Genomic DNA, 56,866 nt, shown 5'->3' on the forward strand with positions numbered 1-56,866 from the left:
AGCAGGTACAGGAAGGCGACCGCCATGGGCTTGTCCTTCGTCTCCGCGCGCACGCGCTCCCAGTCCACGCGTTCACGCAGGCCGCGTGCCACGGGGAGCAGCGCGCCGAAATCGCAGTGGTGCTCGGAAAAGGCCGAGAGCCGCCCGGCCATGAGGTCGGTGGGGTCGATCACGGGCATGTGCACCGAGTCCACCGGCAGGGTCCAGGCGCGGGCGAGGAGCTCGCTGGTGACGGGCCGCCCGGCCAGGGAGAAGATGAGGTCGATCTGCTCGCCCCCGGTGCGGGCCTTCACGAGCCAGTCCTCCGGCGGCTCGACGATGCGCACGCCCCGCCGCTGCAGCAGCCGCGTGACGGTCTCGGCATCCTCCCTGCGCACCGCGAAGTCCGTGTCGTGCTGCAGGCTCACCGGTACGCCGTGCGCGTACACCGCGACGCTGCCCACGAGGGCGAAGGGGCACTCCGAGGTCTTCAGGACGGCGGCGATCTCCTTGGTGGCCTCCAGAATGGCCTGCGTGTGGTCGGCCGGAAGGGAGCCCGACCGGTCGGCACGCGGTGCGGTAGCGACCATGGGATCCGTGCCGTCCTCGTGGCTCTCGGGGGGTGCCCCGGGCATGTCGGGCCCTCCGTGGGGGTGGGTGGCTCCGGGGGGCGGGCCGTCTCCCCGGCCTTGCGTGAGGTTCATGCGTCCTCCGTCCGTCGAGCCCGTCCTGTACCGCCCGGCGTCACTCCGGGCCTGCGGGGGCCTCCCGGGCCCGGCTCGCCGTCACCCACGAGCGGTCCCGGCCGGCAGCTCCGGCGGCACGGCGGGGCGGAGGCCGAAGAGCCCGATCGCCTGAGTGATCTCCAGCAGGCGCACCATCTGGTGGCTGGGTGCCGCGAGCGACACCGGGTGCCCCGACTCCAGGGCCCGCTGCCTGCCATTGAGCAGTTCATTGAGACCCGTGGAATCGCAGAAGGAAGAATTCTGCAGGTCAAGGATGATCTCGGCGCCCCGTGGAGCCCTCGCCACGGCGGTGCGCAGCAGCGCTCGCAACCCCGCCGAGTGGTCCATGTCCATGTCGCCCCTCACCCACACCACGAACGGGTCAGGGGCGGGGCGATCGGCCTTGGAGTGTGGTGTCTCCGTTCCGGACGTCATCACACACCTCCTCGTCAGGATGGCGTCTGCCCTGCACGCGAGATCGCATGCTCACCCGCCCTCCCCGGTGATTGGTCCCGTCGACGGCGGGTAGCCGCCCCTGCGGAGCCCGGACACACGTCGGAGCGGGCTCGGCAGGACTACGCGGCCGAGGAGCTGATTCGCATGGCCGAGGGCAAGAGGATCCGCGGCAAGGCTCAAGAGGGGATGGGCAAGGTCAAGGAGAAGGCCGGAGAGGTCACGGGCAGGGAGGATCTGCGCGCCAAGGGCGCGGGCGACCAGATGGCGGGCAAGGCCAAGCAGGCGGCCGGCAAGGGGGAGCGGAAGATCAAGGGTGCGGCGGAGGAGACAAAGGGCCGGGCCGAGGCGACGAAGGGCCGGATGAAGCGCCACACCTGACGGCGGGAGCGGGACACGGGTCCCGCCTCGCACCATGCCGAGGGTCCGGAGGGCTGCGCCGCCTTCCGGACCCTCGGTCGTGCGGCACCGCCCTGATACGCGGTCCGGCCGGGCTTTCGCGGCGATGTTTCGGGTGGGGGTCTTGTGGAATGCGCACTGGTTATGCGGGGCTCGTTTCTACTTTGGCGGTGAACCGTCACGAACACCAACGGCAGACGCAAGAGGAAAGACCGGGACGAGACCGAGCGCGACGTCGACCTCGATGACGCGCCCGAGGAGGAGATCGAGGAGGAGGACGAACCGGAGGAGGAGATCGAGGACGAAGACGAACCGGAGGAGGAGATCGAGGAGGAAGACGAACCGGAGGAGGAATTCGACGAGGAGGGCGAACCCGAGGAGGGGATCGAGGAAGAGGAAGACGAAGAGGGAGAAGAGCCGGAGGCGAAAATGGATCCCGACGACGAAAATGGTTCCGGGGGTACCGGCGGGGCGGCGAAGGAGTCGTACGACCGCGTGCCGCCCACGGAAGCCCTGCGTGTCGGCGTGGAGCAGCTCACGGCCCTGCTGGGGAGAACCCCCGAGTCCGTGTCCTCCCTGAAGCCGACCGACGAGGGCTGGACCGCACAGATCGAGGTGGTCGAGATCGAAAGAATTCCGGAGACCACCAGCGTTATGGCAAGTTACGAGGTTGCACTGCGCTCGGACGGGCAGTTGCTGGGGTACGAACGCGGCAAGCGGTACACGCGCGCTCAGGTTGATCAGAAGCGCTGAGCATGCCGTTTCCCTCATGACCGAGGGAGGAGAACGTGTCTGTTGTACAGCAGGGTGGCGGAATGCCCGGACAGGGCGGCGGCACCGGAAATCTTTACGACGTGCTGGACCTGATACTCGACCGGGGCCTCGTCATCGACGCCTTCGTCCGGGTGTCCCTCGTCGGGATCGAGATCGCCAAGATCGACGCCCGCGTGGTCGTGGCGAGCGTCGACACCTACCTCCGTTTCGCCGAGGCCTGTAACCGCCTCGACCTGGAAAGCGGCAGGAAGGCCCCGGCGCAGTTGACCGACGTCATGGAGAAGACGGTGGAGGGCGGAGCCAGGGGCAAGTCGAAGGGCGCACTGAGCGGGGCCGTCGAGGCCTTCACGGAGTCCCTCTCCGGTCGGGGCGGCGACGAGAGGGAGGAACAGCCTCGCGAGAGGCGCGATGACGACCGCCGGCGTGAGCGCCGCTCGCGGCGGTCGGAGGACGGCGATTGACGATGGCCCTCTACGTCTATGCCATGACGAAGTCGTCGCACCCGCTCGACCTCGACGGTCTGAAGGGCGTCGGCGATGACGAACCGCCCGTGCGGGCAGTGCGCGGAGACTCACTCTGCGCCGTCGTGAGCGAAGCGCCGGACAACGTGAGCGTGAAGCGCGCCGACATCGAGGCGCACAGGGCGGTGCAGGAGCGCCTGTGGCGTGACGGCCCCACCCTTCCGTTGGGCTTCGGCTTCGTGGCCGAGGACGAGGACGCCGTGCGTGCGGTTCTCGAAGGTGGAGCCGAGCAGTACGCCCAGCGCCTCGACGAACTCACCGACCGGGTGGAGTTCAACGTGAAGGGCATTCAGGAGGAGGAGGCCGTCCTCCGGCAGATCGTCGCCGAGTCGGAGCCGATCCGACAGCTCAACGAGGCCACGCGTGACGGCGGCGGCACCTACGAGCAACGCCTCGAACTCGGGCAGTTGCTCCATGACGAGGTCCAGGCCAGGGAGGCGGCACTCGCCGAATCCGTCCTCGCCGCGCTGCGGCCGCACGCCCGGGCGGAACGCCTGTCGGAGCCCTCCCAGCAGTACCTCCTGAACGCCTCGTTCCTGGTCGACCGGGACCGGACCGACGAATTCACCCAGGCCGTCCAGAAGACGACCGGCGAGCTGCCCGACGGGGTCGAGATCCGGGTCCGTGGACCGCTGCCCCCGTACAGCTTCGCCTGACCCGGGCGTCCGCGCAGGGCACGGAACCGAGGGAGGAGCCGTGGGATTGCTGACGGAGATCCTGATATTGCCCGCAGCCCCGTTCAGAGGGGTCTCGTGGGTGCTGGACAAGGTGTTGCAGGCCGCGGAGCAGGAGTACTACGACCCGGGGCCGGTCCAGGAAGCGCTCGCCGCGCTCGAACGGGAGCGGGAGGCGGGCCGCATCGACGACGAGGAGTTCCAGAAGCGCGAGGAGCCGCTCCTGCAGCGTTTCGAAGAGATCCGGCTGTACCAACTCGGCCGGTCGGGGCCGCAGGGCACGTAGTGGGAGCCCCGGCTGGTACAGGACAGAACACGCCCGGGGCGAGGAGAGAAGCATCATGAACAACGCCAAGATGGGCACCGCACTCATCGGCGGTTACCTGCTGGGACGAACGAAGAAGGGGAAGCTCGCGATCGGGTTGGCGATGGCGCTGGCCGGCTCGCGGATCAAGCCCGCACAACTGGGGAAGTCCCTGGCGCAGTCGCCGATTCTCGGCAATGTGAACCAGCAGGTGCGCGGAGAACTCATGTCGGCGGGAAAGGCCGCCGCCACGACCGTGCTCAACGCCAAGGCCGAGCACCTCGCCGACGCCCTGCACGACCGGACCACGGGCCTGCGCGACGGGCACCGGAAGGGCGAAGGGGACACCCAGGACGACGCGAGGCCGGAGCGGGAGAAGAGCGGGAAGCAGCAGCGCTCGGGCGACGACGACGAGAAGCGGGACCGCGCCGGGAAGGACGCGCCGGGTGACGGCGGGGCCAAGGCCCGGCCGCGGCGCACGGCCTCCGCCGGCCGCAGCGGCTCGGCGGCGAAGAAGTCCGAGGGGACGACGAAGCGGACGACGCAGCGGACGTCCGCGTCCGGGTCGTCGAGGAGCCGTTCAGGAGGCGGCAGGAGGCAGGACGATGACTGACACCAAGGGATCGGAACGGCGGGTCAGGGACGGCGCGGACACCACCGACGCCTCCGACGGATCCGGCACGCAGAAACTGCTGGACCGCAACCCCGGCGCCAACCACCTGGCGGAGGAAGTCGGGTCCTACTTCCAGGCCCGCCTCGACAAGGCGCTCAGCGGTTTCGGCGACCGCATCGGCGACGTGGCGGAGAAGGTGGGCGAGGCGCACATAGGCCCTGGCACCCTGCTCCGCGGCGTCGGCAAGGGCGTCGGGCACATGGCCTCGGAGGCGAAGGACTCGATCATGGACAAGGTGACCTCCGGCAAGTCCGACGAGCCCCGGTCCTCGGCCTCCAACGCGGGCGGCAAGAATCTGACGATCATCGAGGACATCGACGTGGGAGTCCCCGTCGAAGAGGCGTACAACCAATGGACGCAGTTCCAGGAGTTCAGCCGCTTCGCCAAGGGCGTCATCTCCGTCGACCAGGAGGACGAGACGACCACGCACTGGCAGGTGAAGGTCGCCAAGTCGAACCGGGCCTGGACGGGAACCATCACGGAACAGGTCCCCGACGAGCGCATCGCCTGGACCTCGGAGGGCGCCAAGGGCACGACCAGGGGCGTGGTCACCTTCCACTCGCTGGGCGAGAACCTGACCAAGGTCCTGCTGGTCATGGAGTACTACCCCAAGGGCTTCTTCGAGAAGACGGGCAGCCTCGTACGGGCTCAGGGGCGACGTGTCCGGCTCGATCTCAAGGCCTTCCGCACGTTCGTGATGATGAAGGGCGAGGCGACCGGCAGCTGGCGGGGCGAGATCCGGGACGGCGAAGTCGTCGCGGGTCCGGACGAGGAGCAGGGGGAGGACGACGAGGGCCAGGGCCAGGACGAGTACGGGACCGACGACGAAGCGGACGCGTACGAGGACGAGGACGAGGAACTCGGGCCGGAGGACGACGAGGAGAGCGAGGAAGGGCAGCCCGAGGACCGGGAGGACGAGGAGGAGCTGGAGCCCGAGGACCGGGACGACGAGGAGGAGCTGGAGCCCGAGGACCGGGACGAGGAGGACGACGAGTACGCGGAGGACGAGGACGACGAGGACCGGGACGAGGAGGACGCGCCGGAGGATCGGTACGACGACGAGCCCGACGAGGCCGACGAGGCCGACGAGGAAGCGGACGAGGAACCCCGCACCCGTCGGAGCCGCAAGCGCTGACGCCCGGAAAGCGAGGTCGAATCCGTCGTGACCGCATCGGAACCCGCAGGCCCGTCGGTTGCACGCAGCCTGACCCCCTACGGGCAGACACAGAGCGCGAACCTCGCCGACATCCTGGAACGCGTGCTCGACAAGGGCATCGTCATCGTCGGGGACATCCGGATCAACCTGCTCGACATCGAGCTTCTGACCATCAGGCTCCGGCTTCTGGTCGCCTCGGTCGACAAGGCCAAGGAGATCGGCATCGACTGGTGGGAGAACGACCCCGACCTGTCCTCGCGGGCTGAGCCCCGGCGGAAGCTGGAGCAGGAGAACGAGCGTCTGCGCGCCGAGGTCGAGGCGCTCCGCGCGCGGCCCGCGGCCCGCTCCGAACTGCCTGAGGGGTCGGCGCACCGTCGACGCCGGGCGCCGGAGCCGGAGACCGAGCGACGTCGGCCCGCACCCGAACGCAGAAGCGGACGAAGGGAGTCCGAGACCCGGAAGTCCCGTACCCGCCACGCGAAGGCGGACGCGGACGCGGACGCGGACGCGGACGCGGAATTCGAGCACGACTACGCGGGTGAGGACGAGGACGAGCAGGAGACCGAGGCAGAACGACACGGGGATTGACGCCATGGCCGCAGAGTTGAGTTACGCCTACGCCATCCTGCGCCCCGCCGCGGGGCTCACGGGTGATGCCCTGCGCGAGGTCAGCGGCGTCGCTTCGGGAGCGGTACGGCTGGTCGGCGAGGGAGCCGTGGCCGCGGCGGTCGGCTCCGTGCCGGAGGGCGAGTTCTCGGAAGCCGCGCTGAAGCTCCATCTGGAGGACCTGGACTGGCTCGAACAGGTGGCGCGCGCACACCACGGCGTCGTGGAGTTCCTCGCGTCCCGCACCACGGTGCTCCCGCTCCGGCTGGCCACGGTCTACGTGGACGACGACCGGGTGCGCGAGGTGCTGCGCCGGGGGGCGGAGACGTTCACCCGCATGCTGGACCGTTTCGCCCACCACGTGGAGTGGGGGGTCAAGGTCTACGTCGAGACCGCGCGCGATTCCACCGCCCCGGAGGCCACGGAGGCGGACGCCCCCGATCCCGGCCGCGCCTACCTGCGCCGTCGCCGCAGACAGCACGAGGACCGGGGCGCCGCCTGGTCCGCCGCCGAGGAGGCGGTGCGCAGGATCGAGGCCGGGGCCGAGGGGGTCGCCGTGGAACTGGCGCGCCATCGCCCCCAGCAGGGCCAACTGGCCGCCGGCGCCGGGGAGAACGTCGCCAACGACTCCTATCTCGTACCGGCCGAGCGCTCCGACGAGTTCCGTGAGCAGGTACGGCGTGCGACCCGGGATCTGCCCGGTGTACGTGTCGAGATCACCGGACCATGGGCGCCCTACTCGTTCGCGGTGCTGCCGGAGCCCGAGGCGCCGGAGGAGGTGGAGCGGCTGTGAGCGGACACGACGAGAAGGCGCTCGCCCAGCGTCACGTGGCCCTCATCGACCTGCTCGACCGGCTGTTGAGCGGGGGTGTCGTCGTGACCGGCGACCTGGTGCTGTCGATCGCGGAGATCGATCTGGTCCGGATCTCCCTGCGGGCCGTCGTCCTCGCCGTCCGGGAGGACGACCGGTGGGCCCTCCCGGCCCTCGCACCCGGCGCCGTGCGAGGAGAGGAAGGATCCGACGGTGACCGGGCCCACTGACCGCACCGGCCACGCGACCGCCGACCGGCGGCGCGAGGTCGTCGACGCCGCGCGTCGAGCCTTCGCCCTGCTGCCCGCCCGCGCGGACGAGGTGCCGGGCGCCGGGAACCGGGCACGACAGCCCGTGCGCCGGTTCCACGCGGATCCCGAGACGGTCGAGCGGGACCTGGTCACCCTTGTGCTGACGGTCGTCGAGCTTCTGCGACAGCTGATGGAACGCCAGGCCCTGCACCGCGTGGACCAGGGCGACCTCACCGAGGACCAGGAGGAGAGGCTCGGTCTGACCCTGATGCTCCTGCACGACCGGATGACGGAGCTCTGCGACCAGTACGGGCTCACCCTGGAAGACCTCAATCTCGACCTCGGCCCCCTGGGCACCCTGCTGCCTCCCTGACCGGGCCGCGCGGGGGCGGCGGGCGCAGGGCGTTGTCGGTGTGCGCCAGTAGAGTGACGCCCGTGGCAGCACGACCGTTGAACGAAATCGTCGAGGCCGGGTGGGCGCACGCGCTCGCGCCGGTGGCCGAACGCATCGCCGGGATGGGCGACTTCCTGCGCCAGGAGATCGCCGCCGGGCGGACCTATCTCCCGTCGGGGGCGAACGTCCTGAGGGCGTTCCAGCAGCCCTTCGACGAGGTGCGGGTCCTCATCGTCGGCCAGGACCCCTATCCGACCCCCGGTCACGCCGTGGGGCTCAGCTTCTCCGTGGCCCCGGACGTGCACCCGCTGCCGCCGAGCCTGGAGAACATCTTCCGGGAGCTGAACACCGACCTGGGTCTCCCCCGGCCGTCGAACGGCGACCTGACGCCCTGGACCCGGCAGGGCGTGCTGTTGCTCAACAGGGCGCTCACCACCGCCCCGCGGAAACCGGGCGCGCACCGGGACAAGGGGTGGGAGGCGGTCACCGAGCAGGCCATCCGGGCGCTCGCCGCGCGGGGCAAGCCACTCGTGTCCGTGCTGTGGGGCCGTGACGCCCGCAATCTGCGTCCGCTGCTCGGCGACCTGCCGGCCATCGAGTCCTCGCACCCCTCGCCGATGTCGGCGGACCGCGGCTTCTTCGGCTCGCGGCCGTTCAGCCGCACCAACGAACTGCTGCTCCGCCAGGGCGCCCAGCCCGTGGACTGGCAACTGCCGTGACGGGCGCGGAGCCGGGCCTCGTCGTCGGGGTGGACTCCGGCGGCTCGGGGCTGCGGATCGCGCTCGCGCGGGCCGGGGACCTGCGGGTCCTGGAGACCGTCTCCTCCCGTGAACCGGTCCGGACCGGGGCGGGCGGAATCGACGCCGGGCAGCTGGTCGGGCAGGTGCTGCCCGCGGTCGACGCCATGGCCGGACGCGCCGGTGGCGGCCGGATCGCGGCGGTGTGCGTCGGGGCGGCCGGGATGGCGACGCTCGGCGACCGGTTGCGGGCCGAACTGCCCGGGGTGCTCGAACGGACCTGGGGCGTGCGGCGGCTCGCGCTGGCGGCGGACGCCGTCACCGCGTACGCCGGGGCGCTCGGGCAGCGGCCGGGCGCGGTGGTCGCGGGCGGCACCGGGCTGATCGCGATCGGCACCGACCTGTCCGGCTGGCGCCGGGCGGACGGCTGGGGCCATCTGCTGGGCGACTGCGGCAGCGGGGCCTGGATCGGCCGCGCCGGACTGGAGGCGGCGATGCGGGCGTACGACGGACGGCGCGGCGGCTCCCCGGCGTTGCTGGCCCGCACCGAGGAACTGTTCGGCCCTGCGGCCGGGTTGCCCGGGGCGCTCTATCCGCGCACCGACCGGCCGGCCGTCCTGGCCTCGTTCGCCCCGGAGGTGGCGGCCTGCGCGGCCGTCGGCGACCCGGTGGCGCGGGAGATCCTCCGGCGCGCGGGCGGCCATGCGGCGGAAGCGGCGGAGGCCGTCTGCCCGTCCGGGACGGAGGTCGAAGTGGCCCTGACGGGCGGGCTGTTCAAAATGGGCGAGCCGTTGCTCGGTCCGCTGCGCGAGGAGCTCGCCAGGCTTCTTCCGGCGGCGCGCGAGGTCGCCCCGGCGGGAGACCCGCTGGCCGGAGCGGTGACGATCGCCGGAGCGCTGGCGGAGGGCGCGCTCCGCCTGCCGCCGGATCCGCTGCTGCTCCGAGTCACCAGGTAACCGGTGGTTCCGTGCCAGTTCGGACAAACTCGGGCAGAAGTCGCCCGACCGCACCTCAACGAACGCCGCACCGGACAAAACCAGTAGCATGCGGCGCCATGAGCTCCCCCACTGGGCCCAACCCCGGCCTGCCTGTACGAATGCCACGACCCCGCCAGTCCGGGCGCCACCGTCGCCCCGAACCCGTGGCGGCGCCCGAGGGCGCTCCCGCGCTGGTTCTCGCTGTTCCCGGCGTCCCGTCCGCCGCCATACGCTCGCTGGCCGAAGAGGTCGTGAGCATCGCCCGCTCGGAGCTGCCCGGCCTGGAGGCCGTGATCGGCTACCTGGACGGCGACGACGCCGAGTTCCCGACCCTGTCCGCCGTGCTGACGCGGGCCGCGGCCCTGCGCACCGAGCGGTACGAGATCGCCGTGGCCGCCGGCCGCGAGGTCGCCGCCCCCGAGGGCCCGGCGGCGGTCGTGGTCCCGCTGCTCGCGGGCCCTGACAGCGCCCTGACCCGGCGGATCCGCCAGGCGGTCATGGACGCGGGCAACAACGCCGAGCTGACCGATGTGCTCGGCCCGCACCCGCTGCTCGCCGAGGCGCTGCACGTGCGCCTCTCCGAGGCCGGTCTGGCCCGCGCCGACCGTGCCCGGCTCTTCACGGTCGCCACGGCGGCCGACGGCATCATCCTGGCCACGGTCGGCGGCGAGGAGGCCGTGCAGGCCGCCGGGATCACCGGCATGCTGCTGGCCGCGCGCCTCGCGGTGCCGGTGATGGCGGCGGCGCTCGACCAGGAGGGTTCGATCACCGCGATCGCCGAGCAGCTGCGCAACGCCGGTTCGGAGCAGCTCGCGCTCGCCCCGTACCTGATCGGCCCCGAGCTGGCCGAGGGGCTGCTCGACGCGGCGGCGAAGGAGGCGGGCTGCCCGGCCGCCGAGGCGCTGGGCGCGTACCCGGCGATCGGCCGTCTGGCGCTCTCGCAGTACATGGCGTCGCTCGGCATCGCCCCGCAGCAGGGCTCGCCGGTCCACTGACCGTCACGGCAAGGGCCCGCACCGGATTCCTCCGGTGCGGGCCCTTCTCGCGTTCCCCGGGCGCACCCGACGACGGGCCGCACCGCACCGGGCGCACCCTGTGGCGGGGGCGCCGGTTGTCAGCTTCTCCGGCCCCGGGTCATCCGAAGACCACGCAGGAGGCGGCCGGGGCGGGGACGGAGCCGGCCCGCTCGGGGACGCCCTTCTCGGGGTCGACCGTGAACCAGGTGACGTCGCCGGAGCGCTCGTTCGCCGCGTAGAGGTGCCGGCCCGAGGGGGCGAGGGTGAGGTCGCGGGGCCACAGGCCGCCGCAGGGCACCGTGGCGACGAGCCGGGCGGTGTCACCGCTCGGGTCCAGGGCGAGGACGGCGAGCGTGTCGGTGCCGCGTACCGCGGCCCAGAGGAAGCGCCCGTCGGGGGCGGCGACGACCTCGGAGGGGTACGCCGGCCCTGTGGTGCCGTCGGGCACGACGGGGGTCTCGCCGAGCGGCGTGAGGACCCCGTCCGCCGGGCCCCAGCGGCACACCGTGAGGGTGGGCTCCAGCTCGTTGAGGACGTAGGCGTGGGTCCCGGCCGGGTGGAAGACGAGATGGCGCGGACCCGTGCCGGGGCGCAGGGCGGTCACTCCGTGCGGGCGCAGGGCGCCGGTGGCGGGGTCGAGGGCGGATATCGTCACGGAGTCGGTGCCGAGGTCCACGGCGAGCACCCAGCGCCCGCCCGGGTCGGGCAGCACCTGGTGGGCGTGCGGGCCGGCCTGCCGCTCGGTGACGGGGCCGGAGCCCTCGTGGCGCAGCCGGCCGGTCGGGGCGCCGAGGGTGCCGTCGGCGCCGCGGGGCAGGGCGGAGAGGCTGCCCGAGGTGTAGTTCGCGGTGAGGACGTGCCCGCCGACGACGGCGAGGTGGGTGGGGCCGGACGCCTCCACGGGCGCGGGCGCGCCGAGCGGGCGGGGTGCGGGGCCGGTGACGTCGAAGGCCGCCACGGCGCCCTGGTCGGTCTCGGAGACGGCGTACAGCACGTCCCCGTCGAGCGCGAGGAACGACGGGTCGGCGACGGCGTCGCTCCCACCGGTGACGTGCAGGGCGCCGCTGTCGGCGTCCCACGCGGCGGTGAGCACCCCGGGCCCGCCCGCCGAGGTGAACGAGCCGATGAACGCCCGGGCACGGCGCTGTGCGCCGGCCTGCCCCGTCTGTGTGTCGCCCACGGTGCCTCCCCTGTGCTGCGGCCGGTCACGGCAGACCGGCCCTCGTCCGGCCGACGGTAGCAGGGGGTCTAGACCACGTCGGAGCGTTGAGACGGAGGCGCGGGGTCAGGCCGCGGGGACCAGCGGGGCGCGCGGGGAGGTGCCCAGCGGGGTGGCGAGGTCCACCAGGGCGCGTTCGAGACCGTCGAGGTGCGCCAGGGCGGCCTCCGCGCCCGGGTGGTGGGGCCGCAGACCGGGCGTGGCCGGCTCGGGCCGGGCCGGGGCCCCCGGCGGGACCAGGGCGTGGACGGCCGCCTCGACACGCCATGCGGCGGCCGCGAGGCGGGCGTCGTGGGAGGCGTCGGGGTCGGCCGCGACCGCCGCGAGGCCGCGGATCTCGCGGGCGCAGTCGTCGAGCAGGGCAAGGACCCGGCGGGCCCGGGCCTTGCGGGCCCGGAGCGGGCTCAGCGGATGGACGAGCGGCGCGAGGGTGAGCCGGGCGCGCGCCAGGAGGAGGTCGAGCTCGGCCGCGAGCGGCGCCGGATCGGCGTGCGGGTCGCCCGCGAGGCGGCGGGCCGCGGCGGTGGTGCAGGCGTGCACGCAGGTCACGGCGCGCTGGATCCAGGCGTTGGTGGCCGCGTGGGTGGTCACCGGCAGGAGCGCGACGCCGACGGCCGCGCCGAGGGCGCCGACCGCGGTCTCCTCGAAGCGGAGCAACAGGAGCCCCGGGTGCAGGACGCCGAGCAACCCGTACAGGAGTCCCGCCATGACGGTCACGAAGAACATCATCCAGCTGTACGAGAGCGGGGCGGTGTAGAAGATCCCGAAGACGCAGGCGGCCACGAGCACGGCCGTGGGCGCGGCGGCGCCCTCCAGCGGCAGGGCGACGAGCAGTCCGGCGGCGATGCCGGTCACGGTGCCGACGACCCGGCGGAAGCCGCGCACCAGGGTCTCGCCGCGCGAGGCGGTGTTGACGAAGATCCACCAGGCGGTGCCGACGGCCCAGTACCAGCGGTCCTGCGACAGGATCTGGCCGGCCGCGAGAGCCACGGCGCAGGCGGCGGTGGCCTGGAAGGCCTGGCGGGTGGTGGGCCGGGCGAGCCCAATGCCGGGCAGCGGCGCGGGCGCGGCGGGCGGCGGGACGCGCCGCTCGATGCACCAGGCGACGAAGCGCACCGCACTAGCCGCGCCGAGCGCGAGCAGCACGGCGGTGAACAGCTCCGGCAGCTGCGCGGGCAGCGCGTGCAGGAACTGCGTCACGAAGAACTGCATGAAGGCGAAGATGCCGAGCGCGTGCCCGCGCGGCCCCCAGCGGCGGGCGTACACCCCGGCGAAGACGACGAGCAGCCACGCGAGGTCGCGCAGCATCGGCAGCCCGTGCAGGGCGGTCGCGAGGGCGAGGACGGGAAAGCCGGCGAGCGGCAGCAGCGTGGTGGTGACGGCCTGGCGGCGCACGGTGGGGTCGCCCACGGTGAACAGGGCCAGCAGCGCGGCGAGCCCCGCGGTGATCGATGCCGTCAGGGACAGCCCGGCCAGTTCGGCCGCGGCGACGGCCAGGGCGACACCGAGCACGGCGCGCGTGGCGACCCTCAGCCGGACCTTGCCCGGGTCGGGGGCCACGCACATCCCGCGCAGGATCCTGACGCCTGCCACCAGGCCCTTCTTCACGACGGTCGTTCCGCCCCCGCTGCCGTACACACACCCTCTTCGTCGTCGTGGCCGTCCCGGCCGCATCCGTATGGCTTCGGACATGGCGATGGCGCCGCGGGTCCGGGGCCGGCCACCCTGCCGGTCCGGCGCGTGCGCGGCGCCATCTGTCCAACTCTTCCAAGAGGAAAGCATTGTTCCGCCCACTGGCTCAACCGACGGGCGAGAGGCTGGACCATTGGTACAGTCGAGACGGCGAGGCTACGACCAGAGGAGGGCCAACGGACCATGGCGGTGGACGAGCTGGACACCCGCATCCTGCGGCTCCTCATCGAGCAGCCGCGCACATCCGTGCGCGAGTACGCACGGATCCTCGGCGTGGCCCGCGGCACCGTGCAGGCGAGGATCGACCGCCTCGAACGGGACGGCGTGATCACCGCCACCGGTCCGGTGCTCTCCCCCGCCGCGCTCGGGCACCCGGTGCTCGCCTTCGTGCACATCGAGGTCACCCAGGGCCACCTGGACGACGTGGGGGACGCGCTGGCGGGCGTCCCGGAGATCGTCGAGGCCTTCTCCATCACGGGCGGCGGCGACCTCCTGACCCGCGTCGTGGCACGGGACGCCGGACACCTGGAGGACGTGATCCAGCGGTTGATCCAGCTGCCCGGCGTGGTCCGCACCCGTACGGAGATCGCGCTGCGCGAGCGGGTGCCGCACCGCCTGCTGCCGCTCGTCGAAGCCGTGGGGCGAAGGGCCCGCTGAACCGGGCCGACGCCTCGGGGAAACCGGCGAGCGGCGCCGGAGCGGCCGCGCGGCGCCCGGCGTTCATAGGTTCCTCCAGGCCGCTCGGCAGGTGCCAGGACGATGCGCCACAGTTGATTGCAGATGAGATGCCACCGGGCCTAATGTGGCGCACATGCAGTCCTACACCATCGGACAGGCCGCGCGCCTGCTGGGCGTCAGCCCGGACACCGCGCGCCGCTGGGCCGACGCCGGCCGGGTCGCGACCCATCGCGACGAGGGCGGCCGCCGGCTCATCGACGGCCGTGCCCTGGCCGCGTTCTCCATCGAGATCGCCCAGGGCGGCACCGGGGACGACGAGGAGCCGTACACCTCGGCCCGCAACGCCTTCCCCGGCATCGTGACCGCCGTCAAGCTCGGCGACATCGCCGCCCAGGTCGAGATCCAGGCGGGCCCGCACCGGCTCGTCTCGCTGCTCACCCGTGAGGCGGTGGAAGAGCTGGGCCTCGAGGTCGGCATGCAGGCCACGGCCCGCGTGAAATCGACCAGCGTCCACATCGACCGCGTCTGAGCGACCCGCGCCCCGCTCCGCTCGCGGGGTGCGCCCGCCCGCTCCGGACACCCGCGGCGCACCGCCCGGTCCGCCGGGCCCCGGCCGCTCGGCCCGCAGGGACGCCTCGGGCCTCCCGAACGCGATCCCGCGTGCCCCGTCCCCGTAACCGGCGCCGCCGTTCCGTCACCGGCCGCGCCGGGCCCCTTCGTCCAAGGAGTTCCCCCGATGTCCCTCCTGCCCACCCGCACCGGACGCCGCGCCCTCGTCGCGGCCGTGACGGCCGGTCTGCTGCTGCCGCTCGCGGCCTGCTCGAACGACGACGGCACCGCGAAGGACGGCGGCTCGCCGGCCGCCGGCGCCTCCGCGAAGAAGACCGAGCTGACGGTCCTCGCGGCGGCTTCCCTCACCGACGTCTTCAAGACGGCCGGCGCCGCCTACGAGACGTCCCACCCGGGGACGAAGATCACGTTCTCCTTCGCCGGCTCGCAGGAGCTCGTCGCCCAGGTCGCGCAGGGTGCCCCCGCCGACGCCCTGGTCACCGCCGACACCAAGAGCATGGACAAGGTGAGGGCCGACACCGGCGCCCCGACGGTCATCGCGAAGAACCGGCTGGTCATCGCCACCGCCGAGGGCAACCCGCACAAGGTCGGCAGCCTCAGGGACCTCGCGGACCCCAAGCTGAAGGTCGTCCTGGCCGCCCCCGAGGTGCCGGCCGGCAAGTACAGCAAGAAGATCCTGGACGCCCAGAAGATCACGGTGAAGCCCGTCTCGCAGGAGCCCAACGTGCGCGCCGTGCTGAGCAAGGTCGGACTCGGCGAGGCCGACGCCGGCCTGGTCTACAAGACCGACGCCGAGAGCGCCGAGGACAAGGTCGACGCCGTGGAGATCCCCGACGACCAGAACGCCCTCGCCACGTACCCGGCGGCCGCGCTCAAGGACGCGAAGAACGCCGAGGCCGCGGCCGCGTTCGTCGCCTGGCTGTCCTCGCCGGAGGCGCAGAAGATCCTCCAGGACGCGGGCTTCCAGAAGCCGTAGGGAAGGCCGTCACGGCAGCCGGGACCGAGGCTGCGTCCGAGCCGCGGGGGGGGGCCCGACCCGGGGGGCGGGGCGCCCCCCCCCCGGGGAGACCCCGGACCAGCGCGGAACAGACCCCCCCCCCCCCACGCCCCCCCCCGCCCCGCGCGGCGCGCGCTCGCGACCCCCCTGGCGGGGGGGTCCCACCCCCTGTTGGGACGGCCGACCGGGCCCCGGGTCCCGCGGCGGGGGCCGGGGGGGGGGGGCGCCCCGTCCGGGGGGGCGGGCCCCCCCCCGCCCGTGGAACACCAGGAACGAGCGATGAACAGACCCCGCACCCCGATCGCCCTCGCCGTCCCGGCGCTGCTCGCGATCGCGTTCCTGATGCTGCCGCTGATCGGCATCCTGGTGCGCACCGAGTGGAACGAGCTCGGGACGCATCTGACCGGGCCGGGGACGGTGGAGGCGCTCAAGCTCTCGCTCCTCGTCTCCTTCTGGGCCCTCGGCCTCTCGCTGCTGCTCGGCGTGCCGCTGGCCTGGCTGCTCGCCCGGGTGCCGTTCCCCGGCAAGGCCTTCGTCCGCTCGCTCGTGCTGCTGCCGATGGTCCTCCCGCCCACGGTCGGCGGTGTCGCGCTGCTGCTCGCTTTCGGGCGGCGCGGACTGCTCGGGCCGTGGCTGGAGGACACCTTCGGTCTGACCCTGCCCTTCCACACCTCCGGCGCGGTCGTCGCGGCGACCTTCGTCGCGATGCCGTTCCTGGTGATCAGCCTGGAGGGCGCGCTCGCCGGGCTGCGGCCGCGGTACGAGGAGACGGCGGCCTCGCTCGGCGCCTCGCCCGTACGGGTCTTCCGCACGGTCACCCTGCCCATGGTCGCCCCGGGGCTGCTCGCGGGTGCGGCGCTCACCTGGGCACGGGCGCTCGGCGAGTTCGGGGCCACGATCACCTTCGCCGGGAACCTGCCGGGCACCACCCAGACCCTGCCGCTCCAGGTGTACCTGCTGCTCCAGGACGAACCCGAGGCGGCGACGTCCGTCTCCCTGCTGCTCCTCGCCATCGCCATGGGCGTCCTCGTCGCGCTGCGCGGCCGCTGGACGGGTACGCCGCGGAACGTCCGGTCGGCCGCCGCACCGGTCGCGGACGATCCGGCGGCCCCGGACGGCGCGGCCGCCCCCGCCACCGCGCGGGCCGGTTCCGCAGCCGCGGTAGGGGACGGCGCGGCCACCGGCACGGGTGCCCGGCGCGCGGACGGCGGGGCCGGTCCCACGGACGGCCGCCCCACGGAGGCCGGGACCGGCTCTACGGGCGGCGGGGACACCGAGCGCTGGGCGCTGCACGCCGAGGTGAGCGGCTTCGCCCGGCTCACCCTGGACGCCGGGCCCGGCACCACCATCGCCGTCGTCGGCCCCAACGGCGCCGGCAAGACCACCCTGCTGCGGGCCCTGCTCGGCCTCACCCCGCGTGCCCACGCCGAGCTCACGCTCGGGACCACCGACGTCACCGACCTGCCTCCGCACCGCCGGCACGTCGCCTGGGTGCCGCAGGACGGGGCCCTGTTCCCGCACATGAACGCCCTCGCCAACACGGCGTACGGGCTGCGGGCCCGTGGCGTGCCGCGCGCCGAGGCCCGGCGCGCGGCACAGACCTGGCTGGACCGGCTCGGGGTCGGGCACCTCGCCCAGCGCAGGCCCGCCCAGCTGTCCGGCGGGCAGGCGCAGCGGGTCGCCCTGGCCCGCGCGCTCGCCGCGCGGCCCCGGCTGCTGCTGCTCGACGAACCGCTGGCCGCCCTCGACCAGACCACCCGCGCCCAGGTACGGCACACCCTGCGCACCCACCTGGCCGGGTTCGGCGGGGTCTGCCTGATCGTCACGCACGACCCCGTCGAGGCGGTGTCGCTCGCCGACCGGGTGCTCGTCCTCGAGGACGGGCGCGCCCTGCAGGACGCCGCGCCCACCGAGGTCGCGCGGCATCCGCGCTCGCCCTGGGTCGCCCGGATGCTGGGCAGCAACGCGTGGCCCGGAAGGACCACCGCCGACGGCCTCGCGCTCACCGGGGGCGGCACGCTGGTGGCGGCCGATCCGTTGCCGCAGGGCGCCGAGGTGCTCGCGATCATCCCGCCCGAGGCGGTCGCCGTGCACCGCGAACGGCCCGGCGGCAGCCCCCGCAACGTCTGGCCCGGCACCGTGCGGGAGATCACCGCCAGCGGCAGCAGGCTGCGGGTGCTGATCACCTCCGATCGGGTGCCGCCGCTCGTCGCCGAGATCACGCCGCAGGCGGCCGCCGAGCTCGGCCTCGCGGACGGCACGGCGGTGTGGACGGGCGTGAAGGCCACCGAGGTGACCGTCGTGACCCTCTGAGCGGGCGTCGCCCCCTCCGCGGCCCGACTCCGGCCCGGCGTCGCGCCCCGTCTGGCCCGGCGTCGTGCCCTCCCGCCGGACTCACGCCCGGCGGCGCCCCTCCGGCTGGCCCAGCGGCGCCCCTCCGAAACATCACGACCGTGCGTCCTGGCACGGCGTCCCGGCAGGACGTCCCGGCAGGGAGGAAATCGCTGTCGCGGGGCGCTGGGCGTGTGGCAGGGTGCCGGACGCAACGGCCGTCGACCCTGGAGCGTTCCGTGACCCTCCCGCCCCGCCTCGTCCCCCTCCTGGAGCAGTACGACTTCGCGCGCGAGCGGCTCGTGAACCGGCTCAACGGTCCGCTGATGAACAGCGGCAACGGGACGGACGTCCGGGTCGGTCCGATCACCGACGCCGAGTACCTGTGGGAACCGGTGCCGGACTGCTGGTCGGTACGCCCCCGCGAATCGGGCCCCGGCGCACGCGCCACGGTCCTCACCGGCGCGGGCGACTGGGGCCGGGACGCGACGCCGCCCCCGCACCCCGAGCCGGCGCCGTTCACCACGATCGCCTGGCGGCTGAGCCACCTCGTGGAGATGTTCGTGCTGCGCACCGACCACACCGTCGGCGGCCACAGCCTGACCCGGGACGACTTCCGCAGCCGCGGCGACGCGGCCTCGGCCGTGACCGACCTCGAGGAGTCCACGGCGGCCTGGCGCAAGGCACTCGTGGCACTGACCGACGCGGACCTGGACACGGTGGGCTACAGCACCTATCCGCACGGCGGCGACCCGGACGAGGCGTTCGTGGACGTCGTGTGGTGGATGAACCAGGAACTGCTCCACCACGGCGCCGAGATCGCCCTGCTCAGGGATCTGCACCGGGCCGGCGGCGCGGGCCGCTGACCCCTGCTGCGACCCGGTCCCGCGTGGGACGATGGGAGCAGACCCATCCTCGCGCGAGCAAGGAGGCGCCATGTCCAGGATCAAGGCCTCCGTCGACATCGACCGGCGTCCCGAGGACGTCTACGCCTACGTCACCGATCCGACGCACCTGCCGGAATGGCAGGAGAGCGCGGTCAAGGTGAGCCGGATCGGCGGCACCCCGGGGGCCGCCGGACAGAAGGTCAGGGTGACGCGGCACATGGGGCGCCGCGACATCGACACGAACGTGGAACTCACCGCGATGGACCCGCCGCGGAGTTGGCACGTCCACGGCACCGACGGTCCTATCCGCCCCGACCTCCAGGGCACCATAGAGCCGCTCGACAACGGCACGCGCTCGCGGGTGACCTTCGACCTCGACTTCGAGGGCCACGGCATCGGCAAGGCGCTGGTCCCGCTTGTCGTCAAGCCGGCGATGCGCAAGGAGATGGCACGGGACGAACGACATCTGAAGGAGATTCTGGAGCGCGGCGCACCCGCCTGAGCAGGCACGCCCCCCCGCGCACCCCCGCACCCCCGCACCCCCGCACCCCCGCACCCCCGCACCCCCGCACCCGCCGACCGTCTCCCGGACGGACCGCACCACCGCGTGCCGCTCGGCCGGCCCTCGTCCGGGATCCGGCCGGCCCTCGTCCGTGATCCGACCGCCCCCGTCCGGGATCCGGCCGGGGGCGGCCGGGCCGGCCCCCGGGGCGGAGGCCCACCGGCCGGACCGTCAGGCGCGTCCCCTCGTCTCGGCGCCGTTCGTCGTACGGGCGAGCAGCATCGCCACGTCGTCCTGGGCCGGCCCCTCGGGGAGCCCGGCCAGGAGTTCGTCGCACAGTGAGTCCAGCGGCCGGTCCATGTCCCGCAGCGCCAGGGCGACCCTCGCCATGCCCTGGTCGAGGTCGCGGTCCCGGGACTCGATGAGGCCGTCGGTGTAGAGGACGAGCAGGCCGCCGGTGGGCAGGGCGACCTCCTCGGTGCCGAACTCGTGGGCGCCGGTGCCGAGCGGGGTGCCGGGCGGACCGTTCAGGAAGGTGACGGTGCCGTCGGGGGTGACGACGGCCGGCGGCGGGTGCCCCGCCCGGGCGATCGTCCACACGGCCGTGGCCGGGTCGTGGACGGCGTACACGCAGGTGGCCATCTCGTCCTCGCCCAGGTCGGCGACGACGGCGTCCAGGGAGCGCAGCATGCGGGCGGGCGCGATGTCGTGCCGGGCCAGGGTGCGCACGGCGGTGCGGAGTTGTCCCATCACGGCCGCCGCGTGGATGCCGTGGCCCATGACGTCGCCGATGACCAGGCCGGTGCGGCCGCCGGGGAGGGCGACGACGTCGAACCAGTCGCCGCCGACGTCGTGGTCGCTCGCGGGGAGGTAGCGGCCGGTGAGCTCCAGGCCGGTGACGTCGGGCAGCACGTTGTTGGTGAGGCTGCGCCGGAGCGTGAGGGCGGCCTGGCGCTGGGTGGTGTAGAGGCGCGCGTTGTCGATGTTGAGGGCGGCGCGGGCCACGACCTCGTCCATGAGGACCCGGTCCTGCTCGTCGAAGGGTGTCCGGGTGCGCAGCCGGGTGACCGAGACCGTGCCGAGCACCTTGCCCCGCGCGACCAGCGGGATCAGCCGGGCGGAGCCGATGCGGGTGGACAGGTACCGGCGGAGTGCCTCCAGCCGGGGGTCCCGGATGAGCGCCGGGATGTCGCCGACCCTCAGGTCCATGGCACGGGCCTCGGTGATGACCTCCTCGTACACGGAGTCGAGCGGGATCTGGAAGGTCTGGCCGACGGCGAGCAGCGCGGTCGGTGCGGTGGGGTCGGGGAAGCCGGCGGCGAGGCGGCGCAGGACACCGCGCGTGGCGGCGGTGGACTCGTCGGGGTCCAGGACGGCTTCAAGGAGCTGGACGTCCGCGGAGTCGGCCAGCTTGGGGACGAGGAAGTCGACGACCTCCTCGGCGGTCTGCCGCAGGTCGAGGGTGGTGCCGATGCGTTCGCCGGCCTCGGCGAGCAGCGCGAAGCGCTCCCGGGCCCGTTCGACCTCGATGTGGGCCTGCTGGCTCTCGGTGATGTCGATGACGGAGGCGATGATGCCGAGGAGCCGCCCGCCGTGATCGAAGAGCGGGGCGTAGGAGTTGGACCAGATGTGGTCGTGGCCGGGGTCGGCCGGGGTCCGGCCGGCCCGGCGGGCGTCTATGACGGGGTGGCCGCTTTCCAGGACCTGCCGCATGAGCGCTTCGAGCGCGCCGGCGTTGACGCCGGGCACGACCTCGGTGAGCCGGAGGCCCACGTGTCCGGCGGGCGGGACGCCGTTCATCTGCGCGAGGGCGTCGTTGACGCGGAGGAAGCGCAGGTCGGGGCCGAGGGTGGCGAGGCCGATGGGCGACTGGGTGAAGAGCGATTCGAGGGCGGCGAGGGAGTCGCGCATCTTCACCACCTGCGAGGTCTCGAAGGCGATCAGCATGGCGCCGGGGCGCCCGGCCGGGTCGGCGGCGGGCACGATCCACATCTCCATGACGACCGAGTGGCCGTCGCGGTGCCGTACGGGGAGGGTACCGACGACGGTCTCGCCGGACTGGACCTTGCGGGTCAGCCGGTCGGCCAGCTCACGGTTGGCACTGGGCACGAGGATGGGGGCGGCGGGCCGGCCGATGACGTCCTCGGGGCGGTAGCCGAGCAGGTCCTGCGCGGCCAGCGACCACTCGACGATGAGGCCCCGCGCGTCCTCCCGCCAGAGGGCGATCGGCAGCAGGTCGTTGAGCACGCCCGCATATCCGACGGCCGCCCTGGGCGGCTGCGGAACCCTGCTCGGCGACTGGTGAGTGTCCAACGCATCGACCTACGCATCGGCCGGGCCCTGTGGGGCGCATCCCGCGATACTTACCGATTCACCCTATCCGAGACATACCGGACGGGCGCTGCGCAGTCCGCCGACCGCGTTCGCCGGGCGCGCGCCTTTTCACGTCACGGTCCGCGCCACGGGGTGCACGGGGGTACGACGGACGGGTCGGGGCCCGGATTCCGTAGTTCTACGGATGTGCGAAGGCGGGGGATTCTGTCAGAGTCGGGGGACAAAGATCGAGATGTATGCGCATCCATGTACTTCGAGGAACCCGAGATCGCCCCCGACAAGCCCCACACGTTCCAGGTCGATCTGCGTGGCCTGGTGGACCTGCTCTCCCACCACCTCTACTCCAGCCCGCGGGTCTTCCTGCGCGAGCTGCTCCAGAACGCCGTCGACGCCCTCACCGAGCGACGCGTCCACGAGCCCGACGCTCCCGCCCACGTCCGCATTCACGCGGACGGCACGAGCCTGCGCATCACCGACACCGGCATCGGCCTGACCGAGACCGACGTCCACACCCTCCTCGCCACCATCGGCCGCAGCTCCAAACGCGACGCCGCCCACGGCCTGGAGACCGCCCGCACCGACTTCCTCGGCCAGTTCGGCATCGGCCTGCTCGCCTGCTTCGTCGTCGCCCGCGAGATCCGCGTCGTCTCCCGCTCCGCCCGCACCCCCGACACACCGCCCGTCGAATGGCGCGCCCACGACGACGGCTCCTACACCGTCCGCACCCTCCCACCCGGCGAACACCCCCACCCCGGCACCACCGTCCACCTCACCGCCCGCCCGGGCACCGAGGAGTGGCTCACCCACGACCGCGTCCTCACCCTCGCCCGCGACTTCGGCTCCCTCCTCCCCCACGACATCCGGGTCGCCGACCAGCCCGTCAACGACCTCCCCGCCCCCTGGGACCGCACCCACCCCTCCCCCGCCGCCCGCCGCGCCGCCCTCGCCGCGCACTGCGAAAGCCTCTTCGGCTTCCGGCCGCTCGACTCCATCGACCTCGACCTGCCGCTGGTGGGGCTGCGCGGGATCGCCCACGTCGTCCCCTGGCAGGTCAGCCCCGCCCACCGCGCGGACCACCGGGTGCACCTCAAGGGCATGCTGCTCACGGAGCGCGCGGACGGGCTGCTGCCCGACTGGGCCTACTTCGTGCGCTGCGTCCTCGACACCGACACCCTGCGCCCCACCGCCTCCCGCGAGGCCCTCGCCGAGGACGAGGCCCTGGCCTGCGTGCGCGAGGCCCTGGGGCGGGCCGTCCGCGACCGGCTCGCCGAGCTGGCGGCCACCGACCCGGAACGGCTCGGCCGGCTCCTCGCCGTGCACCACCTGGGGGTGAAGTCGCTGGCCCGGCACGACGACGGGATCCTGGCGGCGCTGCTGCCGTGGCTGCCGTTCGAGACCACGGACGGCCGGCTGTCGCTCGACGAGTTCGCCCGCCGCCACCGCGTCGTCCACTTCACCCGCACCGTCGACGAGTTCCGCCAGCTCGCCGCCATCGCCGCCGCGCAGGGCGTCGGCCTGGTCAACGGCGGCCATCCCTACGCCTGCGCGCTCGTCGAGCGCCTGCCGTACGTGCGCCCCGGCACGGTCGTCACCGAACTCGACACGGGCACGGTCACCGACCGCCTCGGCCCGCTCCCGCCCGGCGCCGAGCCGGCCCTCGCGGACCTTCTGGCCGTCGCCCGCACGGTCCTGGACGCCCACCGCTGCGACGTCGACGTCCGCGCCTACCGGCCGGTGACGCTGCCCGCACTGCACCTCGACGCCGGATCCGCGCGCCCCGGACCACGGGCCGGGGCCGAGGAGCGGGCCGGGCACCGGTGGGGCACCGGGAACCGCGACGCGCCGCACGACGACGCCCCCCGCGCCCGGCTCGTCCTCAATCACAACCACCCCCTCGTCCGCCGGATCGCCACCCTCGACGACCCGCAGCTGACCGCCACGGCCGTCGAAGCCCTCTACGGACAGGCCCTCCTCACGGCCCGACGCCCGCTCCGCCCTGCGGACCACGCCCTGCTCGACCGCTCCTTCCTCGCGCTCCTCGACCGGGCCGTGCGTCCGCCGGCCGCCCGGCGCGGCGCCGCGGCGGACTCCGCCCCCGGGCACCCTGCCGGAGAGCACCGGTGAGCCCGCGCGTGCGGGCGGTGCTCACCGACCGGGCGGCGAAGGAGCTCGCGGCCGCGGGCCGGGGCGAGGAGGCGGCGGAGGCGTACGAGCGGGCCGCCGATCTGTGGCGGGCCCTGGGCGCCGTCCGCTGGGCGGCGCGCGCCCTGCGGGCCCGGGCGTGGGTGGCGCTCGACGTGTGGGGACCCGACACCGCCGAGGTGATCCTGGAGGAGGCGCTCCGTGTCTGCGAACGGGCGCACACGGCGGCCCGGAGCGACGCCGAACGCGCATGGTACGCCTGCGAGATCGGCGACAGCCGACGGCACCTGGCCCGCCTGACCCTGGAGTCCCTGCCCGGACCGACGGCCGGCGCGGAGGACTCCCCCGAGCGGTACGCGGCGGAGCTCGGCTGCCTCGCTCGGGCGCTCGACCACACGGAGCGGGCCGTGGCCGCCCTCCGCCAGGGCGGCGCGCCGGGCCGTGCCGGGGGGCTGCGGGCCGAGCTCCTCGCCGTACGCCTGGAGTGGGGGCTCGGCCGGGCCGAGGCGGCGGTCGAGCGGGCCCGGCGGGTGCGTGACGACGTAGCGGACCTGCCGGACCCCGACGGGTCGCTCGCCCTGGTCGCCGCCGAGTGCGAGGCGCTGCTGGTCGCCGCCGCGGGCGTCATCCCGACGTGGGGCCTGTGAGCCGGGCCCCGGTCAGCGCGTCGCGCGGGCCACGAGGGCGGCGAGGGCGGCCCGGCTCACCACCCCCGTCTTGCGGTAGACGCGGGCGACGTGGCTTTCCACCGTCCGGGGGCTGAGGGACAGCCGGTCGGCCACGGCCTGGTTGGTCAGGCCCTCGGCGACGAGCACGGATATCTCCCGCTCGCGCGGGGTGAGCACGGAGAGCGGTCCGGCCGATGCCGCGGCCGGGGGACACGGCGGCACCTCGGGGCCGAGGGCGGCCGTACGGGTCAGGTCGGCGACGTCGGTGAGCAGCCGCGCCCCGCCCGCGGCGGCCAGCCGCCGGCCGCGGTGCCACATCGCGGCCGCTCCGTCCGGGTCGCCGGACGCCCGGGCCACGGGCGCGGCGAGGAGCAGGGTGTGGGCCTCCCGGAGCGTCACCCCCGAGCGGGCGTAGTCGCGGGCGGCCTCGGCGAAGAGCCGTGCCGCGGCCGCCGGTTCGCCGATGTGGGCGTGCAGCCTGGCCCGACAGCGCAGGGCGGCGGCCCGCTGCACGGGCAGGCCGAGCCGGTCGGCCTCCGTCCCGGCCTGCCGGGCGGCGCGACGGGCCTCGGCCGGATCGCCGACGGCGAGCGCTGCGGCGACGAGGAGTTCGAGGAAGGTCGGGCGCAGGGACGGCTGGATGCGGGGCAGTTCGGGGCCGCCGCCCGCGGTGAGGAGGACGTCCCGCACGCGGTGCGGGTCCTCGGTGACGGGGACCGCCGTGGCGAGCAGGCTGCGGGCGAGCGTGCCCCACCAGCCTCCGCCGGGGCCCACGGTCGCCGCGGCCTCCTCCGCGGCGGCGAGTGCCTCCGGAGCGCCGACGGGGCGGGCGAACAGCAGGATCGTGGCCCGGATCGCGCGTGAGAAGCCGATCACCTCGTCGCCGCCGAGGGTCTCCGCGAGGGCGAGGGACTCGTCGGCGAGGCGCAGGGCGGAGTCGACTCGACCGGTCAGCGCGTGCACGTAACCGGCGCAGAGGAGGAGTTGGGACAGCGCGAAGGGGCGACCGGCCCGGCGGGCCAGCGTGATGCCGCGGGTCGTGTGCCGTTCGGCCGCGGCCCGGTCGTCCAGGAAGATCTCGCTCCAGCCGAGCCGCACCAGGGCCTCGCAGCACGCGGTGAGGTCGCCGTCGGTCATGGCGTCGACGAGCCCGGCCGCCGCCTGCGCGTACGCCTGCCCGTCGGCGGTCTTCCCCTCGTACGCCTCGCCCAGCGCGGCCAGCGTCAGCGCCTCGACCGCACCGGCCTCGTCCCCCCGGACCCGGGCGTCGGCCAGCACGGCACGGAGCTCGCCCCGCACCTCGGGGAACCGCGTCTCGAACAGCGCCCGGCAGCCCCACTCGACGACCAGCCTCAGCCGCAGACCGGACGTGGGCCCCGGCACCCGCCGCAGCTCACGCCGGATGAGGGCGTCGGCCTCGCGGTAGCGCCCGAGGTGCCGCTCCGTGAAGGCGCAGAGAAGCACGGCGGCCGTCCGGGGGTCGTCCCCGTCGCGGGGCGGCGCAGGATGGTGGTCGGCCGGGGGCCGGTACGGGCCCTGGGGGGAAGGACAGTGGCCCGACCGGGCTGGGTGGTGGCTCGGTCCGGCGGGGTCGTCGGCCGGCGGCTGCCCGGGCTCGCCCCCCGCCCCCGTCTCGGACGGGCCGCAGAGGGCGATCAGCCGGTGCAGCAGGTCGCGGCTCTCCGTGACCTGGCCGGCGGCGCCGAGGGCCCGGGCGCGGCGCAGTTTCAGCTCGAACCGCTCGGGGTCGTGTGCGGCGGTGTGCGGCAGGACCCGGAGCACGACGGCGAGGCGGCGGGCGGTGAGGGCGGGGTCGGTGGCCTCGGTGAGCTGGGCCGCGCGCACCAGGTCGGCGGCCGCGTCCGGCTCCCAGCGCGTGAGGTACCGCTCGATGTGCGCGGCGCGCTCGGTCACCGGGGCACCCGCCGCGGCCAGTCCCTCTGCCGCCCTCCGGTGGTACGCGCGGCGCCGCAGCGGGTCCATCGCCCGGCGCACCAGTTCGGCGAGCACGGGGTGACGCAGCGTCAGGAGGCCTCCGTCCGGGTGCGGGCGCACGACGTCGAGCCGGACCAGTTCCCGCACGGCCGTGCCGACCGCGTCCTGATCCGCTCCGGTCACAGCGGGCAGCAGGTCCGTACGCGCCCCGTCGCCGAGGAGAGCGACGGCGTCGACCACGGCGCGGGGAAGGGCGTCCAGGGGGGCGAGTTCGCCGAGCACGGACGCACGGGCGGCTCCGCTGCCGCGCCCTCCCGCCAGGGCGAGGAAGTGGGCCGGGTTGCCTCCGGCCGCGGCGTGGAGCTCGGCCACCCGCTCCCGGGGAAGTCCCGGCGCCAGCCGGACGGCGCACTCCTCCTCGTCGAGCGGACCCAGGACCATTCCCGCCAGCGTCCCGCGCTCGCTCCCCCGGGTGAGAACGGCGGCCAGCTCGGGCGGCGCCGGGGCCTCGCGGCGCGCGAGGACGAGGAGGACGGGCGCCTCGACCGGGTGCCGCAGCAGGTGGTCGAGGAGGTCGAGCGAGGCGCGGTCGGCCGCGTGCAGGTCGTCCAGGAGCACGACGAGCCCCGTCGCGGCCGCGCCGGCCAGCAGTTCGGCGGTGCGCCGGAAGGATCCGTACGGCTCCGGCCAGCCCTGCGGCAGCGCCCCGCGCGCGTGCTCGCCCGTCCCGGTGCCGTACGGAAAGGGCTCCACCTGCCCGGTGACGGACGGCCCCGGGTACGGACACGCGCCCGGCCCGGCCTGCGGCCCCTCCGCCGGCAGGTCGGCGAGCGCGTCGGCGAAGACCTGGAAGGGGGTGGCCGGAGAACCGTCCGTCGTGGCACGGCCGTGCAGCACCGTGAGGCCCGCGCGGCGCGCCCGGGCGGCGAACTCGGTGAGGAGGCGGCTCTTGCCGATGCCGGGCTCGCCCGTGATGTCGAGGGCCGTCGGCCCGTCCGGCGCGCGGCGGCGCGTCGATGCCGACAGCGACTCCAGGCGGGCCAGTTCGGCCCGTCGTCCGGCGAAGGGCGCGCGGTCGACGCAGCCCTCCTCCGCATGGGTGTTCGTCACCAGGTCCCCCGCGCACTTCGTTCCCCACCTCCCGTTGTACGGCACGCCACTGACAGCGGCTCCGCCGCCCCCCGGTGTCGGCGGCCGCGTGATCGCCTTCGCGGCAACGGGCGCGCTCGGTCGGGGCGGTGGTCGGGGGCGGTGGTCGAGACGGTGGTCGGGCGGCGGTCGGGGCGGTGGTCAAGGCGGTGGTCAGGACGGCGGTACGCGAAAGGGGCCCGGCCCGTAGGCCCGGGCCCCCGCCCGTGCGACCGGGAGCGCCGTGGCTCGGCCCCGTGAGCCGGGATCCTGCGCTCAGACCTCCGCGGTGGCGGCCCCGGCCGCGGCCGCGGCCCTGGCCTCGCCCTCCGCGCGCGAGCGCTTGCCGGTGCGGATGGTCCACAGGACGAGCACGCCGAGGGTGCCGTAGATCAGGAAGGGGTTGACGACCACCATCGTGCTGACGGTCAGGACGTAGGAGAGGACGATGCGGACGACGGCCTCGGCGAGGTAGCCGACGCCCCAGACGATCGTCATGAGGCGCATCGTGGACCGGAAGCCCTCGTACTGCCAGAGGCCGTTCCACCAGGCGTGGCTCGCGGCGGTCCCGTCGGTGGCGAAGCGGCGGCCGAAGTAGAACATCAGCGGCCGGGGCGCGAACAGGGTGGCGAGACAGAGGACGCCGAAGAGCCCGGTCACGACCGAGTCCTTGACGAGCAGGGCCCGGGTGGAGTCGGCGCCGACGAGTGAGACGACGGCCGTGAGGGCGATGAAGAAGATCGAGACGATGGCGAAGTCGTCTATCTTCCGGTGCCACGCGAGGTGGATCACGGTGTCGAGAACCGGCCAGACGCCGCTGACGAGCAGCGCGGAGGCGTCGCTCCAGCCATGGTCGGTGAGCGCACCGAAGGTGACGATGGGCGCCACGATGTTGAGGCCGACGGTGAGCGTCCAGCCGATGGCGGTGGCGGCCCCGGATCGGGCCGGTGCTGCGGGTCGCACGGGTGGTGCGGACATGGATCCCCCTGGGTCATTGCAGATCGGTGCGGCATCGGCACGCTAGGGCCGCCGAGGGGGCGTCACAAGGTGCGTCCGGCCAAAATGATCTTCAAGTTGTCCGGAACATGGCACTCCGGATGCATCCGGACCTTGCGCGTCCCCTGTCCCGGGAAGACCGCCCTGACGCGCGCGGAGCGCCGTCGGCCGCCGGAGGCTTCCCCGGCGCGCCTACGGGGTGGTGACCGTGGGCGGGGCGGGCGCGGAGGGCCAGGCGGGTGCGGGCCAGGTCTCCGGCGGAGGGCTCCAGGTGGGGCCGGACGGAGGCGCGAAGGGACCGGCCCGGTTCTCCATGAGGAGGAGCATCACGCCGGTGAGGACCAGCGTGCCGACGATGAGCGCGAGACCGATCGGATTGCGCGGATTGCAGGTGTAACGGTTCGTGCCCCACCGGCTCTTCCTGAACACCGGCTCGTGGTCGTCGTCCATCCAGGTTCCCCCCTGCCCGGTCCACGCCAGGCTAGCCTGCGGGTTCCGGGCAGGGACGACGCGACCGAAGGAGTAACGGCAGCGATGGCTCAGGACGCGCAGCGCGAGCACTGGCAGCGCACGTACGAGGCACACCCCGCCATGTACGGGGCGGAGCCGTCCGACCCGGCGCTCCACGCGGCGGACGTCTTCGCGAAGGCCGGCGCCCGGGACGTGCTGGAACTGGGCGCGGGGCACGGGCGGGACGCGCTGTACTTCGCCCGCCGCGGATTCACGGTGCGGGCCACCGACTTCAGCCCGGTGGGGCTGGGCCGGATCGCCGAGGGCGCCGAGGCCGCGGGGCTCGGCGCCCGGGTCGCGACGCAGGTGGTGGACGTACGTGAGCCGCTGCCGTTCGGGCCCGCGTCCACGGACGCCGTCTTCGCCCACATGCTGCTCTGCATGGACCTGTCGACACGGCGGATCGAGGAGCTCGTCACGGAGGTGCGCCGGGCACTGCGCCCGGGCGGCACCTTCGTCTACACCGTCCGGCACACCGGCGACGCCCACTTCGGGACGGGTCTGTCGCACGGCGACGACGTGTACGAACACGGCGGCTTCGCGGTCCACTTCTTCTCCCGCGAACTGGTCGACCGCCTCGCCGAGGGCTGGACGCTCCAGGGCGTGCACGCCTTCGAGGAGGGCGCTCTGCCCCGGCGCCTCTGGCGCGTGACGATGACGGCGCCCGCCAACGGCTGACCCCTGGGAGCGGCGCAGGCGGTGATCGTCGCCTGCGGGACGGGGCTGATCGCGCCGGGCACGGAAGGCGGGCAGCGGCAGCGACCGCGGCAAGGCCCGCCGCGAAGCCCCGCCACCTCGGGCCTATACTCAACAATGCGACTAATCGAGTATGCGAGTGTGAGGGTGGGCGCGTGAGCGAGGCGAGTGGGTCGACGGAGGGGGCGGGGGCTCCGGCCACCGCGTACCGGCGCTACGTCGCCCTGGGCGACAGCCAGACGGAGGGCGTCGGGGACGGCGACGACAGGCGCGGGCTGCGCGGCTGGGCCGACCGGCTCGCCGAGCTGGTCGCACGGTCGAGCCCGGAACTCCGGTACGCCAATCTGGCCGTACGGGGACGGCTCGCCGGTCAGGTGCGGGCGGAGCAGCTCGGACCCGCCCTGGCGCTGGAGCCCGATCTCGCCACGGTCGTCGCCGGCGTCAACGATCTGCTGCGCCCACGCTTCGACGCCGACGAGACCGCCGGGCACCTGGAGGCGATGTTCGTCGCGCTCACCGGGCAGGGAGCCAGGGTCGCCACCCTCACCTTCCCCGACCTCACCCGCATGATCCCCGCGGCCCGACCGGTCGCGCCCCGGATCGCGGCGATGAACGAGCGCATCCGGGAGGCCGGCCGGCGGCACGGCGTCACCGTCGTCGAGACCGGCCACCACCCGGTCGTCACCGACCCCCGGCTGTGGAGCAGGGACCGCCTGCACGCCGGCCCGCTCGGCCACGCCCGGATCGCCGCCGCCGTCGCCGAGGCCCTCAGGCTGCCGGGCAGCGACGACTCCTGGGCCCGTCCGCTGCCGCCGAGGGGAGTGCGGCCGGCCACCGGGCTGCTCGCGGTCGGGGTGGAGGTGGCCTGGGCGGGCACCTTCCTCGGCCCCTGGCTGGGCCGCCGCCTGCGTGGCCGCTCGTCCGGCGACGGCCGTACGGCCAAGCGGCCCGAGCTGTCGCCGGTGACGCCCGTTTGACCGGAGCGGCGGCCGGGGAGACTCGCTGGATTCACGGCGATCTCTGCGTGATCACGACAACCGAGCCGAGGGCAGAGCAGTGAGTCACGACCACCCGGGCCGTCAGCCGGACCCGTACGGGCCCCCGCCGCGCCGGGGCATGTCCCCGGGCGCCCTGATCGCCCTCGCCGTCGGGATCCTCGTGGCGCTGCTCGTCGCGCTCGGGGTGGCGCTCGCCGGCGCCGGCGAGGGTGACACCGACGGCAAGGCACCCGCCCCGACGCGCACGACGACGCGGCCGCCGGCCGCGACTCCGTCGACGGAGCCCACGGAGTCCACGTCGCCGCACCCCCCGAGCAGCAGGAAGCCGGGGAAGCAGGCCCGCCTCCCCGACTTCGCCGGCAAGGGCCTGCAGTTCGCCCAGGACGAGGCCCAGTCGCTCGGCTTCCGCACGCTCACCTCCCACGACGCGTTCGGCCGGGGCCGCGCCCAGGTCCTCGACCGCAACTGGAAGGTCTGCTCGCAGACCCCGGCCCCCGGCAGCCACCCCACCGACGTCAGGGTGGACTTCGGCACGGTGAAGCTCGACGAGACCTGCCCCGCCACCGACACCGGCACCCCGCCCGACACCGAACCCGGCGGCGCCCTGCAGGACTTCGCCGGCACGTCCGTGAAGGTCGCGCGCGGGGCACTGCCGTCGAACGTGAGCCTCACCGTGAAGGACGCCCTCGGTGACCGCATGGTCCTCCTGGAGTCCCACTGGAAGGTGTGCGCGCAGAGCCCCGCGGCGGGCACCACCCTCGACGGCCGCCCGATCACGCTGACCGCGGTGAAGTTCGAGGAGAAGTGCCCGTAGGGCCGGTCCGGCGGTTCCCGCCGGGTCCGGCCGGCCCGGCGCTCGTCGAGGCCGGCGTCGCCACTCGGCGTGTGACGCCCACGGCCGGCCGTCGGGTGAGGGGGGCGGCGACCGGTGCGGAGCGCCGCCAGGGCGGCGGCGACCGGTGCGGAGCGCCGCCAGGGCTCCGGATGCGGGGGGTCCTCGGGGGCCAGGGCCGCTGCCCGAAGGAGGGTCTCCCACGGCGAGCGCTTCCGTGCGGCGTTCGGCGGCACCCGCCTGGAGCCGCGCGGGGGCCGCGCCGTCTCAGACGCCGGCTGAGCGCCCGATCCGCGTCGGGTCCCAGCCGCGGCGCGGGACGGAATCCAACAGCAGCCGGGTGTAGGGGTGTTCGGGGGCGCCGAGCACCCGCGCCGTCGGGCCCGCCTCCACGACCGCGCCGTGGCGCAGCACCACGAGATCGTCGGTGATGTGGCGTACGACGCCGAGGTCGTGGGTGACGAAGAGGAAGCCGACACCGGCCTCGCGACGGATCCGGGCGAGGAGTTCGAGGATCTGGGCCTGGATGGAGACGTCCAGGGCCGCGACGGCCTCGTCGAGGACCAGGATCCGCGGCTCGGCAGCGAGCGCCCGGGCGATGGCCACGCGCTGGCGCTGGCCGCCGGACAGGCCGCGGGGCAGCGCCGCCGCCTCGCGCGGGCCGAGGCCGACCTGGTCGAGGAGTTCGGCGACCCGGGCCTCGCGCGCGGCGGGGGCGAGCCGGAAGTGCAGCCGGAGCACCTCGTCGACGCAGCCGCCGACGGTGATCCGGGGGTCGAGGGAGAGGTACGGGTCCTGGAACACCATCTGGATCTCGCGCGCCCGGGCGAGCCGCTCGGCCCGGCCACGGGGGCGGGCCGAGCGGTCGCGGCCGTCGAGGGTGACCGTGCCGGCGTCGGCGCGTTCGAGGCCGACGAGCATCCGTACGGTGGTCGTCTTCCCGCTGCCGGACTCGCCCACGATGCCCAGGGAGGAGCCGGGGGCGAGGGTGAACGACACGTCGTCGACGGCGGTGTGGTCGCCGTACTCCTTGCGGAGTCCCGCGACGACGAGCCCGGGGGTCGCGGTCACTGGAGTATCCCTTCGTCGGCGCGGTGACAGGCGGCGAGCCCGTCGCCGTACGCGGTGAGCGCGGGCACCTGCTCGGTGCAGCGCGGCTGGGCGTGTGCGCAGCGGGCGGCGAAGGCGCAGCCGGGCGGCGCCTCGCCGACGGAGACCGGGCGGCCCTCGATGGGGCGCGGCGCGGGGGCGTCGGCGTCGATGCGCGGGGTGCAGGAGAGAAGGCCCGCCGTGTAGGGGTGCCGGGGGCGGTCGAAGAGCTCGGTGGTGGAGCGGGTCTCGACGATCCGGCCCGCGTACATGACGTAGACCCGGTCGCAGATGGCGGCGGCGAGTTCCAGGTCGTGCGTGACGAAGAGGAGCCCGGTGCCGCGCTCGGCCTGGAGGCGGGTGAGGATCGCGATGATCTCGGCCTGGGTGGTGACGTCGAGCGCGGTGGTCGGCTCGTCGGCGACGATGAGCGCCGGGTCGGCGGCCAGGGCGGCGGCGATGACGACGCGCTGGAGCATGCCGCCGGAGAACTCGTGGGGGTAGCGGCGCAGGGCGCCGCGCGGGTCGCGGATGCCGACGGCGGCGAGGAGTTCCTCGGCACGGGCGGTGGCCCGAGCGGCGGGGGTGCCGGCGGCGCGCAGGCCCTCGGTGACGAAGTCCCCGACACGGCGCAGCGGGTTGACGGAGGCGCGCGGGTCCTGGAAGACCATGGCGACCTCACGGGCGCGGAGGGAGGCGAGCGAGCCGCGGTCCATGGAGAGGACGTCGCGGCCGCCGACCCTGACCTGGCCGGTCGTACGGGCCTTGGCGGGGAGCAGGCCGAGGACGGTGCGGCAGGCGACGGACTTGCCCGAGCCGGACTCGCCGACGAGGCCCACGGTCTCGCCGGGAGTGACGGTCAGCGAGACGCCGTCGAGGAGGGGGCGGGCGGCCCGGCCCTCGGGAAGCCGGAGGGTGAGCCGGTCGATCTCCAGGACCGGCGACGCGACGGCGGACCGTCCGGGGTTCCGCGGGGAGTTCTGCAGGTCGGTCATGCGTCAGCGCTCCCGCTTCGCGATCCGGTCGGCGATGCCCTCGCCGACGATGCCGAACGCCACGACGGCGAGGACGATGCAGAAGGACGGCGCCAGGGCGGGCAGCATCGCGCCCATCTGGAGCGCCGACTGGCCCTCGTTGATCATGGCGCCCCAGTCGGCGGTCGGCGGCTGCACGCCGAAGCCGAGGAAGGACAGGGCGGCCAGGTCCATCAGGGCGTAGCCGAAGTTCATCGCCGACTGGGCGAGGACGGTCGGCGCGATGTTCGGCAGCAGGTGGCGCAGGCAGATGGTCCAGCCGGACCAGCCCTGCACCAGGTACGACTCGATGTAGGGCCGGGCCTTCTCCTGGCGCGCGATGCCCCGGACGAGACGGCCGACGTACGGGGTGTACGCCACGGCCATGGCGATGACGGGTGCGGTCATGCCGGAGCCGAGCACCGCCACGAGCATGATCGCGAGGAGCATGCCGGGCAGGGCGAAGACCAGGTCCATGGAGCGGGACAGCACCGCGTCGGCCCAGCCGCCGCGCCAGCCGGCCAGCACACCGAGGGCGGTGCCGAGCACGGTGGAGACGGCGACGACGAGGAGCGGGCCGAGCAGTCCGGTGCGGGCGCCGTGCAGCAGCCGGGACAGGATGTCGCGGCCGGACTGGTCGGTGCCGAGCAGGTGGTCGCCGCCGGTGCCGACGAGGCTGGCGGACAGGTCCATGGCCTCGGGGTCGTACGGGGCGAGCAGCGGCGCCAGCGCGGCGACGGCGACGAGCGCCACGAGGAGGAGCACGGCGGCCGTGAACATCGGGCCCTGGCCGAGGGCCCGCAGGCGGCGCAGGCCGGGGCGCCTGCGCAGCGGGACCGCGGGGTCGGCCGCCCCGGGGTGTGCGGTGAGGGTCATGAGGTGCCTTCCCCGTGGAGGGTGAGCCGGGGGTCGATGAGGGGCGCCAGCAGGTCGACGGCGAGGTTGACGAGGACGAAGGCCGCGACGCTGAGGAGGGTGACGGCCTGGACGACGGCGAAGTCCTGGGCGGTGACGGACTGGACGAGGAGGGAGCCGAGGCCGGGGACGTCGAAGGCGGTCTCGACGATGGACGTGGTGACGAGGAGTCCGGCGAGCATGGTGCCGCCGACGGTGACGACGGGGCCGAGGCTGTTGCGGAGGACGTGCCGGCGGACCACGGTCCGGCCGGCGACGCCGCGGGCGCGGGCGACGTCGACGTGTTCGCGGCCGAGTTCGTCCAGCATCGCGGAGCGCGTGACGCGGGCGAGGAGTCCCGCGAAGGTCGTCGCGAGGGCGAAGGCCGGCAGGGTGAGGTGGTGGAGCCGGTCGCCGAGCCCGTCCGGGGTGCCGCCGGGGCCGGGGAACCAGCCGAGGTGCACGGAGAAGAGGGAAACGAGCCCGATGGCGCTGACGAACGAGGGCGTCGCGGTGGCGATCCCGGTGCCGATGAGGACGGCCCGGTCGACGATTCCGGGCCGCAGCGCGGCGAGCGTCCCGGCGGCGACCCCGCCGACGGCGACCAGCAGGGCCGCGTAGCCGACGAGCAGGACCGTGCCGGTGAGGCGCGAGCCGAGGAGCGTGGAGACGTCCTGGTGGTACTGGGCGGAGCGGCCGAAGTCACCCTGCAGTACGCCGCCGAGCCACTTGGCGTACTGCACGGCCAGCGGGTCGTCGAGGTGGTACTCGGCACGGAGCGCGGTGACGGTCTCGGGGGTGGCGGGACGCCCGTGGAGCAGGAAGGAGACGGGGTCGCCGGGGGCGAGGTGGACGCTCGCGAAGACGACGAAGGACGTGACGAGCAGGACGCCGAGGAGGCCGGCGACCCTGCCGAGGAGGTAGCGGGGCATGCCGTTCATCAGTTCGCGGCGCCGATCGTCGCGGCCCAGGGGTAGTAGAGCTGGGCGATGCCCGCGGGCGCGCCGGTGACCCGGCTGCCGAGGAAGACGGAGTACGGGGCCTCGTAGATCGGGATGATCGGGAGCTCGCGCATCGCGATCCTCTGGAGCTCCTGCGTGAGGTCGGAGCGGGCGCCGGGGTCGGCGGCGGCGTTGGCGCGGTCGAAGGCGGAGTCGTAGACCGGGTCGGACCAGTTGCCGTAGTTCCCGAAGTCGCCGGTGCGCAGGTACTGGTAGAACTCGAGCGGGTCGGGGGTGTTGTCGTACCCGCTGGTGATGACCAGATCGAGTCCCTTGCGGGCGTTCGGGTCGACGAAGATGCTGCTGTACGCCTCGGGTGCGACGGCCTTGAGCGTCACGTCGAGCCCGATCTGGCGGCCCGCGGCCTGGACGGCGTTGGCGACGACACTGATCTCGGGGGCGAGGGTGCTGGTCACCAGGGTGATCTTCTTGCCGGTGGCGCCGGCCTCCTCGACGAGCCGCTTCGCTCCGGCCACGTCGTAGACGGGCTCGTCCAGTTCCTTGAAGTAGCCCTCGGTCCGCTCCGGGAGGAGCGCCCAGGCGCCGCGGGCGGTGGGGGCCTTGGCGGGGATGCCGATGCCGCCGGCGGCGGCCTTGATGATGTTCTGGCGGTCCAGGGCCATCGAGAGGGCCTTGCGGACCTTCAGGTCGCCGAGGGTGCCCTTGAAGTCGAGGACGGCGAGGTTGGACGTGGCGGTGTTGGGGCCGAAGTAGAGCTTGCCCTTGGTGGTGGCGCGCAGCTGGGCGAAGGAGGACGAGGGGACCATGTATCCGCCGTCGGCGGTGCCGGAGAGGAAGGTGTTGGTGCGGGCGGCCGGGTCCTCGACGAAGGTGAAGCGGACCGTGTCGGTCTTGGGCGTCAGCTTCTTGTCCCAGTAGCGGGCGTGCTTCTTGAGGGTGATGGACTCGCCCTGCTGCCACGTGTCGAGGGCGTAGGGACCGGTGCAGTTGACCTTGCCTCCGGGGACTCCGTACTCCTTGCCCGCCTTGGCGAGGAAGGCGGCGCTCTCAACGGTGCCGGGCGAGGCGGCCATCAGCTCGTTGAGGAGGACGTCGGGCTTGGTCAGCCGCAGGGTGACCTCCAGGGGCCCGGTCTTCTCGACCGCCTTGACGTTCTTGAAGGCGGATCCCCACGGCGAGCCGGTGGCGGGGTCCATCTGGCGCTTGAGGGAGGCGACGACGTCGTCGGCGGTCATGACCGTGCCGTCGTGGAAGGTGACGCCGGAACGCAGCGTGTACACCCAGACCAGGGGGTCGGGGTTCGTCCACTTCACCGCGAGTCCGGGCTCGACCTTCAGGTCGGGGGTGACCCGCAGCAGCTGCTCGCAGACGTTCGCGAGCACGGTGTTCGGCGGGTAGTCGTAGGCCTGGGCGTAGTCGAGGGTGTACGGCTCGGCGTACAGCGACCAGGTGATCCGGGGGAGCCCGCCCTTCGCGGCGGGCGAGAGCGGCGTGACGGTGTACGAGCCGGCCGCCGCACCCGCGGGCTGGGTGGCGCCGGAGCAGGCGGAGGCCGTGACGGCGAGGGCCGCGGTACAGGCGAGGGTGGCGAGGAGTCTGGGCGTGCGCAAGGAGACCCACCCCTTTACGGGTGTAGTGACGGGCGCTGGGGATTGGAGCGAGTATTGATGCGGGAACGTTCCCGCACAAGACTTCCGGACAGCTTTGCGGGAACGGTTTTGCAATGGTCAGCGAGGTGGCAGCATCGGGGCGTGACCACACGTGAACGCTCTGGAGGGCATGCCGGGGAGAGCCCCGGCGGCGGCGCCGCGCGGGTACGGCTCGTCGACGTGGCCCGCGAGTCCGGCCTCTCGAAGACGACCGTCTCGGCCGCGCTCAACGGCACCGGCCGCCTCTCCCCCGCGGTGCGGGAGAAGGCGATCGAGACCGCGCGCCGCATGGGCTACCGGCCCAACGCCGCCGCGCGGCAGTTGCGCGCCGGACGGGCCCGGCTCATCGGCTACGTGGTCGGCGAGTTCGCCGGCGAACCGTGGACGTACCTCGACTCGCCGTACTTCGCGCGGCTCACCAGTGCGACGGCGTCCGCCGCGCTCCGGCACGGGTACGCCCTGGTGATGCTCCCCGCGGGAACACTGCAGCGGGAATGGGCGGACCTGGCGCTCGACGCGGTGATCGTCGCCGACCCGGTCGAGGACGACCCCCTGGTGGAGGACTTCCTCGCCGCCCGCATCCCGGTCTTCAGCGACGCCTCGGTCGCCGGCCGGCCGGGGGCGCACTGGGTCGACCTGGACGTCGCCGCGGCGGTACGGGAGTCACTGGACCACCTGCGCGCGAGCGGCGCCCGGCGGACCGCGCTCGTCCTGCCCGACAGCACGACCCGCTTCCACCGCGAGGTGCTCGCCGCCTACCGCGCGTGGTGCGCGGAGAGCCAGCCGGAACTGGTCACGCTCGTCCCTGAACCGGGCAACGGCCCCGTGGTGTGGGCGGTCGAACAGGCCCTCACCTCCGAGCCGCGGCCCGACGGCCTGTTCGTGGTCGCCGAGGCCAGCCCGCCGCTCGTGATGGACGCGGCCCGCCGGCTGGGGCGCGGCGTGCCCTCGGACCTGCGGGTGGTCTGCGTCAGCGAGGACGACTCGGCCGCCCACGCGGACCCGCCGGTCAGCACCCTGAGCCTGCGTCCGGCGGATGTCGCCGAGGCGGGCATCACCCTGCTCGTCACCGCCCTGGAAGGCGGTGGCAGCACCCCCCCGGGTGTGCTGCTCACCGCCCGGCTCCAGGTGCGGTCCTCGTCCGGTCATGAGAGCGGGCCTCCTGGTCGGTGACTCGGATGCGGGCGACGGCGTCAGGTCGTGCAGACCCTGGCGCCGCCCCCGCGGGGCGAGCGGGGTGCGGGGCGCGGCCACCCGCGGGGCGGGCGCGGACGTGGGGAGCCTGGGCCCCTGCACACGGCGCGCCGTGTGCAGGGGGACGGCGTCAGGTCGTGTAGACCCTGGCTCCGCCCACGAAGGTCTGTTCCACCCGGGCCTCGGCGATCCGCTCCGGCGGGCCGGTGAGGATGTCGCGGTCGAGGACGACGAGGTCGGCGAGGTGGCCGGGGCGGAGGCTGCCCGCGTCGTCGTGGCCGTTGACGTGGGCGGAGCCGGCCGTGTACGCGGCGAGGGCGGTCGTGAGGTCGAGCCGCTGCTCGGGCAGGAAGACCCGGCCGTCGGTGGCGCCGGGCTCGGCGCGGTTGACCGCGACGTGGATGCCGGCGAGCGGGTCGGGGCTGCTGACCGGCCAGTCGCTGCCGGCGACCAGGGTGGCCCCGGCCCGGACGAGGTCGCCGAAGGGGTACTGCCAGGCGGCGCGCTCGGGCCCGAGGAAGGGGATGGTCAGCTCGTCCATCTGCGGCTCGTGCGCCGCCCACAGCGGCTGGATGTTGGCGAGTGCCCCGAGCCGGGCGAAGCGGGCGATGTCGTCGGGGTGCACGACCTGGAGGTGGGCCAGGTGATGGCGGTTGCCGCGCCGCCCGTTGGCCGTGACGGCGGCCTCGACGGCGTCCAGGGCCTCGCGTACGCCCCGGTCGCCGAGGGCGTGGAAGTGGATCTGGAAGTCGAGGGCGTCGAGTTCGGTGACGTAGGTGCGCAGCGCCTCGGGGTCGACGAAGCTCATCCCGGTGTTGGCGGTGGCGCAGCCGCACCCGTCGAGGTACGGGCTGGTCATGGCGGCGGTGAAGTTCTCGGCGATGCCGTCCTGCATGATCTTCACCGAGCCGGCGCGGAACCGCCCGACGCTCGACTTCTCGCGCCGCGCGACGAGGTCGGGGATCTGTTCGGCGCCGCGCAGCCGGTCCCACCAGAGCGCTCCGGTGACCCGCGCGGTGAGGGTGCCGTCCTGGGCGGCGGTGACGTAGGCGTCGGAGGGGTCGGGCTTGCCGCCGAACTCCCCGAGCAGGGCGTCCTGCCAGCCGGTGATGCCGAGCGAGTGCAGCAGGGACTGGGCGCGCAGGAGCCCGGCGAGCCGGTCGGCCGCGGTGCAGGGCGGGACGATCCTGGAGACCAGGGCGGCCGCGCCCTCCTGCAGGACGCCGGTCGGCACCCCGTCGGCGTCGCGCTCGATGCGCCCATCGGAGGGGTCGGGGGTGTCGGCGGTGATGCCGGCGAGTTCCAGGGCGCGGGAGTTCGCCCAGGAGCCGTGGTGGTCGCGGTTGACCAGGCAGACGGGCCGGTCGGCGACGACCGAGTCCAGCAACTGCCGCGTGGGCAGGCCGCCTTCGAAGCTCTCCAGGGACCAGCCGCCGCCGGTGATCCACTCGCTGTCGGGGTGGGTCGCGGCGAACTCCCGGATGATCCGGAGGTATTCGTCGACGCCGGTGGTGCCGCTCAGGTCGCACTCGGCGAGTTCCACGCCTCCGTACACCGCGTGGATGTGGGCGTCCTGGAAGCCGGGGACCAGCAGCTTCCCGGTGAGGTCGACGACCTCGGTGCCGGGTCCGATGAGCTCGCGCACCTCGTCGTGACCGACGGCGGTGATCCGCTCGCCGACGACGGCGAGGGAGGTGGCCCGGGTGCGGGCGGGGTCGCCGGTGAAGACGGGGCCACCGGTGAAGACCAGGTCGGCCGTGCTCATGTACGTACTCCTGGAGGGTGAGGGGCCGGCTCGGGGCCGGTAGAGGTGCGCCATGCAACAGGCGCCGTCCGCAAAAGGTCAAGGGTGTTGTCGTAAGCCTGCCGCCGGTAGGGTCCCGGCATGGCCGAACGAGTGGTTCCGGAGAACCGGCGGCAGCGCCGCCGCCCCACCAAGCAGGGCACCGTGCTCTCCGAGCGGGTGATCGTCGAGACCGCGCTGCGCCTGGTCGGGCAGCACGGGGCGGAGGCGTTGTCCGTACGGCGCCTGGGCGCGGCCCTGGGCGCCGACCCCAGCGCGGTCTACCGCTACTTCCGCAACACCGACGACCTGCTCCTCGCCCTCGCCGACGAGATGGTCGGCCGGGCCCAGCGGGACTGGCGGGCGACCGGGGACTGGCGGGCCGACCTGCGCGACATCGCCCTGCGCATCCACGCCGCCTATCTGGCGAACCCGCAGGTGGCGGCGCTCGCCGCGCATCGCACGACGGGGCGCGAGCACGAGACCCGGGCCGTCGAGGCGATCCTCGGCGTGCTGCGGCGCGCCGGGTTTCCGGACGCGGAGGCGGTACGGATCTACCACGCCTTCGTGGACCAGGCGCTCGCCTTCGCCGCGCTGGACGCCGCCGCGCTGGCCCTGCCGGAGCCGGCCCGGGTGGCCGACGAGCAGGTCTGGCACGCGGCGTACGGGAAGCTCTCGGCCGACACCCACCCGCACGTGGCGGCGACGTACCCGCTGCTCGCGGCGGACATGCGGGACAGCGGCCACCCCTTCGCCCTGGAGCTGATGCTGGACGCGGTCGGCGCGCGCCTGGCGCGGCACGTCGCGAACTGACCGGGGGTCGGCCCCCGCCCCATCCCCCGCAGGGCCCCGTCGCGAACTGACCGGGGGTCGACCCCCGCCCCACCCCTGCACGCCCCCGTCGCGAACTGACCGGCGGGTCGACCCCGCCCCAGCCCCCGCACGGCCCCCACCGGCGCTTACGACAACACCATTGACGCAAATTCCCTCCGCCGGATCTCATGGGCGCACTTCGGAGGCCTCTACCTCCGCGATCCGAAGGAGCCCCGCCCCATGGACCCCGTCTCCGCGCTCCGGGACACCTCGCCCACCCCCTTCTGGCTGGACGACGCCCGCAGGCCCGCCCCCGCCCCGGCCCTCGTCGGCCCCACCGACTGCGACCTGCTCGTCGTCGGCGGCGGGTACAGCGGTCTGTGGACCGCGCTGATCGCCAAGGAGCGTGACCCGTCCGCCGATGTGGTGCTCATCGAGGCGGGCGAGGTCGGGGCGGCAGCCTCCGGGCGCAACGGCGGCTTCTGCGAGGCGAGTCTCACCCACGGCCTCGGCAACGGGCTGGCCCGCTGGCCCGGCGAGATCGGGCGCCTGGAACGCCTCGGCCGGGAGAACCTCGAAGGCATCGACGCCACTATCGAACGGCACGGCATCGACTGCGACTGGGAGCGCACCGGCTCCCTGGTCGTCGCGACCGAGCCCTACCAGCTGGCCGGCCTGACGGAGGAGGCCGAGGCCGCCGCGCGGTACGGCGCGGACGTCACCCTGCTCGACGAGGCGGCCGTGCGCGCCGAGATCGACTCCCCGACCTTCCTCGGCGGCCTCTGGAACAGGGACGGGGTGGCCATGGTCAACCCGGCCCGGCTCGCCTGGGGCCTGAAGCGGGCCTGTCAGGAGCTCGACGTCCGGGTGTACGAGCACACGCCGGGCTCCGCGCTGACCGAGGACGGTGCCCGGATCGCGGTGACCACCCCGTACGGCCGGGTGCGCGCCCGGCGCGTCGCGCTCGCCACGAACGCGTATCCCTCACTGCTGCGCCGGCACCGCCCGTACACCGTTCCCGTCTACGACTACGCGCTGATGACCGAGCCGCTGACGGACGCCCAACTCGCCTCCGTGGGCTGGCGGAACAGGCAGGGCTTCGCCGACTGCGCCAACCGCTTCCACTACGTCCGGCTCACCGCCGACAACCGCATCCTGTGGGGCGGCTTCGACGCCGTGTACCGCTTCGGCGGTGGCGTACGGGCCGAGCGCGACCAGCGCCCCGCGACCTTCGCCACCCTCGCCCGGCACTTCTTCGAGGCCTTCCCGCAGCTCAGTGGCCTCCGCTTCAGCCACGCGTGGGGCGGCGCGATCGACACCAGCACGCGGTTCTGCGTCTTCTTCGACACCAGCCACCGCGGCCGGGTGGCGTACGCGGCCGGCTACACCGGCCTCGGCGTGGGCGCGACGCGCTTCGGCGCGGAGGTGATGCTCGACCTGCTCGCCGGGGAGCGCACCGAGCGCACCTCGCTCGACCTGGTGCGCCGCAAGCCGCTGCCGTTCCCGCCGGAGCCGGTGCGCTCCGTCGGCATCGGCCTCACCCAGTGGGCGCTCGCCCGTGCCGACGCGCACGAGGGCCGCCGCAACCTGTGGCTGCGCGCCCTCGACCGCGCGGGCCTCGGTTTTGACAGCTGAGCCCTGCCCCACCGGGTCCGTCCACGCGGCGGGCGACCCTCCGCGCGCGCGGACGATCGGCGTGCTCTACGGGACGGGGGCGCGCACCCCGTACGAGACCGTCGTCTTCCGTCGCATCCCGCTGGCGGCGCTCACTCCCGCGGCGCCGTGACGTCGGGCGCCGGGTGGCCCGGTGGTGTCAGGCCGGTGTCAGGCCGGGCGGTCGGGTCCTGGCCGGCCGGGAATGCCCGCCCGGCGCAGCGCGGACCGCCAGGCCAGGGCGAGCACGACCTCGGCCGCGCCGAGCAGGACCAGCCACAGACCGAGCAGCCGGGTGAGTACCTGGGCGGACTCCGTGGGGAGGGCGAGGACGACGATCCCCGCGGTGATGCCGAGGACGGCGACGACCATGGCGAAGCCGCGGTACGGCATGCCCTTGGTGGCGACGGCCGCGTAGAAACCCAGGATGCCGGACACCAGCCAGACCCCGCCGACGATCAGCGAGAGCGCGGCGATGGTCTGCAGCGGATTGCGGAGGCACAGCACCCCGCCCAGGACGAAGAGCAGGGCCACCAGCAGGCCCGCGACCCGCTCGCCGGCCTCCTCCCTGCCGAAGACGGCGACGAACCGGAAGCCGCCGATCACCAGCAGGTACAGGCCGAGGAGCACGGCCAGCACGTGCAAAGTCACGTCCGGCCAGACGAGGGCCAGGATGCCCGGCACGAGCGTGGCGATCGCCGCACCCAGCACCCAGGTCCACGAACGGCCCAGGCGGGCCAGCTGCTCCGCGGGGTCGGGCGAGCCGTACGGGTCCGCCCCGCCGGCCGCCGGTCCGAGTCCGGGTCCGGGTCCGGGTCCGGCACCGGATGCCGGATCACGTGGCGTGGTCATGGCTCCTCCTCTCGTACGGACGGGCCGTTCCCCGCGGCGAGCCGTGGAGCGCACGGAGTTCCGTCCCTTCGAGCGTTCGCCCGGATCCCGTCCACTGCCTCACCCGCCGCGGGTGAGGCGGTGGCGCCGGGGCGGTCGGGTCAGTGCTTCAGGACGATCTTGAACGAGATGATGAGCATGCCGAGCAGCAGGTTGACTGCCGCGGTGACCGCCATCAGCCGGGGGGTGGCACCGGCCCGCCGTGCGGCGGCCACGGACCAGCCGATCTGGCCGACCACGGCCACGCAGACCGCCAGCCAGAGGGTCCCCTCGATGTCCAGGCCCACGAGCGGGCTGATCGCGACGGCGACGGCCGGCGGGACGGCGGCCTTGACGATGGGCCACTCCTCCCGGCAGGCGTGCAGGACGGCCGTGCGGTCCACGGTCCGTTCCACCAGCCGCGTCCCGAACAGTTCGGCGTGCACGTGGGCCGCCCAGAAGACCACTCCGGTGAGCAGGAGCAGCACCACCAGTTCCGCGCGCGGGAAGTCGCCGAGGGTTCCCGCGCCGATGACGACGGAGGCCGCGAGCATCGAACCGTAGACACCGCCGGAGTAGTCGGCGTCGCGGCCGGGCGCGGAGGTGGGGGAACGCGTGCTCGACATGGGTCTCCCTCAGGTCCGACGGAGCGGCGGCCGGTCGCCCTCCGGGGCGGGAGCCGGCGCGCGAGGCGCGGCCCCGGGCGCGCGGGCCCGCCGCCGCTCCCATTCCAGCATCGTGTCCCGTCGCTCGCCTCCCGTCGCGGGGACGGGAGGTGACGCACGGCGAGGTGGGCCGCCTCCGCACCCCACGGGCGTCTCACCCCACGGGCGCTTCTCACCCCACGGGCGTCTCTCACCCCACGGGCGTCTCTCACCCCACAGGCGTCTCACCCCACAGGCGTCTCAACGCCCGGCATCCGCGCCTTCAGGCATCCGCACCCTCAGGTTTCCGCGCCTTCAGGCATCCGCACCGCCCGGTATCCGCGCCCTCAGGTTTCCGCGCCTTCAGGCATCCGCACCCCCCGGCCTCCGCACCCCGGCCTCCGCACCCCGGGGGCAACGGCCCCCGCACGCGACCGGCCCCGGGCGAGGTGCCCGGGGCCGGTCGTGACGTTCCGCCGCGGAGGGCGGTCCGTGTCGGGTGCCTAGACGCCGGGGATCCCGCGGGCCTGGAAGGCCGCGCGGACGGCGTCCGCCGCGCTCTGGCCGTACATGGCGCGCGCCGTCGCGACCGTCTTCGCCGCCGCGTCCGAGAAGGAGGTGTCGGGGGCGAAGCCGAACTGCGCGTTCACGATGATCCGGTCGGCGGTCCGGGCGCCGAGCGCGCCGCGGATGTCCCACAGCGCCCGGGACCAGATCTCGCCGTCCGCGTGCACCTCGCCTACCCGGTCGGCGTACACCTTGTCGCCGTCGACCCGGCGCAGGCAGTGCGGGGCGGTGCTGTACGGGACGGAGTCCCAGTCGGCGACGCAGGCCGGGGCGGTCCTCACGGGCCAGCCGTGGCGGGCGGCCGCGTCGGTGCCGACCTCGACGGCCAGGTAGTCGCCGAAGGCCTCACCGATGGCGCCGGCCTCGGGCGAACTGCCGAAGCCGGGCACCTGGGCCTCGTGCACGGCGTGCCCGTACTCGTGGACGATGACCTCGGCGTCCTCGGCGTCGTCGACGCCGCCCTTGCCGAAGCGGATCTCGTCCTTCTTGTCGGTGAAGAAGGAGTTGTCCGCGCCCCACTGGTTGATGCGGACGGGCTGCTGCCGGTCGTTGGCGCCGGGCAGCTCGCTGCCGAAACCGAGGCCCTGCAGGTACTCCTGGGCCTGGTTGACCCAGAAGTAGGCCATGACCTGCTCGAACTGGTCGTCGCGCCGGTCGTACGCGGTCGCCGAGGCGGTCTTCGCCGACCCGCCGGTGTCGGACCTGACGTAGGCCCAGCGGCCGGAGAGGCCTCCGCTGCCGTCGAGGTTGCGGAGCACGGCGGTCGTGTACGCGGTGGCGGGCACCGCGCTGGCGGAGTCCTTGCCGTCGGTGAGCGACTGGTCGCCCGAGGACTGCACGGGGTTGACCATGAAGATGCGGGCCTGCGGGCCGGCCGCGGCGGGGGCCTGCCCCGTCGCCGAGGCGGCTCCGGCCGGGGCGATCAGCGCCACGGTGGCGGTGGCCGCGGCTATCAGGCCGCGGGATGTGCGGCGTGCCATCAACGTCCTCCCGTTGGGGGGTGTGAAGTGTGGGGGATGGCGTGGTGCGGGCGCGATCATCGCCCACGACCGGGCTCCGCGTCGAGGGTCAGGGCAGCAGAGCCGGCCGGGCCTCGCGGGCGAGCCCGTGCGCGAGACCGGGCCACCAGCCTCCGGCGGGCGGGTCGACGACGCCGTACTCGGGGTCGACGGCGCCTCCGGTGCCGCGGGCACAACTGCCGTCGGACTCGCCGATCGTCTTCACGTACAGATAGGCGTCGACGAGGGGCACGCCGGTGTCGGCGGTCGGGCGGGCGCCGATGCCGCGGCCGGGCGGGTTGCACCAGGTCTCGGGGTCGCCGTAGGTACCGGGGGCGGGCTTCCACGGGCCGCGGCCGTTGCGGCTGGTGTCGACGACGAAGTGGAGCAGCTCGGTGGTGGCCGGTTGGCCGACGGCCTGGTCGTACCAGGCGTCGGTCCAGTGCCAGGTGCTCGGGTCGTCGGCGGAGACGGCGTTGCCGGGCCCGCCGTCGTTGGGCGCGGCGGCGGAGTAGTACTGGTTGGCGCACCAGTCGGTGTGGCCGCGGGCCCAGTCGGGTCCCTCGGTGGCGAACCGGACGCACTTGGCCACCCAGGTGCCGTACTGCTCGAGCTGCTCGGTGGGCTGGAAGTTGGAGACGTTGAGGGCGAAGCCGTCGGCGCGGGCGGCTCCGGCGTCGATCAGGCGCTGGGCGATGTCGCCGACGGCCCGCCACTGGCTGTTGCCGGCGTCGAGGTAGACGGCGGTACCGGTATGGGCCTTGAGGGTGGTCACGGCGAAGCCGAGGTCGGCGATCCGGGCGGCGGAGAGGGTGCCGGTCGGATCGACGGAACCGGCGCAGTCCTTGGGCAGGGCGGCGAGGCCGTCCGGCTCCAGGATCACGACGGCGGGCCGGTCGCCGATTCCGTCGGCGAGGGCGCCGATCCACGCGCGGTACGCGGCGGAGTCGGCCGCGCCGCCGCTGGAGTAGAGCCCGCAGTCGCGGCCGGGCACGTTGTACGCGACGAGCACGGGCAGCTGCCCGGCGGTGCGGGCCCGGACCACGAGGTCCGCCGCGTCGTCGTGGACCTGGTCGGGAGTGCCGCCGGTGAACCACTCGGCCTGCGGAAGGCCGGCGAGCGCGGTCATCAGCGCCGCGTTCTCGGTGTCGCCGGCCGCCCGGTCGACGAGCGCCTGCCGGGCGGCCCCGCTGTCGGGGTCCACGTAGAACCGGCTCGCGGGGGTGAGCGGTCCGGCGGCGGGCTGCCAGGCGGGCACCGGCTCGTCGGCCCCGGCCGCCGGGGTGACGGCGATCCAGGCGGCGCAGACGGCGAGCGCCGCCGCCAGGCGGGCGGAACGCCGCCCTGGAATCCGGTTCGTCATGGAATGACCCTCCTCTGGGGTGATCATGAGCAGCCTAGGCGTCGATGATCACCTTCGGGCGGGAACGGCCGGATCCCCCGGTGCACGCGGCGCACGCTCCGGGGTACGGGGACACGGGAGGGGCGCTCAGTCCTGGCGGCTGCTCTCGTCCCTGAGCCAGGTGTCGAAGTCGCGCTTCCGGATGGCCCGGCGTGCGCCCCGGCGGGCGGCGAGCGCGGCCGTGAGGAAGACGAGCATCGCGGGCAGCAGGGCCGGTTCGGCCCGGAGGATCGCCCGCAGGTCACCGAGGCCGGTACGGGCCGAGGGCGGCGCGGCGGCCGCCGCGGGTGCCGCGGCCGGAACGGGCCCCGCGGCCCGGTGGGATTCCGCGGCCGGGGCGGATCCCGTCCCGTCGACGCATTCCGTGGTCCGGGCGGATCCCGCGGCCCGGGCGGATTCCGCGGCCCGGGCGGATCCCGCGGCCCGGGCGGATCCCGCGGCCCGGACGGATTCCGCGGTCCGAACGGATTCCGCGACCCCGGGCGATCCGGTGACCCCTGTCAGCCCGTCAGCCCCAGGCGATCCGGTGACCCCTGTCGGCCCGTCGGCCCCGGCCGAACCGGCGACGGCGGCCGAACCGCCGGCGCCGGCCGAGCCCGCGCCCCCGGCGGGGCCCGACCGTCGCTGGTGGTCCTCCAGTTGGGCCGTCGAGGTGGCCGCGCGGACGCGGCGGCGGATGAGGTCGGCCCAGGTGCGGGGCGGGCGGACCACGACCCGGGCGCTCGGGACCACGGCGCGTTCGGCCGGGCCGAAGGCGAGCGAGGCGGCCAGGTCGTCGGCCATCAGGGGCGGCAGGGCGGCGATGCGGGCGTGGCCCTCGCCGGACATGGCGATCACGCCGCGCCCGAAGAGGCCGTCCCGTACGGCGGGGAGCCGCTGCCACACCCGGTAGTACGCCCGGACCCGCCAGGAGCACCCGGTCATGGGGAGCTCCCGCTCGGGCGCGGCGGCCAGGACGCCGTCCGGGCCGGCGAGCGCGTCGGTGAGGGCCCGTACGTCGGCGGCGCCGAGCTCCACGTCGGCGTCCACGTAGATCCGCGGGAAGCCGTGGGCGTGCTCGTCGCCGAGGCGTAGGGCCTGGTGTTTGGAGGGGACGGGGGTCTCGACCACCCGGACCCTCGGGCCGCGCGCGGCGGCGACGTCGGCGGTGGCGTCCGTACAGCCGTTGCACACGACCAGGATGTCGAACTCCTCGTCGGAGGAGCCGTCCAGGAGACCGTCCAGAAGACGCCCGAGGGTGCGTTCCTCGTTGTGGGCGGGGATCACGATGCTGGGCACAGGGACAGTATGACCAACCCGTCCCACTCTTACAGTTCCTTCAACTATCGGTAGGAGTTTCACACAACTCCTGGATGACCTGCCCCAGTTGGTCTAGATTGAGCGCTGCCGGATCCGCTCGGTCGCGAACACATCGTGTCCCGGGCGGATTCTGCGTCCTGTGCGGACCCCGGCCGTGGCTGGGGAGACTTGCGACCTCGGTCCGCACCGATTTGTCAGGCGGAAGAGCCGCGTACCCTCGTCGACCGTCGCCGCCCTTCCCCTGCCCATGAGTCGTGCGCTCACGGGCGAATCGGGGGGAGAGGCCGCGAGGGTTCAACGGGGTGCGCGCGAAGCGCCCTTGGGGGGAATGGATGACCGTCCTGCCGGTCACGCATGAGCGGCATCGTGTCGAATCCACACACTTCGACGTCCACCGCCTGTGGTGGCGGAGGAGACACCAGATCGTGCTGCTGGCCGCGGACGCCGCCGCGGCCGTCGCCGCCGCACTGCTGGTGCTGCGGGCGGGCGGCCACTGGCCGGTCGTCCTCGGCCTGCCGCCGGCCTGGGTGGCCGCGCTGTACGCCCACCGGGCGCACGCACGCGGCTCGCTCGGCTCGGGGTCGGAGGTATACCGCCGCGTGCTGCGCGGAGCGCTGGTGCTGCCCGCCCTGGCCGCCGGGCTCGGCTGGGGGATCGCCCGGGATCTCGACCTGCTGCACGAGATGATCCTGGCGGCCCCGGTGGCCGCCGTCCTGTCCCTGACGGCCCGGTTCGCACTGCGGCAGTGGCTGCGCCGCGACTGGGCGCGGGGCCAGAACCGTACGACCGCGGTGCTCGTCGGGCCCGCGGCCGGTGTCGCCGAACTGCTCACCGCGCTGCTGCGCGACGGACGACCCGGGGCGCCCGCCGCGGCCGTGCTCCAGGGCATGGACATCGCCGGCGTGTGCCTGACGGATCCGGTGAACGCCAAGGAGGTCGACGCCCTCGGGGTGCCGGTGCTCGGCGGTGTCGACGAAGTCCCGGGCGCCATCAGGACCTTCCGCGGCTCCACGGCCGTGGTGGTGCTGCCGACCCCGGAGATCGACGCGGTCCTGATGCGCCGGCTCTCCTGGAGCACGGCCGCCGCCGGGGGCGACTTCCTGCTCGCCCCGGGTTTCGGCGACGTGGCCGCCGCGCGCCTGGAGGTCCGGCCGGTCGGCGGCGTGCCGCTGATCCACGTCCGGGCGCCCCGGCTGTCCCGGGTCGCCCGGCTCCCCAAGGAGCTGGCCGAGCGGCTGATCGCCGCGGTGCTGCTGGTGCTGCTGGCACCGCTGATGTGCGTGGTCGCGGTGATGGTGCGGCTCGGCAGCCAGGGCCCGGCGTTCTTCCGGCAGGTGCGGGTGGGCCTGCACGGCAAGCAGTTCACCATGCTGAAGTTCCGTACGATGCGGCCCGACGCGGAGGCCCTGCGAGCGGAGCTCGCGGACGCCAACCACAACAGCGACGGGTTGCTCTTCAAGGTCCGCGAGGACCCGCGGGTGACCAAGGTGGGCGCCACGCTGCGCCGCTACTCGCTGGACGAACTGCCGCAGCTGATCAACGTGCTGAGCGGCCGGATGTCGCTGATCGGGCCGCGTCCCCCGCTGCCGGAGGAGGTCGCCGGCTACAGCCACGAGGTCCGCCGCCGCCTGCTCGTGAAGCCCGGGCTGACCGGCCTGTGGCAGGTCAGCGGCCGCTCCGACCTGCCGTGGGACGAGGCCGTACGGCTCGACCTGGCGTACGTCGACAACTGGTCGCTCGGCCTCGACGCGGTGATCCTGCTCCGCACCGGTCCCGCCGTCCTGCGCGGCACGGGTGCCTACTGACATGCGCACACACCAGCCCACCGACCTGGGCACCGACCTGGAGGGGAACACGTTGAACGACGCCGACCGACCCGACGAGCGACTGGGAGTCGCCGTCATAGGCGCCGGCTACTGGGGCCCCAACCTCGTGCGCAACTTCCAGTCCAGCGACCGTTTCCGGCTGCGCTGGCTGTGCGACCTCGACGTCACGCGGGCCCAGCGGGTCCTCGGCGGATACTCCACCGTCCAGGCCACCGCCGACTACGCGGCGGTCCTGGCCGACCCCGAGGTGGACGCCGTCGCCGTCGCCACTCCGGCCGGCACCCACCTCGACGTGGCGCTCGCCGCGCTGCGCGCCGGCAAGCACGTCCTCGTCGAGAAGCCGCTCGCCACCACCTACGCCGACGGGGCGCGCCTGGTCGCCGAGGCCGAGGAGCGCGGCCTGACCCTGATGTGCGACCACACCTACTGCTACACGCCGGCCGTGGCCAAGATCCGCGAGCTGGTGCACGAGGGCGCGCTCGGCGACATCCACTACGTGGACTCGGTGCGGATCAACCTCGGTCTGGTGCAGAAGGACATCGACGTGCTGTGGGACCTCGCCCCGCACGACCTGTCCATCCTCGACTTCATCCTGCCCGAGCACGTGGAGCCGGTGGCGGTCGCCGCGCACGGCGCGGACCCGATCGGCGCGGGACAGGACTGCATCACGTACCTCACCCTGCAGCTCAACACCGGTGCCATCGCCCACGTGCACGTCAACTGGCTCTCGCCCACCAAGGTGCGCACCACCATGGTCGGCGGCGCGAAGCGCACCCTGGTCTGGGACGACCTGAACCCGGCGCAGCGCGTCGCGGTCTTCGACCGTGGCGTGGACCTGGCGACGCCGCAGGACCTGGGCGCGGACGAGCGCCGCGAGGCCCTCATCTCGTACCGGAGCGGCGACATGGTCGCCCCCGCGATCGGCGAGAAGGAGGCGCTGCGCAGCATGGTCGACGAGTTCGCGGCGGCGATCACCGAGGGCCGGGCCCCGCTGACCGACGGGCGGGCGGGCCTGCGGGTCCTGGACATTCTGGAGGCGGCCTCGCGGAGCCTGGAGTTCCGCGGGGCGGTCGTCGGGCTGCGGACCGGTGCCGACCGGTCCCTGAAGAACGCGAACGAAGCGGTGGGAGAACGGCGTTGAGCGACATTCGGGACAAGCGGATCCTGGTCACCGGCGGTGCCGGCACCATCGGCTCCCATGTGACGGACCTGCTGGTCGAGGGGGGTGCGCGCGAGGTCGTCGTGCTCGACAACTTCGTCCGCGGCCGCCGCGCCAACCTGGCGGGGGCGATGGCGAGCGGCCGGGTCCGGCTCGTCGAGGGCGACATCCGGGACGCGGCGACCGTGCGCCGGGTGACGGAGGGCGCCGATCTCGTCTACCACCTGGCGGCGATCCGCATCACCCAGTGCGCGGAGGAGCCGCGGCTGGCCAACGAGGTGATGGTCGACGGCACCTTCAACGTCCTGGAGGCCGCGGCGGCCGCCGGCGTGGGCAAGGTGATCGCCTCGTCCTCGGCCTCCGTGTACGGCCTGGCCGAGTCGTTCCCGACCGACGAGCGCCACCACCCGTACAACAACGACACGTTCTACGGCGCGGCGAAGGCCTTCAACGAGGGCATGCTGCGCAGCTTCCACGCCATGTACGGCCTGGACTACGTGGCCCTGCGCTACTTCAACGTCTACGGGCCGCGGATGGACATCCACGGGCTGTACACCGAGGTGCTGATCCGCTGGATGGAGCGGATCGCCTCGGGCGAGCCGCCGCTGATCCTCGGCGACGGCACGCAGACGATGGACTTCGTGGACGTCCGCGACATCGCGCGCGCCAACATCCTGGCGGCCCGCTCGGATCTGACCGACGAGGTGTTCAACGTGGCGAGTGCCACGGAGACCTCGCTGCGCGAGCTCGCCGACGCGCTGCTCGACGTCATGGACTCCGATCTGGAGCCGGTGCACGGCCCGGCGCGCGCGGTCAACGGGGTCACCCGGCGGCTGGCCGACACCACGCTGGCCGAGGAGCGGCTCGGCTTCAAGGCCGAGATCGACCTGCGGACCGGTCTGAAGGACCTGGTCGACTGGTGGCGGGCGGAGAAGGGCGCGACCGCGACGGACGCCGAGCAGGCTCCGGTGCGGATCCCCGTGATGGTGCCGTGGCTGGGCGAGGAGGAGGCGAGCGCCGCCGCCGAGGCCGTCCGGTCCGGCTGGGTCGCGCAGGGGCCGCGCGTCGCCGCGTTCGAGCAGGCCTTCGCGGACCGGGTCGGTGCCCGGCACGGCGTGGCCGTGAGCTCCTGCACCACCGCCCTGCACCTGGCGCTCGTCGCGCTCGGGATCGGCCCGGGCGACGAGGTCGTGGTGCCGTCGCTGTCCTTCATCGCCACCGCCAACGCCGTGCGGTACGTGGGCGCCGAGCCGGTCTTCGCCGATGTCGACCTCGCCACCGGAAATCTGACCGCGGCCACGGTGGACGCCGTCCGCACCCGGCGCACCAAGGGCGTCCTGGTCGTCCACCAGGGCGGGGTGCCCGCGGACGTGGAGGAGTTGCGGGAGGCCTGCGTGGCCTGGGGGCTGCCGCTGGTGGAGGACGCGGCCTGCGCGATCGGCTCGACCGTCGCCGGCCGGTCCGTCGGGCGTGGCGCCCTGCTCGCCGCGTGGTCGTTCCACCCGCGCAAGCTGCTCACGACCGGCGAGGGCGGCATGATCACCACCGACGACGCCGAGTGGGCGGCGCGGCTGCGCCGACTGCGCGAGCACGGGATGAACGTGTCGGCCGCCGAGCGCCACGCGAGCGGCAAGCCGGTCCTGGAGAGCTACCTGGAGACCGGGTTCAACTACCGGATGACCGACATCCAGGCCGCTGTCGGCCTGGCCCAGCTGGCGAAGCTCGACGCGATGGTGGCCCGGCGCCGTGAACTGGCCGCCCGCTACGCCGCGTTGCTCGCCGACGTGCCGGGCCTGGAGCCGGTGCGGGACCCGGCGCACGGCGAGAGCAACTTCCAGTCGTACTGGGTGCTGCTCGGCGAGGACTTCCCGGTGGGCCGGGACGAGCTGCTGGCGACGCTCGCCGAGGCCGGGGTCTCGGCCCGCCGCGGCATCATGGCGAGCCACCTCGAACCCGCCTACGAGGGGCACCCCGCCGCGGCCCTGCCGGTCACCGAGCGGATCAGCCGCGACTCGCTGATCCTGCCGCTGTTCCACACCATGACCGAGCAGCAGCAGGACCACGTGGTCGCCGTGCTGCGGGAAGCGGCGGCGCGTCCGTGACCCAGCTCGTCATCATCGGCGCCGGCGGCTTCGCGCGGGAGACCGCGCAGGCCGCCCGCGCCGCCGGCCTGCCCCTGGCGGGCCATCTCGACGACGACCCGGCGCTCCACGGCGTCGAGGTCGACGGCGTGCCCGTGCTCGGCGGCACCGAGCGGGCGGCGGAGCTGCCGAACGCGTCCTTCGTGGTGTGCGTCGGCAGCCCGCGGGACTACGCCTCCCGGGCCCGGGTGGTGCGGCGGTTGGCCCTGCCCGAGCACCGTTACACGACGGTGGTCCACCCGGCCGCCGTGGTCTCCGCGAGCTCCACGCTCGGTCCCGGCACGGTGCTCCTCGCCCACACCGTGCTCACCGCGGCCGTGCGGGTGGGCCGGCACGTCGCGGTGATGCCGCACACGGTCCTCACCCACGACGACGAGGTCGCCGACTTCGCCACCCTCGCCTCGGGCGTACGCCTCGGCGGCGGCGCCCGGATCGGCCGGGGCGCGTATCTCGGGGCGGGCGCACTGGTCCGCGAGGGTACGGCGATCGGCGACTGGTCGCTGGTCGGCATGGGCTCCGTGGTCCTCGGCGACGTACCACCGGGCGAGGTGTGGGCGGGCTCCCCGGCCCGCCGGCTGCGCGAGGCGCCGGCCCCGGCACTCGACGAACGGCACCGCGAAGGCGACGACAGCACTGTCCAGGGGGACCTGCCGGTCCCGGCACGAGGAGTGAACGGCTCATGAACCAGATTCCCCTGGTGGACCTGAAGGCGGCCCACGCGGAGGTCGCCGAGGAGATACGCGTCGGCTTCGACCGGGTCCTCGCGAACACCGCCTTCATCGGGGGCGAGGAGGTCGACGCCTTCGAGCGCGAGTACGCCGAGTTCGGCGGCGTCGCGCACGTCGTGGGCGTCGCCAACGGCACCGACGCCCTGGAGCTGGCGCTGCGCGCGAGCGGTGTCGGCGCGGGCGACGAGGTCGTCCTGCCCGCGAACACCTTCATCGCCACGGCGGGTGCCGTCACCAGGACCGGCGCCCGCCCGGTCCTCGTCGACTGCGACCCCGAGACGCTCCTGATCGATCCCCGGGCCGCGCGGGCCGCGGTCGGCGGGGCCACCAAGGCCGTGGTGCCGGTCCACCTCTACGGGCAGTGCGCCGATGTCGCCGCCCTCGCCGGGGAGCTGCCCGCGCGGGTCCGGATCGTGGAGGACGCCGCCCAGAGCCAGGGCGCGAGCCGGCACGGCCGTACCCCGGGCAGCGGTGGCATCGCCGCCACCAGTTTCTACCCGGGCAAGAACCTCGGCGCCTACGGGGACGCGGGTGCGGTCCTCACCGACGACGCCGAGGCCGCCGCCCTGGTGCGGTCCGTCGCCAACCACGGCGGCGTCCGCAAGTACCGGCACGACGTGCCCGGCTTCAACAGCCGGCTCGACGGTCTGCAGGCCGTCGTGCTGCGCGCGAAGCTGCGCAGGCTCGGCGCCGGCAACGAGGCCCGGCGGACGGCGGCGGCCCGCTACGACGAGCTGCTCGCCCCGCTCGCCGGGACCGGCCGCGTGGTCCGCCCCACGACGGCCGACGGCAACGCGCACGTGTGGCACCTGTACGTGGTGCGCGTGCCCGGCGCGGACCGGGACGCGGTGGTGGGCAAGCTCAACGCGAGCGGCATCGGTGCGGGTGTGCACTACCCGGCCCCGGTGCACCTGACGCCCGCGTACCGGCATCTCGGCCACGAGCGGGGGGACTTCCCGCACGCCGAGCGGGCCGCCGACGAGATCCTGTCGCTGCCGCTGTTCCCGCAGATCACCCACGACCAGCAGCGACAGGTCGTGGACGCACTGGTGAACGCCCTGAACTAGGGCCTGCTCCCCCACCCCGGCCGCTGGGCGGCCTGGATCTGTACTGCCCGTGAAAGGTACAGCGATGCAAAACCACTTCCGTCGGGCCAGAGGCGCCGTGTTCGCCCTGGCCGCGGCGCTGACAGCGATCTTCTTGCCACCGGGCGGAGAGGCGAGCGCGCTCGCCGATCCCTGCGGAACGGGCAGCAATCCCATCGTCTGCGAGAACTCCAAGCCGGGCACGCCCATGTCCGACTGGTTCGCGGGCAGCTCCTGGGGCGACATCGCGGGATTCCCCACCAAGATGAGCCTCCAGGCCGGGGAGACCCTCCAGTTCAAGGTCCAGTCGCCCTCCTCGTACCACGTGAAGATCTACCGGCTCGGCTGGTACGGCGGTGACGGCGCGCGGCTGGTCTCCACCGAGGCCCAGGCCGCCCAGAGCTACCCCGCCACCTACCTCACCCAGCGTCCCACCTGTGTGAAGGACCAGCCGACCGGGCTGATGGACTGCGGCAACTGGCCCACCACCGTGAGCTGGACGGTTCCGAGCGACGCGGTCTCCGGTCTCTACGTGGTCAACTTCGACCAGGCCGACGGCAACGGCCTCATGCCGTACCCCTTCGTCGTGCGCAACGACGCCAGCCGTTCCGACATCGTCGTGCAGACCTCGGACCAGACCTGGCAGGCCTACAACGACTGGGGCGGCACCAACCTCTACGACGGCCAGGGCCCCGCCCCCGACGGGCGTGCGTACAAGGTGAGTTACAACCGCCCGATGGACATCGGCGGCGAGAACGGCATCTACGGCTCCGAGTACGAGATGATCTCGTGGCTGGAGCGCAACGGCTACGACCTGAGCTACGTCTCCGGTCTGGACACGGCCACCCGCGGCTCCGCCCTGCTCGCGAACCACAAGATGTTCATGTCGCAGGGGCACGACGAGTACTGGACGCAGGAGCAGTTCACCAACGTCCTCAACGCCCGCAAGGCGGGCCAGCACCAGACGTACTTCTCGGGCAACGAGATCTTCTGGAAGACCCGCCTCGAGCCGAGCATCGACGGCAGCGGCACGGCGAACCGGACCCTGGTCTGCTACAAGGAGACCAAGCTCAAGTTCCCGACGCCCAACGGCGTGGCCGACCCGAGCAACGTGTGGACGGGCACCTGGGTGGACCCGGACAGTACCAAGGAGGGCGAGCCCTACCGGCCGCAGAACATCCTCACCGGCTCGCTGTTCCAGGTGAACGGCCCCCGCAACGACGCCATCACCGTGCCCGCCGCCTTCGCGAAGATGCGCCTGTGGCGCAACACGACGGTCGCGGGTCTGACCGGCAACCAGGTCGCCACCTTCCCGCAGGGCACCCTCGGCTACGAGTGGGACAGCGACGTCGAGAACGCCTCCCGGCCGTCCGGCCAGATCCGGCTCTCCTCCACCACCGTCGACGTCAACGACGGCAACTACCTGCTCGACTGGGGCAACTACTACGGCAACGGCACCGCGACGCACAGCCTCGTCGCCTTCCGTGACCAGACCTCCCACGCCCTGGTGTTCGGCACCGGGACCGTGCAGT

53 protein-coding genes (2 of these 53 running past the window's edge) are annotated in these 56,866 nt (G+C 74.0%); 34 read left to right on the top strand and 19 right to left on the bottom strand.

Annotated elements, in window-relative coordinates; all coding sequences use genetic code 11:
• Together ACIRQF_RS11695 and ACIRQF_RS11700 are read right to left on the bottom strand one after the other, a co-directional pair.
• Positions 1-614: the 5' portion of a hypothetical protein gene (locus tag ACIRQF_RS11695; protein WP_404091188.1), read on the bottom strand. It extends 190 nt beyond the left edge of the window; only the first 614 of its 804 coding nucleotides appear in the window; its start codon is at positions 612-614; its stop codon lies off the left edge, out of view.
• Between the two features lie 150 nt (positions 615-764).
• The gene (locus ACIRQF_RS11700; RefSeq protein WP_382478870.1) at positions 765-1,139 is read right to left on the bottom strand and encodes an STAS domain-containing protein; all 375 of its coding nucleotides are present in this window, start codon (positions 1,137-1,139) and stop codon (positions 765-767) included.
• A gap of 165 nt (positions 1,140-1,304) precedes the next feature.
• On the opposite strand from ACIRQF_RS11700, the gene ACIRQF_RS11705 reads away from it, so the two are divergent.
• From ACIRQF_RS11705 to ACIRQF_RS11770, 14 genes are all read left to right on the top strand, one after another.
• Positions 1,305-1,538: a CsbD family protein gene (locus ACIRQF_RS11705; RefSeq protein WP_382478872.1), complete on the top strand. Its 234-nt coding sequence runs from the start codon at positions 1,305-1,307 to the stop codon at positions 1,536-1,538.
• 447 nt (positions 1,539-1,985) lie between these two features.
• A complete protein-coding gene (locus ACIRQF_RS11710; RefSeq protein ID WP_382478874.1) occupies positions 1,986-2,309 on the top strand; it encodes a gas vesicle protein in 324 nt (107 codons plus the stop codon).
• Positions 2,310-2,344: 35 nt separating this feature from the next.
• Positions 2,345-2,791, top strand: a complete 447-nt coding sequence (gvpJ, locus tag ACIRQF_RS11715) for a gas vesicle protein GvpJ (protein WP_404091191.1) — start codon at positions 2,345-2,347, stop codon at positions 2,789-2,791.
• 2 nt (positions 2,792-2,793) lie between these two features.
• Entirely contained in the window at positions 2,794-3,507 is a 714-nt protein-coding gene (locus ACIRQF_RS11720; protein ID WP_389752970.1) for a GvpL/GvpF family gas vesicle protein, read from the top strand.
• A 40-nt stretch (positions 3,508-3,547) separates the two neighbouring features.
• Complete coding sequence (locus tag ACIRQF_RS11725; RefSeq protein ID WP_404091194.1) at positions 3,548-3,811, top strand: gas vesicle protein GvpG; 264 nt, start codon at positions 3,548-3,550, stop codon at positions 3,809-3,811.
• Positions 3,812-3,866: 55 nt separating this feature from the next.
• Positions 3,867-4,442 carry a hypothetical protein gene (locus tag ACIRQF_RS11730; RefSeq protein WP_404091197.1) on the top strand — a complete coding sequence of 192 codons (576 nt, stop codon included), beginning with the start codon at positions 3,867-3,869 and terminating at the stop codon, positions 4,440-4,442.
• Positions 4,435-5,637: an SRPBCC family protein gene (locus tag ACIRQF_RS11735; RefSeq protein WP_404091200.1), complete on the top strand. Its 1,203-nt coding sequence runs from the start codon at positions 4,435-4,437 to the stop codon at positions 5,635-5,637. Before ACIRQF_RS11730 ends, ACIRQF_RS11735 begins: the two co-directional genes overlap by 8 nt.
• A gap of 27 nt (positions 5,638-5,664) precedes the next feature.
• On the top strand, positions 5,665-6,246 hold the full coding sequence (locus ACIRQF_RS11740; RefSeq protein ID WP_382478886.1) for a gas vesicle protein: 582 nt from the start codon (positions 5,665-5,667) through the stop codon (positions 6,244-6,246).
• Between the two features lie 4 nt (positions 6,247-6,250).
• Positions 6,251-7,057: a GvpL/GvpF family gas vesicle protein gene (locus ACIRQF_RS11745; RefSeq protein ID WP_404091203.1), complete on the top strand. Its 807-nt coding sequence runs from the start codon at positions 6,251-6,253 to the stop codon at positions 7,055-7,057.
• Positions 7,054-7,305, top strand: coding sequence for a gas vesicle protein (locus ACIRQF_RS11750; protein ID WP_389752981.1), 252 nt, complete (start codon positions 7,054-7,056; stop codon positions 7,303-7,305). Before ACIRQF_RS11745 ends, ACIRQF_RS11750 begins: the two co-directional genes overlap by 4 nt.
• Positions 7,289-7,699 (top strand): gas vesicle protein K, encoded by a 411-nt coding sequence (locus tag ACIRQF_RS11755; RefSeq protein WP_382478893.1) that lies wholly within the window; start codon positions 7,289-7,291, stop codon positions 7,697-7,699. Before ACIRQF_RS11750 ends, ACIRQF_RS11755 begins: the two co-directional genes overlap by 17 nt.
• A gap of 62 nt (positions 7,700-7,761) precedes the next feature.
• Positions 7,762-8,439: a uracil-DNA glycosylase gene (locus ACIRQF_RS11760; protein ID WP_404091208.1), complete on the top strand. Its 678-nt coding sequence runs from the start codon at positions 7,762-7,764 to the stop codon at positions 8,437-8,439.
• Positions 8,436-9,413 (top strand): N-acetylglucosamine kinase, encoded by a 978-nt coding sequence (locus ACIRQF_RS11765; RefSeq protein WP_404091211.1) that lies wholly within the window; start codon positions 8,436-8,438, stop codon positions 9,411-9,413. The genes ACIRQF_RS11760 and ACIRQF_RS11765 overlap by 4 nt, the downstream gene beginning before the upstream one ends.
• Before the next feature lie 98 nt (positions 9,414-9,511).
• Positions 9,512-10,429 (top strand): sirohydrochlorin chelatase, encoded by a 918-nt coding sequence (locus ACIRQF_RS11770; protein ID WP_376631494.1) that lies wholly within the window; start codon positions 9,512-9,514, stop codon positions 10,427-10,429.
• Positions 10,430-10,568: 139 nt separating this feature from the next.
• Here ACIRQF_RS11770 and ACIRQF_RS11775 read toward each other — a convergent pair whose 3' ends face one another.
• Positions 10,569-11,630 carry a lactonase family protein gene (locus ACIRQF_RS11775; RefSeq protein WP_404091214.1) on the bottom strand — a complete coding sequence of 354 codons (1,062 nt, stop codon included), beginning with the start codon at positions 11,628-11,630 and terminating at the stop codon, positions 10,569-10,571.
• Between the two features lie 105 nt (positions 11,631-11,735).
• A complete protein-coding gene (locus ACIRQF_RS11780) occupies positions 11,736-13,235 on the bottom strand; it encodes an FUSC family protein (protein ID WP_404091785.1) in 1,500 nt (499 codons plus the stop codon).
• A 309-nt stretch (positions 13,236-13,544) separates the two neighbouring features.
• Here ACIRQF_RS11780 and ACIRQF_RS11785 point away from each other — a divergent pair, with 309 nt between their 5' ends.
• The 6 genes from ACIRQF_RS11785 (at position 13,545) to ACIRQF_RS11810 (ending at position 19,326) form a co-directional block, all read left to right on the top strand.
• Positions 13,545-14,018 (top strand): Lrp/AsnC family transcriptional regulator, encoded by a 474-nt coding sequence (locus ACIRQF_RS11785; RefSeq protein WP_376631498.1) that lies wholly within the window; start codon positions 13,545-13,547, stop codon positions 14,016-14,018.
• 154 nt (positions 14,019-14,172) lie between these two features.
• Complete coding sequence (locus tag ACIRQF_RS11790) at positions 14,173-14,568, top strand: molybdopterin-binding protein (protein WP_404091217.1); 396 nt, start codon at positions 14,173-14,175, stop codon at positions 14,566-14,568.
• Positions 14,569-14,775: 207 nt separating this feature from the next.
• A complete protein-coding gene (gene modA, locus ACIRQF_RS11795) occupies positions 14,776-15,585 on the top strand; it encodes a molybdate ABC transporter substrate-binding protein (protein WP_404091220.1) in 810 nt (269 codons plus the stop codon).
• A gap of 300 nt (positions 15,586-15,885) precedes the next feature.
• Positions 15,886-17,919: an ABC transporter permease gene (locus ACIRQF_RS11800; RefSeq protein ID WP_404091222.1), complete on the top strand. Its 2,034-nt coding sequence runs from the start codon at positions 15,886-15,888 to the stop codon at positions 17,917-17,919.
• A gap of 257 nt (positions 17,920-18,176) precedes the next feature.
• Positions 18,177-18,803 carry a DinB family protein gene (locus ACIRQF_RS11805; protein WP_404091225.1) on the top strand — a complete coding sequence of 209 codons (627 nt, stop codon included), beginning with the start codon at positions 18,177-18,179 and terminating at the stop codon, positions 18,801-18,803.
• A 70-nt stretch (positions 18,804-18,873) separates the two neighbouring features.
• Positions 18,874-19,326: an SRPBCC family protein gene (locus ACIRQF_RS11810; RefSeq protein ID WP_376631508.1), complete on the top strand. Its 453-nt coding sequence runs from the start codon at positions 18,874-18,876 to the stop codon at positions 19,324-19,326.
• 231 nt (positions 19,327-19,557) lie between these two features.
• On the opposite strand, the gene ACIRQF_RS11815 is transcribed toward ACIRQF_RS11810, so the two are convergent.
• A complete protein-coding gene (locus ACIRQF_RS11815) occupies positions 19,558-21,639 on the bottom strand; it encodes a SpoIIE family protein phosphatase (protein ID WP_404091228.1) in 2,082 nt (693 codons plus the stop codon).
• A 267-nt stretch (positions 21,640-21,906) separates the two neighbouring features.
• Between ACIRQF_RS11815 and ACIRQF_RS11820 the strand changes: the two genes are divergently transcribed.
• Positions 21,907-23,784, top strand: coding sequence for an HSP90 family protein (locus ACIRQF_RS11820; protein ID WP_404091231.1), 1,878 nt, complete (start codon positions 21,907-21,909; stop codon positions 23,782-23,784).
• Positions 23,781-24,449 carry a hypothetical protein gene (locus tag ACIRQF_RS11825; protein ID WP_404091234.1) on the top strand — a complete coding sequence of 223 codons (669 nt, stop codon included), beginning with the start codon at positions 23,781-23,783 and terminating at the stop codon, positions 24,447-24,449. The genes ACIRQF_RS11820 and ACIRQF_RS11825 overlap by 4 nt, the downstream gene beginning before the upstream one ends.
• 12 nt (positions 24,450-24,461) lie before the next feature.
• Here the strand turns inward: ACIRQF_RS11825 and ACIRQF_RS11830 are convergent, their stop codons facing one another.
• The 3 genes from ACIRQF_RS11830 to ACIRQF_RS11840 all read right to left on the bottom strand — a co-directional run bounded on the left by ACIRQF_RS11830 (position 24,462) and on the right by ACIRQF_RS11840 (position 28,979).
• Positions 24,462-27,515 (bottom strand): AAA family ATPase, encoded by a 3,054-nt coding sequence (locus tag ACIRQF_RS11830; RefSeq protein WP_404091236.1) that lies wholly within the window; start codon positions 27,513-27,515, stop codon positions 24,462-24,464.
• Positions 27,516-27,809: 294 nt separating this feature from the next.
• Complete coding sequence (locus ACIRQF_RS11835) at positions 27,810-28,511, bottom strand: VC0807 family protein (RefSeq protein ID WP_404091239.1); 702 nt, start codon at positions 28,509-28,511, stop codon at positions 27,810-27,812.
• 210 nt (positions 28,512-28,721) lie between these two features.
• The gene (locus ACIRQF_RS11840) at positions 28,722-28,979 is read right to left on the bottom strand and encodes a hypothetical protein (protein WP_404091242.1); all 258 of its coding nucleotides are present in this window, start codon (positions 28,977-28,979) and stop codon (positions 28,722-28,724) included.
• A gap of 84 nt (positions 28,980-29,063) precedes the next feature.
• Here ACIRQF_RS11840 and ACIRQF_RS11845 point away from each other — a divergent pair, with 84 nt between their 5' ends.
• From ACIRQF_RS11845 to ACIRQF_RS11855, 3 genes are all read left to right on the top strand, one after another.
• Positions 29,064-29,717: a class I SAM-dependent methyltransferase gene (locus ACIRQF_RS11845; protein WP_404091244.1), complete on the top strand. Its 654-nt coding sequence runs from the start codon at positions 29,064-29,066 to the stop codon at positions 29,715-29,717.
• A gap of 173 nt (positions 29,718-29,890) precedes the next feature.
• Positions 29,891-30,712: an SGNH/GDSL hydrolase family protein gene (locus ACIRQF_RS11850; protein WP_404091246.1), complete on the top strand. Its 822-nt coding sequence runs from the start codon at positions 29,891-29,893 to the stop codon at positions 30,710-30,712.
• A gap of 79 nt (positions 30,713-30,791) precedes the next feature.
• Positions 30,792-31,547, top strand: a complete 756-nt coding sequence (locus ACIRQF_RS11855) for a hypothetical protein (protein WP_404091249.1) — start codon at positions 30,792-30,794, stop codon at positions 31,545-31,547.
• Positions 31,548-31,832: 285 nt separating this feature from the next.
• Here ACIRQF_RS11855 and ACIRQF_RS11860 read toward each other — a convergent pair whose 3' ends face one another.
• The 5 genes from ACIRQF_RS11860 to ACIRQF_RS11880 are packed head-to-tail and all read right to left on the bottom strand — an operon-like array spanning position 31,833 to position 37,133.
• Positions 31,833-32,636 carry an ABC transporter ATP-binding protein gene (locus ACIRQF_RS11860; protein ID WP_389753007.1) on the bottom strand — a complete coding sequence of 268 codons (804 nt, stop codon included), beginning with the start codon at positions 32,634-32,636 and terminating at the stop codon, positions 31,833-31,835.
• Positions 32,633-33,649: an ABC transporter ATP-binding protein gene (locus ACIRQF_RS11865; protein WP_404091252.1), complete on the bottom strand. Its 1,017-nt coding sequence runs from the start codon at positions 33,647-33,649 to the stop codon at positions 32,633-32,635. Before ACIRQF_RS11865 ends, ACIRQF_RS11860 begins: the two co-directional genes overlap by 4 nt.
• 3 nt (positions 33,650-33,652) lie before the next feature.
• Positions 33,653-34,543 (bottom strand): ABC transporter permease, encoded by an 891-nt coding sequence (locus ACIRQF_RS11870; protein WP_389753011.1) that lies wholly within the window; start codon positions 34,541-34,543, stop codon positions 33,653-33,655.
• On the bottom strand, positions 34,540-35,493 hold the full coding sequence (locus ACIRQF_RS11875; RefSeq protein ID WP_382479151.1) for an ABC transporter permease: 954 nt from the start codon (positions 35,491-35,493) through the stop codon (positions 34,540-34,542). The genes ACIRQF_RS11870 and ACIRQF_RS11875 overlap by 4 nt, the downstream gene beginning before the upstream one ends.
• Positions 35,494-35,501: 8 nt before the next feature.
• Complete coding sequence (locus ACIRQF_RS11880) at positions 35,502-37,133, bottom strand: ABC transporter substrate-binding protein (RefSeq protein WP_404091256.1); 1,632 nt, start codon at positions 37,131-37,133, stop codon at positions 35,502-35,504.
• 141 nt (positions 37,134-37,274) lie between these two features.
• On the opposite strand from ACIRQF_RS11880, the gene ACIRQF_RS11885 reads away from it, so the two are divergent.
• A complete protein-coding gene (locus tag ACIRQF_RS11885) occupies positions 37,275-38,345 on the top strand; it encodes a LacI family DNA-binding transcriptional regulator (RefSeq protein WP_404091259.1) in 1,071 nt (356 codons plus the stop codon).
• A gap of 151 nt (positions 38,346-38,496) precedes the next feature.
• Here the strand turns inward: ACIRQF_RS11885 and ACIRQF_RS11890 are convergent, their stop codons facing one another.
• Positions 38,497-40,131, bottom strand: coding sequence for an amidohydrolase (locus ACIRQF_RS11890; RefSeq protein ID WP_404091262.1), 1,635 nt, complete (start codon positions 40,129-40,131; stop codon positions 38,497-38,499).
• A gap of 120 nt (positions 40,132-40,251) precedes the next feature.
• On the opposite strand from ACIRQF_RS11890, the gene ACIRQF_RS11895 reads away from it, so the two are divergent.
• Together ACIRQF_RS11895 and ACIRQF_RS11900 are read left to right on the top strand one after the other, a co-directional pair.
• Complete coding sequence (locus ACIRQF_RS11895) at positions 40,252-40,962, top strand: TetR/AcrR family transcriptional regulator (protein ID WP_404091265.1); 711 nt, start codon at positions 40,252-40,254, stop codon at positions 40,960-40,962.
• A gap of 240 nt (positions 40,963-41,202) precedes the next feature.
• Positions 41,203-42,597 (top strand): NAD(P)/FAD-dependent oxidoreductase, encoded by a 1,395-nt coding sequence (locus tag ACIRQF_RS11900; protein WP_389753021.1) that lies wholly within the window; start codon positions 41,203-41,205, stop codon positions 42,595-42,597.
• Positions 42,598-42,786: 189 nt separating this feature from the next.
• On the opposite strand, the gene ACIRQF_RS11905 is transcribed toward ACIRQF_RS11900, so the two are convergent.
• From ACIRQF_RS11905 to ACIRQF_RS11925, 5 genes are all read right to left on the bottom strand, one after another.
• The gene (locus ACIRQF_RS11905; RefSeq protein ID WP_404091269.1) at positions 42,787-43,467 is read right to left on the bottom strand and encodes an HdeD family acid-resistance protein; all 681 of its coding nucleotides are present in this window, start codon (positions 43,465-43,467) and stop codon (positions 42,787-42,789) included.
• 140 nt (positions 43,468-43,607) lie between these two features.
• Positions 43,608-44,111, bottom strand: coding sequence for a hypothetical protein (locus ACIRQF_RS11910; protein ID WP_404091272.1), 504 nt, complete (start codon positions 44,109-44,111; stop codon positions 43,608-43,610).
• A gap of 521 nt (positions 44,112-44,632) precedes the next feature.
• Positions 44,633-45,676, bottom strand: a complete 1,044-nt coding sequence (locus ACIRQF_RS11915; RefSeq protein ID WP_404091275.1) for a M4 family metallopeptidase — start codon at positions 45,674-45,676, stop codon at positions 44,633-44,635.
• A gap of 88 nt (positions 45,677-45,764) precedes the next feature.
• Entirely contained in the window at positions 45,765-47,057 is a 1,293-nt protein-coding gene (locus tag ACIRQF_RS11920; protein WP_404091278.1) for a glycoside hydrolase family 6 protein, read from the bottom strand.
• Between the two features lie 126 nt (positions 47,058-47,183).
• Entirely contained in the window at positions 47,184-48,374 is a 1,191-nt protein-coding gene (locus ACIRQF_RS11925; protein ID WP_404091280.1) for a glycosyltransferase, read from the bottom strand.
• 446 nt (positions 48,375-48,820) lie between these two features.
• On the opposite strand from ACIRQF_RS11925, the gene ACIRQF_RS11930 reads away from it, so the two are divergent.
• The 6 genes from ACIRQF_RS11930 to ACIRQF_RS11955 all read left to right on the top strand — a co-directional run.
• Positions 48,821-50,200, top strand: coding sequence for a sugar transferase (locus ACIRQF_RS11930; RefSeq protein ID WP_376631553.1), 1,380 nt, complete (start codon positions 48,821-48,823; stop codon positions 50,198-50,200).
• A gap of 1 nt (position 50,201) precedes the next feature.
• Complete coding sequence (locus tag ACIRQF_RS11935; protein WP_376631555.1) at positions 50,202-51,362, top strand: Gfo/Idh/MocA family protein; 1,161 nt, start codon at positions 50,202-50,204, stop codon at positions 51,360-51,362.
• Complete coding sequence (locus ACIRQF_RS11940) at positions 51,359-53,482, top strand: aminotransferase class I/II-fold pyridoxal phosphate-dependent enzyme (protein ID WP_404091284.1); 2,124 nt, start codon at positions 51,359-51,361, stop codon at positions 53,480-53,482. The genes ACIRQF_RS11935 and ACIRQF_RS11940 overlap by 4 nt, the downstream gene beginning before the upstream one ends.
• Complete coding sequence (locus tag ACIRQF_RS11945; protein ID WP_404091287.1) at positions 53,479-54,204, top strand: acetyltransferase; 726 nt, start codon at positions 53,479-53,481, stop codon at positions 54,202-54,204. The genes ACIRQF_RS11940 and ACIRQF_RS11945 overlap by 4 nt, the downstream gene beginning before the upstream one ends.
• A complete protein-coding gene (locus tag ACIRQF_RS11950) occupies positions 54,201-55,316 on the top strand; it encodes a DegT/DnrJ/EryC1/StrS family aminotransferase (protein ID WP_389753043.1) in 1,116 nt (371 codons plus the stop codon). The genes ACIRQF_RS11945 and ACIRQF_RS11950 overlap by 4 nt, the downstream gene beginning before the upstream one ends.
• A 64-nt stretch (positions 55,317-55,380) precedes the next feature.
• Positions 55,381-56,866, top strand: partial view of a DUF4082 domain-containing protein gene (locus ACIRQF_RS11955; protein ID WP_404091290.1) — the beginning only. 1,769 nt of this gene lie beyond the right edge of the window; only the first 1,486 of its 3,255 coding nucleotides appear in the window; the start codon lies at positions 55,381-55,383; the stop codon falls past the right edge of the window.

This window comes from Streptomyces sp. NPDC101191 (assembly GCF_044767915.1).
Classification (GTDB): domain Bacteria; phylum Actinomycetota; class Actinomycetes; order Streptomycetales; family Streptomycetaceae; genus Streptomyces.

Excerpts from the sequence above, each read along its gene's own strand:
- ACIRQF_RS11800 (WP_404091222.1), top strand. The coding sequence starts at position 15,886 with ATGAACAGACCCCGCACCCCGATCGCCCTCGCCGTCCCGGCGCTGCTC.
- ACIRQF_RS11790 (WP_404091217.1), top strand. The coding sequence starts at position 14,173 with ATGCAGTCCTACACCATCGGACAGGCCGCGCGCCTGCTGGGCGTCAGC.
- ACIRQF_RS11780 (WP_404091785.1), bottom strand. The coding sequence starts at position 13,235 with ATGTGCGTGGCCCCCGACCCGGGCAAGGTCCGGCTGAGGGTCGCCACG.
- modA (WP_404091220.1), top strand. The coding sequence starts at position 14,776 with ATGTCCCTCCTGCCCACCCGCACCGGACGCCGCGCCCTCGTCGCGGCC.
- ACIRQF_RS11835 (WP_404091239.1), bottom strand. The coding sequence starts at position 28,511 with ATGTCCGCACCACCCGTGCGACCCGCAGCACCGGCCCGATCCGGGGCC.
- ACIRQF_RS11730 (WP_404091197.1), top strand. The coding sequence starts at position 3,867 with ATGAACAACGCCAAGATGGGCACCGCACTCATCGGCGGTTACCTGCTG.
- ACIRQF_RS11735 (WP_404091200.1), top strand. The coding sequence starts at position 4,435 with ATGACTGACACCAAGGGATCGGAACGGCGGGTCAGGGACGGCGCGGAC.
- ACIRQF_RS11920 (WP_404091278.1), bottom strand. The coding sequence starts at position 47,057 with ATGACGAACCGGATTCCAGGGCGGCGTTCCGCCCGCCTGGCGGCGGCG.
- ACIRQF_RS11915 (WP_404091275.1), bottom strand. The coding sequence starts at position 45,676 with ATGGCACGCCGCACATCCCGCGGCCTGATAGCCGCGGCCACCGCCACC.
- ACIRQF_RS11950 (WP_389753043.1), top strand. The coding sequence starts at position 54,201 with ATGAACCAGATTCCCCTGGTGGACCTGAAGGCGGCCCACGCGGAGGTC.
- ACIRQF_RS11720 (WP_389752970.1), top strand. The coding sequence starts at position 2,794 with ATGGCCCTCTACGTCTATGCCATGACGAAGTCGTCGCACCCGCTCGAC.
- ACIRQF_RS11845 (WP_404091244.1), top strand. The coding sequence starts at position 29,064 with ATGGCTCAGGACGCGCAGCGCGAGCACTGGCAGCGCACGTACGAGGCA.
- ACIRQF_RS11770 (WP_376631494.1), top strand. The coding sequence starts at position 9,512 with ATGAGCTCCCCCACTGGGCCCAACCCCGGCCTGCCTGTACGAATGCCA.
- ACIRQF_RS11705 (WP_382478872.1), top strand. The coding sequence starts at position 1,305 with ATGGCCGAGGGCAAGAGGATCCGCGGCAAGGCTCAAGAGGGGATGGGC.
- ACIRQF_RS11905 (WP_404091269.1), bottom strand. The coding sequence starts at position 43,467 with ATGACCACGCCACGTGATCCGGCATCCGGTGCCGGACCCGGACCCGGA.
- ACIRQF_RS11935 (WP_376631555.1), top strand. The coding sequence starts at position 50,202 with ATGCGCACACACCAGCCCACCGACCTGGGCACCGACCTGGAGGGGAAC.
- ACIRQF_RS11890 (WP_404091262.1), bottom strand. The coding sequence starts at position 40,131 with ATGAGCACGGCCGACCTGGTCTTCACCGGTGGCCCCGTCTTCACCGGC.
- ACIRQF_RS11820 (WP_404091231.1), top strand. The coding sequence starts at position 21,907 with ATGTACTTCGAGGAACCCGAGATCGCCCCCGACAAGCCCCACACGTTC.
- ACIRQF_RS11710 (WP_382478874.1), top strand. The coding sequence starts at position 1,986 with ATGGATCCCGACGACGAAAATGGTTCCGGGGGTACCGGCGGGGCGGCG.
- ACIRQF_RS11895 (WP_404091265.1), top strand. The coding sequence starts at position 40,252 with ATGGCCGAACGAGTGGTTCCGGAGAACCGGCGGCAGCGCCGCCGCCCC.
- ACIRQF_RS11745 (WP_404091203.1), top strand. The coding sequence starts at position 6,251 with ATGGCCGCAGAGTTGAGTTACGCCTACGCCATCCTGCGCCCCGCCGCG.
- ACIRQF_RS11875 (WP_382479151.1), bottom strand. The coding sequence starts at position 35,493 with ATGCCCCGCTACCTCCTCGGCAGGGTCGCCGGCCTCCTCGGCGTCCTG.
- ACIRQF_RS11865 (WP_404091252.1), bottom strand. The coding sequence starts at position 33,649 with ATGACCGACCTGCAGAACTCCCCGCGGAACCCCGGACGGTCCGCCGTC.
- ACIRQF_RS11700 (WP_382478870.1), bottom strand. The coding sequence starts at position 1,139 with ATGACGTCCGGAACGGAGACACCACACTCCAAGGCCGATCGCCCCGCC.
- ACIRQF_RS11810 (WP_376631508.1), top strand. The coding sequence starts at position 18,874 with ATGTCCAGGATCAAGGCCTCCGTCGACATCGACCGGCGTCCCGAGGAC.
- ACIRQF_RS11910 (WP_404091272.1), bottom strand. The coding sequence starts at position 44,111 with ATGTCGAGCACGCGTTCCCCCACCTCCGCGCCCGGCCGCGACGCCGAC.
- ACIRQF_RS11785 (WP_376631498.1), top strand. The coding sequence starts at position 13,545 with ATGGCGGTGGACGAGCTGGACACCCGCATCCTGCGGCTCCTCATCGAG.
- ACIRQF_RS11900 (WP_389753021.1), top strand. The coding sequence starts at position 41,203 with ATGGACCCCGTCTCCGCGCTCCGGGACACCTCGCCCACCCCCTTCTGG.
- ACIRQF_RS11870 (WP_389753011.1), bottom strand. The coding sequence starts at position 34,543 with ATGACCCTCACCGCACACCCCGGGGCGGCCGACCCCGCGGTCCCGCTG.
- ACIRQF_RS11840 (WP_404091242.1), bottom strand. The coding sequence starts at position 28,979 with ATGGACGACGACCACGAGCCGGTGTTCAGGAAGAGCCGGTGGGGCACG.